Source organism: Paenibacillus xinjiangensis (assembly GCF_059686975.1).
In genome coordinates this window covers 57672-115342 of the sequence record NZ_JCAALS010000008.1, presented here as the reverse complement: position 1 = coordinate 115342, position 57671 = coordinate 57672, and the positions used below count along the sequence as shown (strand labels likewise).

The window sequence follows — 57671 nt, the reverse complement described above, 5'->3', positions numbered from 1 at the left end:
CAGAGGGGTGTCGTCATCGAACATAAGCTCTGTACCCTCATGGATGTTCAGCGATATGCCTTTGTCTCCTGGTAGTGTAACTTCGGCGCTCTTGTCTGCCGGAATGGTCACCTTACCGTTGGAGTCTATAGTTGTGCCTTCAGGAACCTCAAGCTTCGTCCCGCCCTTGGTCGTAATTAAGCCACCGCCAGGCAGGGTCGTATTGCCGTTTGTGTCTGTGACCGCGGGCTTATCCTGCGGTGTGGTCACTGTGTAGGTCGGCTTCGACGATCCAGTGTCTGTCTCGCTGCCCGTATTGCCGGTGTTGCCGCCAGAAGAAGTCTTCTTCGGCGTCGCCGTCGCAATTATTTCCACACTGTCGCCCTTCGCGTTCACCGCGACGACCTTGAAGGTGTAATTTTGGCCGTTCGTAAGGCCTGTGAAGGTATATTCGGTCTTCTCCGTACTCAGTGTGACCGGCGTTTCGTTGCCATACCAAACCTTGTAGCCTAATATAGCACTGCCACCGTCGTCAGCCGGAGCAGTCCAGCTCAATGTGACCTGTCCATCGCCCGCCGTCGCTTTTAAGCCACCCGGAGCACTTGGCACATCTAGTTTTCTCTGAGCAAACATCCAATCAAAGACGTCTGTGTAGTCATTGTCCCAAGTCGGCAAGTTAGGGGACTGTGCTATCGGAGCTATGCTCCAAGTCTTCTCAGTAAACGGATTCTCCATAGTAATCTCGTTGTAAAGAACCGCCGCTTCTACTTCATGTGCTATATAGTCAAGCAGGGGAGGTGTATTGTCCGGATTTGGTCTCTGACTTGGCTGATCATATTGATTGTATGGCCACGTAAGAGCCTCATTGCTCTCAAATCGAGAAGCCCTTGCGTTGGTCAAATCCGAAATGTCGTTGGTAATGAAGCTATCGAGCTGCGATGCATTTACTCGAGTGTCATAAGTGTTCACAAATATCCAATAGGCCTGGTCTTTGTGAGCTTCGTTCGCACTCGCTGACGGCCCGCCACTTGCAATTCCCAAAGGTGCAGCTGCCGCGAAGAAACCAGGGTATGTGTTAACTAAGGTGTTCGTGAACATTGCACCCATTGAAAAGCCCGACGCATAAATAAGGTTAGGATCTACTAGCCCGCTAGCAACCATGTCGTCGATAATCTTCTTAACATCGCCTATTTGTGGAGTAGAACCGTCACTATAGGAAATATTCAGAATATGGCTGGCATATTTGTCAGGATCTTTTTCCATTTTCTTCATTAGAGCAACCGAACCGTTAGCGGATTTCATAGACGCCTTCTGGTCGATATGTGCCTGTGTGCCGCCGCGTGAAAAGCCGTGAGTATAGACATATAGCGGCATTCCTTGCAACACTTCACCTTCTTCATTCTTGTGAAGGTAGAGCGCGTAGTTGACTGAATCGCTTGTAAGTGGTGTAAACTTATCAAGGATCGGATTCACAACGTTGTCCTGTTCAAAGACCACGTAGCTGAGCGGAGCGCCTTCAGTCAGCACGATATTGCCGTTTTGAACAATGTTGTAATTTTGCTTTGTCGAGTTACTGTTGTACAGTGTTAGATTACCGCCGACTTCTGTATAAAACTCAAGCTCAACTACGATGTAACGGCCACTTGCCAGTCCGTCCTGATAATCCGGTGAATGGCTTACCTTCCCAAGATAGCCGCGCACTTTCGGTTCGTCATTGACGTATACTCTTGAGATCTTGAGCGTTCCTTCAAAGACCACTGAGTCACCGACCAGGGTCGTGTTTCTAGCTGACACGGTAAACAAGCCCGGATGAAGTTCGGAACCTAACGCTTCTTTCCCTTCGCCTAAGTCAATGATGACAGCCGTTGTGTACTCGCCACTAGCAAAGTTGTCATTCCATACGATAAAAGGAAGCTGATCAGCGGTTGGATCATCTTTAAATGTCACGTGAATTTTATGATCAGCGCTAATATTTGTTAAAGAGAAAGTATTATCGTTGGATATAGTCGCAGCCTTGCCATCCACTGTTACGGTATCTACAATTTTGCCGTGATCAGGGATAATCGTAAAGGTTTTGTCTGAGCCAGGAACGACTCTCAGAACATTGCCGGGTGCGTTCGGCGTTATTTGGCCGCCTGTATCCGTCGAGGTGGTGATTAAGAATCTAGTGTCCACTTCTTCGGCTTCAATGAGCTCCAAGCTGTCTGCAAATGCAGCATGGCCACCAAAGCCCGTGTCCGGATCTCCGAAGGCGGAAACGACTTCATAGCGATCCCCACCATTTTCTGTCGAGTTATTTATATAAACCTCGAAGGTAAACTTGCCTGGCTCCAAGGTCAAGTTTCCTTTTGGAATTCTCATTTCCACGATGTATCCAGTGTCCGTGCTTTGGTTCCACGCAGCTCTGTCCGTATGGGACTGTCCTGAGAATATGCCGGTCGCACTGACACGCCATTGGTTTGAACCGCTGGATCCTGGGCCGACATAAAACTCTAAGCTGTCGTAAGTATGATCCGCACCAAGTCCCTGATATAGATTGCTATCTTCTACAACTACGCGAGCATACAAGTAGTCATGGTCCCAAAGAACCTTTACTGTGCCCGTAGCATGCGGTCTTGGACCGTCTGGTACAGTGCTTTTGTTGATTGGATACTCCAATGTCTTGGACCACAGTGGGTCGTTGGATCCGAGCTCAGGAGTTCCGAACATTGCGGTCGGAGCATCAGGCAGCACGACCGGTTTACTCTGTGAGAACATCCAATCAAAGACGTCTGTGTAGTCATTATCCCAAGCCGGCAAGCTAGGGGACTGTGCTATCGGAGCTATGCTCCAAGTCTCCTCAAGAAACGGATTCTCCATAGTAATCTCGTTATAAAGAACCGCCGCTTCCACTTCGTGTGCTATATAGTCAAGCAGGGGAGGTGTATTGGCCGGATTTGGTCTAAAACTTGGCTGATCAAATTGATTGTAAGGCCACGTAAGAGCCTCATTGCTCTTAAAGTTCGAAGCCCTCGCGTTGATCATTTTCGGCATATTAGTGTTTATGAAGTTATTAATGTTAGTTTGGTAGGTTCCAACGTTATGAACATTTAGAAACATCCAATAGGCCAGGTCGCTGTGAGCTTCGTTGTTGTTCGCATTCGGTGAGCCGCTTACCGGGGCCATAGGTGCTGCTGCTGCAAAGAAGCCAGGGTAGGCGTTAAGTAAGCTGTTCGTATACTGGCCGCCCCATGAGAAGCCCGCAGCGTAAATACGGTTAGGGTCTACTGCCCCGCTGGCAATCAGGTCGTCTATAACCTTCTTGACATTGGCTGTGGATGGAGTAGAAATGCCATTATAGGAAATATTCAGTATATGGCTGGCGTATTTACTAGGATTTTCTTCCATCTTCTTCATCAGAGCGACCGAGCCGTTAGCGGATTTCATGGACGCTTTTTGGTCTGTCCCAGAGCTTGTGCCACCGCGACTCATGCCGTGGGTATAGACATATAGCGGCAATCCCTGCAACACTTCACCGTTGTCATCCCGGTGAAGGTAGAGTGCACGATTGACCGAATCGCCTGTGGGTGTTGTAAACTTGTCAAGAATCGGATTCACAACGTTGTCTTGTTCAAAAACCACGTAGTTAAGCGGATTCCCTTCTGTCAGTACGAGCTCGCTGTTTTGGACAATGCTGTAAACCTGCTTTGTCGAGTTCGAGCTGCCATCCAGCGTTGTTTTGCCGCCGGCCGCTGAATAAAATTCAAACTCAACTACGATGTAACGGCCGCTTTCCAGTCCAGGCTGATAATCCGGTGAATGACTTACCGGCCCCAGATAGCCGCGCACCTTCGGTTCGTCATTGGCGTATACTCTTGTAATCTTGCGCGTCCCTTCAAAGGTCACCGAGGTACCGTTCAGAGTCGTGTTCTTGCCCGATACGGTAAACAGGCCTGGATGAAGTTCGGAGCCTAACGCTTCTTTCCCTTCGCCTAAGTCAATGATGACAGCCGTTGTGTACTCGCCACTAGCAAAGTTGTCATTCCATACGATAAAAGGAAGCTGATCAGCCCCTGAATCATTTTTGAATGTCACGTGAATGGTATGGTTAGCCTCAACATTTAAAAAGGTATAAGTGCCATCGGATAGAGTCACAGGCTCGCCGTCTACCGTTACGGTATCCACAATTTTGCCGTGATCGGGAGTAATCGTAAATTCTTTGTCTGAGCCTCTAGCTATTCTCAGAAGATTGCCGGGTGCGTTCGGCGTTATTTGGCCGCCTGATCCCGTCGTGGCAGTGATGGAGAATCTGTCGTCCTCTTCATCAGCCAAAATGAGCTCCAGGCTGTCTGTGAATGAAGCGGCGCTGCTATAAGCCGCGTCCGGGTCTCCGAAAGCGGATACGACTTCATAGCGGTCACTGCCATTTTCAGTCGAATTGTTGATATAAACTTCAAAGGTAATTTTCCCTGGTTGTAAAGTCAAGTCTCTTTTTGGTATTCTCATCTCCACGATATATCCAGTTTCCGTGTTCTGAGTCCATGCTGCTCTGCCCGGAGCGGACTGCCCTGAATACAGGCCCGTCGCACTGACTCGCCATTGGTTTGAACCGCTGGATCCGGTGCCGACATAAAACTCTAAGCTGTCGTACTGGTGATCTCCGCCGGCTCCCTGATATAGATTGCTGTCCTCTACAACTACGCGGGTATACAGGTAGTCGTTATCCCATAGGATCCTGGCTGTGCCCGTTGCATGAGGTCTGGGGTCGTCAGGCACAGTGCTTTTGTTGATGAGATGCTCCATTGTCAGGGCCCACACTGGGTCATCTGACCCGAGCTCCGGAGTCCCGAACATGGCGGTCGGTGTTTCATTCGCTACTGCGATCTCGATGTTGTCTGTGTCGGCGGCAAAGCTGACAGGCACTAGCGACGTCAACATTACCATGCAACAGAGGAACGAGAGCATTTGGCTAAATCGTTTTGACATAAATGAAATCCTCCTTATGTTTCGATCCGGTGCCGCCCTCGGCTTACCCGCATCGTATTTGGGCGCATTGACAATATTTTACAACCACCCAAATATACGATATAATATGGACACATATTTTTCAATACACCAATTATAGGTTTACCCCTAAAAATATGAAATCGCTTACTTTGGAAGAAATTCAAAAATAATCATGACACAATTCAAATGAATGCTGATGATAAAGTAGCTTATTTATCTCAGATTCAAGGCAACAATTGGATACCATGTGAAAGAAGTAGATAAAACCACTAGCGTTGCACTAAAACTTCGAGTTTTAACGCAACGCTAGTGAGGAAACTTACATTCACCCTCCTGGGTATCTGCACATATATTGGCATATACGATCCGGGAAGGTGTGACCTATGGAAAACAATAAAGAAATACGCGATATTAGAATTGCAAAGTTAGCATTTATTGGAGCATCCATTGCGACTTTAGGTGACGGGATTGCTGCACTAGCATCGGGGATGGCTTTAGAAGCTTTAGAACAGGATTACCAAATTCAAAGCGATAGCCGTCATGCTCCTAGTCTAGAATCAACTCAGAGGCAACTTGATTATTTTATAAATGAATTACTTCAAATTAGAGAGTTACGATAGACGAATAGATTACTCGGGTAACTAAGGGTAACGTCGGCGGGAAACTAGAGGCTTCTCATGAGTTCACTGAACTTATGGGAGGCCTCTTTTTTCTTTGTTTTGAACAGGTAAACAAATTGCACATATAAGTAGAATAATGAGGTTAGCTGTGTAGGAATTAATCCGTATAATGAATACATCAAAAGTTTAGAGAATCAAATTATACGAAATGAGGGATGAATTTGCGTTTAGTAGAGTCAGCAATTGAAGATGCATTAAAAAAAATAAAGCAAAATATAACTAAGTTTAAGGAACAATTTCCGCATGTTAGTGTAGATGGTAATGGTGGACATACCTATACATTAAATCCAAACACGGAATGGACCTCTGGATTTTGGTCTGGATTATTATGGTTGTGTTATGCCTATAGCAAGGATGAGATTTATTCGCAAGCTGCGGAGCAAACCGTGGAAAGCTTTCGTAACCGACTTACACATCAGATTGAAATTGATCATCATGACATTGGCTTCCTATATTCTTTATCCTCAAAGGCACAATGGATCCTCAAAGGCTATGATTCTGCCAAGGAACTAACTGTTAAAGCAGCTGATCATTTATTAACAAGATGGAGAGAAGAAGGCCAGTATATTCAAGCCTGGGGACCTATAGGTGAAAGTGGAGATAACGGAGGACGAATTATCATTGATTGTATGCTGAATTTACCTCTATTGTACTGGGCGTCAGAACAAACGGGTGATGAAAAGTACAAACGGATTGCGATTAGTCAGGCGGACAAAAGTAGAAGGTATTTGGTGCGAGGCGATGATTCATCTTATCATACTTTTATCTTTAATCAAGCAGATGGTGAGCCTATTGGAGGGACCACACATCAAGGCTTTACCAATGGGTCTACTTGGACACGCGGACAGGCTTGGGGTATTTATGGCTTCGCTTTGTCTTACCGTTATACGAAAGACAAGCATTACTTAGAAACATCGCAACGAATGGCCCAATATTTCTTCAATCGACTGCCTGAAGATAATGTTGTGTACTGGGACTTTAATGCAGCTGTTAATGATAACACCTATCGGGATAGCTCGGCATCAGCGATAGCGGCTGCCGGATTGCTAGAACTGATTGAACATATGGATGAAAGTGATCCAGACAGAGGTTATTTTATTGATTGTATTAATCGGACAATGATTTCTTTAATAGAGGGCTACTCAACGATGGATGATAGTGAGGCTGAAGGACTAATCCGACATGGATCCTATCATGTTAGAGGGAATTCATCTCCTGATGATTATATGATCTGGGGGGATTATTTCTATTTGGAAGCTTTAATGAAGCTTGAAAAAGGTATTAAAGGCTTTTGGTATGAATAATGAGTGTGATAATCGATAATTCTAGTTATCTGAAAGAGGTGTATGCAATATGAATATTTCTGAAATAATGCTTCCTGCACCTCGAAATGGCGGATTCAAAATGGAAGGCTATTGGGTATGGTGTGGAACAGTCATTAAGGGGGAAGACAATCGATACCATATGTTTGCATCGAGATGGAGTAAAGAGCTTCCTATGCATCCAGGCTGGCTTGTTTCCTCAGAAATAGTGAGAGCTGTTGCGGATACTCCAGAAGGACCTTATACATTCGAAGAAGTCGTTCTACCTAGCAGAGGAGCGGAGTACTGGGATGGAAGAAGCACCCATAATCCGCAGATTTGTAAGCATCAGGATACTTATATTTTATATTATATGGGATCAACTCACCCCTTCAAGGATGTAACATCAGATGAACGATTTGACTTAAATGACCCAAGGTGTATCGTTGCTCGTTCCAATAAGCGGATCGGAATTGCGACATCTAAGAGTATAAGCGGACCATGGGAGCGATTAAGTAGTCCTATATTACAGCCAAGACCCGATAAGTTTGATAATTTTTTTACATCTAATCCGGCACCGTGTATCCATGAAGATGGATCTGTACTGCTTGTCTACAAAACTAGGACATACAAGACAAAGCCTTATTCGACATTTTTGCATAGTTATCATATGTCTTTTGGGGTTGCTAGAGCAAGTCATTATATGGGTCCATATACCGCATTATCGGATGAAAGTATTGTCCCAAAAGAATATAACTTGGAGGACCCATTTATTTATAAGGTACCTGGTGGTTATGAAATGATTGCAAAAGATATGGAAGGTACTATTTGCGGTGAGTATCATGGTGGGATAATTGCACAGTCAAGGGATGGAGTTAAATGGAGCTTTCTTGAGGGTCAGAAATCGTATTCACGTAAAATCAATTGGGATGATGGAACGGAACAAGTGATGGGAAGCTTAGAGAGACCATTTATATTATTTCAGAATGGAAAGCCAACCCATATGTTTTGTGCGACAGCAGATGGACCTGGGGAGTTCACTCAAGCTGCCAACACCTGGAACATGGTTGTACCTTTGAAGCACGAATAAATAGTGATGCTTAGCAGCTCGTGCCATTATGCATGAGCTGCTTTGTTGTCTGTAGGCTGCTAATTGTAATAGTCGAGAAAATGCACACTCTAGTAAAATCCGCACCTCGTTGGTCGTTTTTATTTTCGATATTATGAAATTAAATCCAATACTAGTGAAAAGGAGAAATTGCCAATTAACTACAGAATGATAAAACCGATTAGCATTGGTATATACGAACAAGTAAAAGAAAGAGTAGAGGTGAGTAGCAATGACAACTAAGAATGAAAAATCCCCCTATTGGACTATTCAACGAAAAGAATCAGCCGTAGGTCTATTATTTATAGCACCTGAGGTATTAGGTATTGTTTTGTTAGGATTATTTCCTTTGTTATTTTCTTTGTATTTGAGTTTTACGGAGTGGAATCTGGTAGGAGGCTTAGAAGCTATTCGCTTTGTTGGTCTCGATAACTTTGTTGCATTGCTAGGCGATAAAACGTTTTATAGTTCATTTACCAATAATCTAATCTATACGGTTATAACTGTTCCAGTAAGTATGGGACTTGGTTTTGTATTCGCCGTTCTTATCAATTCTTCCGTATTTTTCAAAGAATATTTCAAAGTAGCCTTCTTTATTCCTTATATTGCCACGACAGTTGCGATTGCAACCGTATTTTCTGCGTTGTTCCATCCTTCAAAAGGCCCGATTAATCAGATGCTAATGAACTTAGGTATCGCTGATCCGCCAAAGTGGCTCGGAAGCACTGATTACGCGCTGTGGGCGATCATGATTATAGCTGTATGGCAGGTAATAGGCTATAACATCATTATCTATTTAGCTGGATTGACCAATATTCCAGAAGATTTGTACGAATCGGCAAATATCGATGGAGCTTCTTGGCTGCAACAACTCATTAAAATTACAATTCCATTGCTAGGTCCAACGACATTTTTCTTGAGTATTACAGCAATTGTTGCTTCGTTTAAGGTGTTTGACCTGATTGCATTCCTGACGGAAGGCGGTCCTAACAATGCCACTAATGTATTAGTATATAACATTTATGAAGAAGGTTTTCGGAATTTCAGGATGGGTTATGCATCCGCATTATCATGGATCTTATTTATAATCATTGCGGTTGTTACGTTGATTACTGGACGAATACAGAAAAAGCAATTTTAGAAGGAGGAGATACTATGAAATTACAATTATTGTCGAAAAGCATGGTTACAGCAGTCATGGGACTCCTATCTTTATTGTTTTTATCGCCTTTGATTTGGATGCTTTCCTCTGCCTCGAAATTTGAAAAAGATGTTATGTCATTTCCAATTCAATGGATACCAACTAATTGGAATTTCATTGAGAATTTTAAAACGGTTTGGATGGGGAGTGTACCTTTCAGTCTAAACTATTATAATTCATTGAAGCTTGCAGTCATATCTACGCTTCTTACCCTATTATTCTCTTCATTGGCTGGATTTTCGTTTGCCAAATTAAATTTTCCTTTTAAAACTCAATTATTTCTCTTGCTGATGGCCTTCTATTTGATTCCCAATGAATCGACATTAGTACCAAGGTTTATTATGATCAAATGGTTTGGCATGTATGATACCCATCTAGCTTTAATTTTGATGGGATCCTTTACCATTACATTGACCTTTCTAATGAGACAATTCATGCTTAATATACACAACGAGTATTTGGAAGCGGCTAAAGTGGACGGAGCAGGATATATCAGAATATTTTGGCAAATTGTGCTCCCAATGGCTAAGCCTATTGTTGCTACAGTCGGTATTTTGAAGTTTTTGTGGACGTGGAATGATTACCAGAACCCGCTTATCTTTTTGATGGATGCTAAGTTGTTTACCATTCCGCTAGGTATGCAAGCCTTTCAAGCTGAATTTGCCTCCAGTTATTCAATTATGATGATGGCTGCAGTATCAGCAGTTATTCCACTGCTCATTCTATTTCTATTACTCCAGAAGCAAGTAATCAATGGGATTACGGTCGGTGGGGTAAAAGGATAATAAACCAATAAAGTGCACATTCGTATCGAAATACTGCACACATTAGAGCTGAATAAGCATTTACAATAAAAATGTAATTGATAGTATTTAATAGGGGGGATTAATATGAAAGCTGCAAAATTAATTACAGCATCCGTAATGATGGTCTCATTGTTAGCTGCTTGTGGAGGGGAGCAAGTGACTCCAGAAGCTGCACCAGCGGGTAGTACAAATGGAATAGAAAAAGAAAAAGAAAAAGTATCGATTAACTACTATACTTGGTCCAATGGAGGCTCACTGGATCAGATCAACGAGATTATTGCTAATTTCGAGAAAATCAATCCACATATTGATGTAGAGGCTGTTCCACTAGTAACTAATGCAAATACTATTGAATACTACAAAAAACTTGATCTGATTGCTGCATCAGGTGATCCGATCGATGTTGCTGCTTTCTCTAGTGTGGACTTTGTTAATGAACGCGCTTCTAGAAATGTTTTGGAACCGCTTGATGACTACTTGAGCGCGGATGGGATCAATGTAGATGAAAGCTACTACATAACACCTAGAAGTGGAGGTAAAGTATACGGTCTACAAGATGTTAACAATCCATGGCTAGTTGCTATTAATAAAGATGCCCTTGATGAGGCTAACCTACCTATTCCAACTTGGGAATGGACGTGGGACGATTTCCGTGAATATGCCCAAAAGATGACAAAGGGTAGTGGAGAAGATAAACAATACGGTGCATTTTTCCACACATGGGGTGAATATGCAAATCCGATAGCTTTTGCAGAGTTACCTCACCCTTATTTGACTAAGGAGCAGACTCCAGTTTTTGGAGAAGAATCGTTCAAGGATTTCTTTGAGTTCCGCCGAGCAATGGAGAAGGAAGACCAATCCGTTAAACCATACTCAGATGTTCTCGGAGCGAAACTGCGTTATGACACTGAATTCCTAAATGGTAAAGCTGCAATGATTCCAACAGCCACATTTGTAGTGAATTTGGTTCAAGATACAGAGAAATTCCCGCATACATTTAAGACTGTGTTTGCACCACTTCCTCGCTCTTCTGAGGATGCTGAGATTGGTTTGTCTATTATTGGCGGTGCATATGCAAGTGTAGGAAAAACGTCTAAACATAAACAAGAATCCTATGAATTTATTAAATATCTTACCCAACAATCGGAAGTTGTTCGAGACTTCCCAGGCTCGAAGACAGCAGATAAAGACAAGGTTATGGAGGGCTTAGTTCGTAATCATGATTTGGTAGATACGGACTCCTTAGCTGCAGCTGTGTTCGACGAGAGAATTAAAACAATCTATGATCCAGCTTATTCAACGGACTACGCCAGCCAATTGAAGTCAGTATTAGAGAATGGACTAACTACGTTCTTACTAGATAATCTAAGCGCAGAGGATGCCCAGAAACAAATGATTGACGAAGCGAATAAAATTATTGAGCAGAACAAATAATGGGCCAAAAGGCGACCGCAAGGTCGCCTTATTATTTTACATAATTTATTAGATTATTAAAAATATTATTAGATTAATGTATAATTGATTCTATCTAGGACGAAGGGAATGATAGGCCATGAAGCTGATGAGTTTTTCTTTTTATGGGAAGACACAGATTTCTTTCATTGTTCTCATTCTGCTTCCACTAGTTTTAGCATCTCTCGTTTCTTATTATCTAATCAAAGATGTTGTTATCAATAAAGTGAACGCTTCCAATCAGAATGTAATAGATGTTATAACATTAGAATTAGGTAAAAATGCAGAAGACATTATCTATGCAATGAATTTGTTCAGTAATAAGGACTCGAATTCATACAGTGATTTATTAGCTTTTAAAGATGTTAACAAGCTGACCTCGTCAAAGGAGTTTGCTACCAATAAACGAATTTCAGAGTCATTAGATTTAGCATTTTCTAAAACCTCTGGGCTTAATGCTCAGGTCTTCTTTGTAAACAAAGGCGGATTTCTTATCTATGCGGCCAATAGTATGCTGGAATATGAAACATTGCAACAATGGATATCACAAGAACAGAATGAGCAGATGAACAGAAGGGTACATTCAAGCAGCTTGCGATGGGAAAAAGTAGATGGTTTAAAGCAGTTTATTGGCAATCAAAAGGATTCGTATTATTTTGCTGTAAAAGAAATTAGTGCTGCTAACGGCAGGACATCCATTGGTACTTTATATGTTGGTATACCCTATGAATATTTTAGACGTTCATTCAAAAATAGTGGAATAGGACATATTAAGCTATACAGCGAATACGGAGATTTAATTATTAAATATCCAGATAATCATGTAATAGAAGATTCAAAACATCTAGTGACAGTGAAGTCTATTGTACCCAAAACGAGGTGGGAGCTTGAGTATCAGTTCTCCGCTCAGGAAATTACGGGTGAAATATCTCAAGCGTATAGTTATTATGCTATTGTATTGTCTTTATGTATTCTGCTTTTTTTAAGCTTTTCAGTTCTTATTGCTAGGAAACTCCATAAACCTCTGAAAAAGCTTCAATGGACGGCGGAGAAGTTCGGCGATGGAAATATGCTAGTTCGATTTCCTGTAAAGGGCAAAGATGAGATCGCTATCCTTGGCACGGCTTTTAATCGTATGCTTGATCAGATCAATTTGCTTATTCTAAAAGTCGAGCAGGAGAATGAAGAGAAGAGGATTATTGAACTTCAAGCGCTCTTTTCCCAAATTCAACCGCATTTTTTGTTGAATACATTAAATTCGATTAAATGTAATCTAGTGACCGAAGGGGATTCCATAAACAGTAGGCAAATCGAAGCGTTAATAAGTTTGCTAAGAGCCTATCTGAGAGTGAACGAGCAATGTTCGCTTAAGCAGGAATGCAAACTGTTGAGAGACTATGTAGAAATTATGAAGATGCGAAGTGATAGGAGCTTGCAGCTCCACATTAATCTTGACCCTAAGTTAGAGGATATGGAAGTTCCTCGTCTATTCCTGCAGCCTTTAGTAGAAAATGCAATCATTCACGCTTTTAGTGAGGACTCAGACAATGCTTCTATTTGGTTAACTGCCGAACTCAACGATGGTTATTGCACTATTGAAGTGAAAGATAATGGAGTGGGCTTGAGACAAGAGGAGACAGAAGAGCAGCTAAGGAGTATATTACGATCCAGAACAGAACCACAGGTTTCCAATAAACGAATTGGGTTGGTCAATGTGTATAATCGGCTGCTGCTAACCTATGGTACCGATATTACTATGAATATTCAATCGAATGAGTTCGAAGGGGTCTCTATTATTATTCAACTTCCTTATGAGAATAGTGTAACAGAGGGGAGAATGGAGAATGGTTAAAGTAATGCTCGTAGACGATGATGCTCCGATGATCAAGTATTTGCTTAATCTGATTCCATGGGATGAACTCCATCTGCAAATTGTGGCAACAGCTCAATCTGCAGCCAAAGCTTTGCAATTGTTTCAAACCACGGCACCAGACTTAATTGTTACGGATATTGGTATGCCTAAGATGGATGGTATCGAAATGGTAGATCAAATGAAGCGATTTCGTCCAGAGTTAAGGGTCATTTTTCTTACTTGTCATGAGGAATTTGGCTATGCCAAAGAAGCAATAAAATTAAATGCAGATGGATATTTAATTAAAGATGAGCTGACGGCAGATGAGCTAAAGCATACTGTCAAAAAAGCCGCTATGCTGATTGATATTATAGAAGAAAGCACTGAAAACTTAGCGTATCGAGAAGAAGTAGAGCGAAATCGAAATTTACTGCAACGTTCGTTTTGGAAACAAATTGTTTCCGGCAATAATTCTACTGGAGTTATAAATTCCGGAAAAAGACTAGGTATTAATTGGAAGGGATCGTATTTTATACTTGGAAGGATTCATATTGATTACTTCTCATTGCTTGTTAACTATAGTCTCAAGGATAGGCATACCATAAAATATGCGTTATACAACATTGCTCAAGAGTTTGCTGAAAGTACAAATGAAATTACGATTTTTTGTGATGATAAAGATAATGATGAATATCAAGATTTAATTTGTGTGATGAATTATGATAAAAATTTAGTAAACAACAGCTATGAGTCCTATCGAAGATTTGCAAATGAATTGAACAGCAAGGTACAAGAATATGTGAAGGTAGAAACCTTTTTCGTATATGGCAATGAGTTTCAGGGACTAGATAAAATCGGTAAAGAGATGGAGAAGTTACAGCAGTTTAATCACTCGCTTTATTATGATAGGGCGATGATTAGAGGAATGTCATCGGATTATGAGACTCATGTATATACGGACAAGACTTTTCTTATTAACAGGAAAGTGAAAGAGACACTGATTAAAGCATATTACGACAAAGAACAAAAAATGGTTGTTAATATTATAGATAACCTTGCTCAGCAAGCAGTGGAAGACAAAATGCACCCTTCTGTAGTAATACCACAATTTCTGCAACTAGTTCAGATCATAGAGAACGAATCGGGGCATGTAAAGGCTCAAACGTTGTTTCATTCAGGCCTAGCACATACTGAGCGTATACAGGAGACCTCGAATAGTGTTAAAGAGTGGATAAGAATGATAATGACCAGTAATGAATATTCAAATGCTGCCAGTACTAAAACTCAAGTAATTGATCGATATATTTCGGATAATTTATCTGAAAATATAACATTGATTTCAATAGCAAATTATTTGTATTTGAACCCTAGTTATTTTTCAAGGTACTTTAAGAAGCTGACGGGTGTTAATTTCACTGACTATGTGCATCGTTATAAAATGAATGTTGCCATTGAAATGATGAAGAACAAAGAGCTGACCACTGAATTGATATCGATTAAATTAGGCTATTCTGACCGTACCTATTTCTCGAAGGTGTTCAAAAAATATTGTGGTATTAATCCCGGAGACTATAAATCGAATCTCGGATAGAATAGCTGTTCTCCTTGATGACAAAATTTCACCTCAAAAGTAAGAGTGATTAGTCACTCACTTTTGAGGTGTTTTTTTATTGTGGAGGTTAAATGATTGCACATTTAGGTAAAGAGAGTGCAAACACCTAGCATATACGAGTTGATATACTAGTACTAAAACGGGGGTGAGGCTTTTTGGTTAAATGATATCTTACTTGTAGAAGAACGGATATTATTTAGTTGATTCAGATTGATATGTCAATTCCTGGAGGGGTTTATATGAAGCTCAAGAAGTGTTTTATTATGTCCTTTATATCCATTTTCCTAATGACATCAATTGTTCCAACATTCACATATGCTGAGGATCCAACAAGTGAGGTGGCTCTTTCTATGTCTTCACCTGTATTTATCAATCCCAATATCGTAAACATTGATTTTAACAGTTATGAACTACAACAAAGTGGTAGTACAGTAACTGTAGATACTCAATTTATTGGTTATATGAATGCGACCGTAGGTGCTAATAACTTAAGTCTTATGGATGATGGTGATGATCAAGTCTTATCGATCGAAGCTATTACAGCCAGCGCTGGAACTTTTAAGGGCGGCATGAATAGGAAGGATCGGTTTGGCATTCAAACTCGACTCAAATTTAATAATACGGATTCCCGCAGAGTGTTCGGTGAGATGAAGAGTATGACACCAACATCAGGAAGCGCAGCATGGCCTAACTTACTTGTTTTTGACCCAAATGGAAAAGTTATAGACAATGCAAAGAAAGAAATAGGCTCCTATGTTGCAGATCAATGGTATGACATCTTGATTGATGTAGACGTTCCTAATCGACGATATACCGTTTGGATTGACGGAGAACTGAAGACTCAAGATGTAAGTTTAGGAGATAATTATGCAGGTGTACTCCAAAATAAAATCATTCAAGATAAAAGTGGTAATGGAGAACCTAGTCGGATTATGATTGCCAATATGAAAGTAGGTGAGATTGCAACCCCTTTAGATGAGATTATCGTATCTGATATCGAGGTTGACAAAGGGAAAGCTGCCATATTAACGTATCAATCATTGCCTGAGAAGGCCTATATAGAAAAGATGAATTGGACATCTTCAGATCCTAGCATTGCAAAGATAACCGGCAACGGATTGTTGGCGTTAGAAACGGGAGAGGCTACCATTACGGTAACCGAACAATTATCTGGCCTTAGTAGCTCTTTCCTAGTTACTGTTCATGAACCAACTAATAGGTGGAGCTCTCAAACGATTAGTAACGACGATTTGATATTGGTTCTTCAGTATGCTCATCGTGCGGAGTTAAAGTACAGCTTTGAACAAATCATGTCTACTTATCCCGATATCCTGACGTATATGGCTATGGATGAAAATGATTTTGTTCAAGAGGTAAAAGCTGCGTCAGCGCAAATCGCATTTCCAAATAAACAAACAAAGTTTGAACGATATGCAAAAATTTTTACCAAGCTTTATAAGCTGACAGAAGATGAACAATATGCTAAAAAAGCTGCTATCATCCTTTATAATCAGGCACTAGATTATCCTCGTATTGTTATGAATCATAGTTATAGCGATTTTTTTGCAGGCAACACTGTGTTTCCTACACATTCTTTATATGCTTATGGCATACTTCTTGATTCAGATATATGGGGGGAACTTGACCCTACCGTATCTGAAGAAGAGGTTAAGCAAACGATTGAAGAGCTCTGGTTCAGACCAGCCTCCTACGAGAGCATAAGAGCTATGAATAGCATGATGTTGAACAATATTGCACCATACGGAATGAGATCCTCTGCTGTAACGGCTATGCTCTTAAATGATCCTGATATGATTCGTGAAGTGATAGATATCGGTGATCGACTTCTTAGTAGTGATTATTATCTTTCGGATAGCATGTGGTATGAACAAACCTCATCTTATGCAGATCAGGTGACAGGGAATGTTTGGAGTACCGTTGAGGTTCTAAAAAGCTGGACTGATCCTAAAGATTATGATGATAAAAAATTAGGGTTGAAGCTGGAAGAAACGGATTTGGCCCCAAGGTGGCCATTGCTAGAACTAGCCTCTAACTTTGGTTCTGAGAAGCTGATATATCCAAATGGAACATCAATCCCCCTGAATGATGGTTATGGAGTAACAGATGCACAGCCAATACCTATCGTTCAAAAAGGGTTGAAGAACATTGAATTATCAGGATTAGGCTATTACAGCTTACACCAAGGTGATCTCAATGATGCAACTCATGCTGGATTGTTGTTTCAGCCTACCGCATTAGGTTTTGCCGGCGGACATACGCATTCGAACTTTTTATCTCTTGATCTCTGGGGCGCAGGAGCTGAAGCGCTGCCTTATACGGGCTATCTTAATCGAACCAATTATAATGATGGCAGCGGGGCTACCTTGCGATATCCTTCAATGAAACCATACTGGAGAAATACTCCATGGGTATGGAGAGCAGATGGAGCAAATACACAATCAGACGGATCGTGGCAAAGGTCTGCGCTATTGGCTTATGATGCAGGAACATCGAACGGAAAACAGGTGCAACTTATTGAAGCCTCTGCTCCTGGACCAGAAGGAAAAGGTGCAGAAATGAATAGGAGATTAATTATGCTCATTAATCTCGGTGGAAATCGTAACTATACATTTGACTTGAGCCGTATGCAGGGTGGACAGGCACATGAAATTTACCAACGCGGAACAGAATTGGAAAACATGGACGTTAAGGTAGAAGGAATCCAACTTGAGGAAACGGAAAAAGAAAACTTACAGGATTATTTGAAAGATATTAATAGCACGCAAGGGTTGTCTATTGATAGGGAAAAGCTGAAAAATCCGAAAGTTGGGCCTGGAAATAGCGATTTCTCCTTTACGTGGACGGGGCAAGATACAGGATCAAGCATTCGAACATTCATGAATGGAGTCAGGGATTCTGATGTGTTTTTAACAAATATACCAGCCGCAAGAAGACTTACTTCGAAAGCTGACGAAACCAAATATGTGACGCCCCACCTTACAAGAAGAAATATTGTGTCTGACAGCAGCGAAATTACACAGTATGGTGCTGTATATGAAACGATTAAAGAAGATCAAGTAGGCGAGATTAACCAAGTTGAGTGGTTTAAACCAGATGATGCAGATCTGATGACAAATATTTCTGTTGTGACTAGTAATAGCTTTGAGGATATTATCTATATTAGTGATGATATGGAAGAACGCAGCTTCAAGGGAATCACTTTTGTCGGAAATGTAGCCGTTGCTAGAATAGATAAAGCGACTGGGGAGTTAGTATTTAGCTACGTCTATGGAGCGGGTAAAGTGATAGAATTGGACAAAGTGATAGAGCAGAATCAAGGTTTAATCGGTTACGTGTCACAAGAACTGGAGATAACAGATACATTGATGGCTTCTGTTAATCTAGGATTAGACCCAGAAGTAAGGGAAAATACGATTACTGTTCAAGGCAAAGTTATGAATCAGAACCTATTTAAAGGGCAGATAGTGCAAACTAAATTAGGAGATGGCTCAGGATTTGGGGTGAAAGTAAAAGATTTTAAAGAAGTTGGAGATTTCACAGTAATTACGTTGGAAGAGTATACTCCTTTCCGCATAACGGATCAGGGCACAGAATTAATTTTTTGGCCTAAATTAACAATTCCGGGGAAGGCATATGTCGTGTTTAATCTTCCGAAATTTGAAGGTGAAATTCCAGGTCAGGATATAACAGCACCAACATGGCCTGTGAATGCAGAATTATCCGCTTCAAAAGTTAGCAAAACGGGTTTTACACTTTCCTGGAAAGAGGCCACAGATGATACTGCTGTAACCAACTACAAGGTTTATAAGAATGGTAGTGAATTAGTTTTATTAGCTGGCGATGTTGTTAGCTATAACGTCAGCGGACTATCAACTGGCACGAAATATGCCATTAAAGTTGAGGCAGTTGACGCCGCAGGAAATTGGAGTTCAGATGGACCAAGCATCAATGTGACAACAATATCTTCGAATGAGGATTGGACACCGACACCTGACCCAACACCCATCCCGAGACCAACACAAGAAGATGATAAGAAGCCAATTGAACCGACAGATCCAGTTAAACCTACTGATCCTGAAACATCAAAAGTAGATTTAACGGATATTGAGGATCATTGGGCGAAATTAGTAATTGAAGAATCAACTGAACTTGGAATTGTAACAGGATATAAAGATGGCACGTTCAGACCTAATGGTACTGTGACGCGTGCTGAGTTTGCAACAATGTTAGCTAGAGCATTGAAATTGGAGAATAGTGATTCTGAATTGAGTTTTTCCGATACAGAGGTAATACCTGCATGGGCACAGCCATCCATTCAGGCAATTGCGCAAGTTGGATTTATTACTGGTTATGAGGATGGCACATTTAGGGCGAATAAGGAAATGACCCGCACCGAATTAGTTGTCATCATTGTCCGAGCACTAGGACTTGAAGTGAATCCAGATGCCCAGCTTGATTTTTTGGATGCGGATGGGGTTCCAGCATGGGCAAGACCTTATGTAGCAACAGCCGCAGAAGTAGGTTTGATTAAGGGGAATGGGGATGGCAAATTTAATCCGGATGGTTCTACTACTAGGGCTGAAGCAGTCACATTAATTCTAGCTATGCTAAATAAAAAATAAGGTAATTATGCTACAAGTTGGGTCATTAAAGCGAAGCAGCGCCCATCGTTAGAACTGTTCACAGGTAGTCTTTTTAGTGTGCCACGCATGGCGACTAACTAGGTGGTGAAAGTTTCTAGTGTTGTTCTTATGATTGGAGTTTGTAGTAGCTTCGGGGTTATTGACAAGTCGTTCGTCCAAGAATTGGGTCCATTTGTGGCGTTAAACGAACTGCAAGATAGTACCGGAAATATAACCGTGGGAACGAACCGAACTGATTTCATAATTGGCGGTCAAAACGTGCAACCCAAATACAATGTGTATAGCACCAAAGACCAAAATGTTGAAACGTACACCTATGCTTTCGACCATAAGGAACTTTTTTTCTATTTGAATTATGGTATTCCTGATGAAGCGGAGTATGATGGAAGCATGACTGTTTATGTTGATGGTCAGGAATATCTGTCCGTTTCTGCAGAAGATCAAGGTCATGAGCCTCAGAATTTCACGATTTATCAAGATCGGGCAGGTAGTATTACAATTGCCATTGAAGGAAATGTGAAAATATGGGATATTGGTTATAATGTGATGAAATATTCCTGGAAATGATTCAGGCACTATGAAATGCGTGCATAAAACACATCAGATAAGTTACCCCTTACTGCGGTAGAACTCGTCGCCGATGGAGCAGAAAAATCCTCCATGCGGTAATCAGGCTGAGAAGTCTGTAGCATCAAGAGCACAAAAAAGAGAGACCTTCCATGAGTTTATTGAACTTTTGGGAGGTCTCTCATTATTTTTGATGTAAAATCAAAATGCGTAGATTCTCGAAGGGATGCTTTAATCTAAATCCTGCTCTAAAACAGCATTTACTAAACGACGTACTTCATCAGTCGACTTGGTATCCATTAATTGGATTCTTAGTTCGTTCGCGCCTCTAAATCCACGAACATAGATTTTGAAAAAGCGAAGAAGCGGTTTAAATGAACGTGGCAGGAGCTCTGTTGAATATTTATCGTGAAGATCCAGCTGTAAAAGTAGCAAATGGAGAAAATCCTTCGCGCTATGCTCTTTAGGTTCTTTTTCAAAAGCAAATGGATTGGTGAAGATGCCGCGGCCAATCATGACTCCATCAACGCCGTATTGTTCAACTAATTTCAATCCTGTTGCACGGTCAGGAATATCTCCATTAATCGTTAACAACGTATGGGGAGCAATTTCATCGCGTAATTTTTTGATTTCAGGGATTAGCTCCCAGTGTGCATCCACTTTGCTCATTTCTTTTTTTGTACGAAGGTGAATGGAAAGATTCGCAATATCTTGTTTCAATATATGTGCTAACCAATCGCGCCACTCATCAATCTCAGAGTACCCCAATCTTGTTTTAACACTAACGGGCAATCCACCTGCTTTGGCTGCTTGAATAATTTCTGCCGCAACTTCAGGATGTCGTATTAATCCAGCACCTTTTCCATTGGATGCGACGTTTTGTACGGGGCATCCCATGTTTAAATCGATACCACGAAAACCAAGCTTTTTCATATCCATACTCATCTGTTCAAACAATGCTGGCTTATTGCCCCAAATATGAGCGACGATGGGTTGCTCATCTTCTGTGAACATTAACCGACCACGAGTACTTTCTATTCCTACAGGGTTACAATAACTGTCTGTACTTGTGAATTCGGTGAAAAATACGTCGGGCTTTGCAGCTGAACTAACGACGTGGCGAAATACAACATCTGTGACATCTTCCATTGGTGCTAATATAAAAAATGGCTTCGGTAAATCAAGCCAAAAATTTTCGTTACTCATATGATCTCCTTCTTTTGCAACATTTAAAAATGCTTTTGGTTTATTGTAAAGTCCTTTACCCATCCTACATAGTATCATTTTTTTTCGTTTGATGCACAGAATCGATTGTATGAGCCTGCACCTGTCGACCTGTTGGAAGGGGGATACGGGTAGATTAAGTTTGTTGCCCCAATTATGATAAGAAAAAAAGCACCTTAGTGAGGTGCTTCAGCGTTAAACTCACTCAGCTTTCGAAGCTTGAGCGCATGAATCCCGACAATCAAGAGCCAGCCAAGGTAGGACACAATCAAGAACCGTCCGAACAAGCCTGCAAGGACATCAGGAGTGAATTGGCCATCTTGCGGAATTTGTATTATGAATAGCAACATAACGACAATCATAATGCCACTGGTGACAAACAGCCGTCCCCGAATGGGCCTCCAAGCTTCATTACGGGCCAGTGCAAAGCTCATCAAGAGGGCTGCTACAGGCGTATAGTCGAGCGTAGCGCCTATTGCATGCATCTTACCGCTGAACGTTGCAGCATTCGGACTCACCGATATGGGGTCGGTTACAAAGATGGCAGCAATCAATAAGCCTGAGGAACTTATTCCGAGGATAGCGAGCCCGATGTATCCCACGGCGGTACGAACCTGCGAGAAGACCACTACTCCAGCGCTTATCAGACTCGCAGCTAGCAATACGAATGCAAGATGCATCAACCAGCCGAAGTTGCCTAGAGCGTATTCACTAATAAAGCGCCACGTCGGATCGAATTCTGGTTCCAGCAGGTGGAGGATACCAAGGATGAAAACGAAGAATACTCCCGACAAGATGGACAATTGTGCGGCATTTGAAGCAATCGCAGAAATCGGCTTTGCAATCAATAGCGGTTTAGCCAAGTTCGTTCTCCTCTCTGACAAATTCAAAATCAATTATCGTCTCTGCTATGATGTCCGGAGCCATGACGACTGCAGAATGGTCCTGTCCTGTTAGTGTACGGGTATCAACTTGAGGCAGCAGACCAGCAAGCGCTTTGGCTGTGTCGTGGAATAACGGCTCGCTGTTCTCACCTGTCATGATCAGAGTGGGAACGTTCACTCTCCAACGGTCGGTTGGAAGTGGATTGCCTGATTGCGTGTCACTCATAATCATGCCATCATAGGCGAGAGTGTGAGACATGCTTTCCATTGCCTGCCAAGATGGATCGGCTTTCATGTAGCCGATATATTCCGCCGGAATGCCGAGAGCTTCGGACATAAAGTATTCTACCGCCTCGCTTCTTCTCTCGGCCTCGTTAAGCGTGTTCAAATGTTGAACATAATCTGTCGGCACGGGCTTACGACTGTCATTAATGATAAATGGCGGTTCGTACAGATACAGCTTCTTCACCTTGTCACCTAGTCGGCTAGCCGCTTCAAGAGCTAAAACAGCACCAGATGAGCTTCCGAACAGGCATGCGCTTCCGCCGGCAGTAAGAATTAAGGCCTCAATATCCTCGACTTCGCGTTGGACGGCATACGGCGCATGATCAGAGCTTTGGCCGCGTCCGCGGCGATCATAGTTGTAGACGGTGAAATGAATGGCGAGCTGCTCGGCGAGCTGGGCTGCATCGTGATGGTCAGCAACAGCCGATGCTATGAGAATAACAGCGGGGCCGGTGCCTTGCTGTTCATAAGCGATCTTTGTTCCATCTTTTGAAATAACGGTGTTTATATGTCCTCCCATTAATGTTTCCAAGTATATTTCATGTCGGTCAAATGCATCGGTGAAGCCTTCAACCATACCCATAGCTTCAGCGTTATCCAATTCTTCGGCACTTGAAAATCGCGTAACGATGCTAAGCTTTGTGCCACTTGTTACTTCCTCGAATAGAACGGTTGTTAACATATCGCTGTTCTCTACAATATTCCAGTCTTTGTCGGCAAACGAGTCGATATATACCAGTGAAGAGGGTTCATTAACTTCTTGATAAACAGCTTTACAGAAAGCCTCTTCCCCGTTATTGTCATCTGATTTTAGACTATAACGCCAGACCCCGCCGGGTCTTACATCCATCTCATACACGGTGGAGGTCCATAGTTTGGGGCCCCACCAACGCGCAATGTGTTCCGGCTTAGTCCAACCTTCCCAAGCAAGTTTTGAAGGTAAGGCTACCACTCGCTCCACTGTAAGCTCACGAGAATAGCGATTTTTATGGATTCTTGTTTTTGATTTCATCATCATCCATCCTTTTTAGATAATTTTCTAAAGTATCAAACGGCTCATTCCAGAGGACTTGGTAATTCCGAATGTTGCAGCGTTAAAGCCTTGAGATAAAAGGCGGTCATAAGTCTTCCTTTCTTTTGTAGTCGAGCATATAATCCTCGAAATTATCGAGACGCTCTTCCCAAAGGACACTAAATGAATCAAACCATTCATCCAGATCCTGAAAGGGTTGGGCTTCGAGGCTATATATTCGCTGTTGTGCTTTGTTGCGGGCACGTACCAACCCAGCCTCGCTCAAAATCCGCAGATGACGAGACACTTGCGGCTGACCGATATTGAGGGCATTGACGATTTCGCTAACCGATCGCGGTGCTTTTTTTAACAGTTCAACAATGTTGAAGCGATTCGGCTCAGCGAGTGTAAGTAACGTTAACTGCATTGTTGTTGTGTTCATGAATGTAATATACACTTAAGCGTATATACATGTCAACGTATATATAAATCAAAGAATTCACACTGTTGTTACTAGTTCTTCAGCGTTAGCTAGTCATTGAACCCAAGGTACTATTCCCTAATCATCTAGTCCTGAAGCAAACCATATACTACACCAAGTCATGTGATCAGGTATGCTATCCGCACTAATTGTTATTGCTTAGTGTTGACACATTGTCACAGATCGGTTCGGTTAATCGTCATATATGCATCAGACCAGAAGGGATTGATATATATGACACAGAATCACAATGAACCGTTATGGGACGTTATTATTATCGGGGCCGGCATCGCCGGATTAACCGCCTCGATTTATTTGGCACAGGCAGGCCGGACTGTACTATTGCTCGAAAAGGGATCGCATCCCGGAGGCCGTGCCGCTTCAACTGGGATCGCGTCCGCGAGCGTAAACCTAGGAGCACATGCTCTCTATAAGAGTGCTCTCCCGATATTGCATGAAGTAGGTGTCATTCCAACCGGAGCAGCACCAAAGCCGCAAGGCATGTTTGTGTTCAATGGAGCCAACGGCGAGAACAAGGCGTTCCCCCTCGCACAGCTTTTGCTCGGATCCTTCCTTAAGTGGAACGAAAAGGTTCAGCTTTTTCGATTCTACAGTCGTCTCCGCACAATAGACACTTCTGCTCTGCACAAGGTTAGTCTGCAGGCTTATTTGGAATCCCAAATCTCCAGTCCACGAGTGCGCAATGTGGTACTTGCGCTCGTACGCGTATCCACATACTGCGATGCTCCCGAGTTGATAAGCGCCAGCGCCGTAATTGAGCAGCTCAAACATGGTCAGGTGCTGTACGTGGATGGAGGCTGGCAGTCCCTCGTGAACCAGTTGACGGAACAAGCGGCAAAGAGAGGCGTGTCAATCCGAGCGAGCTCGCCCGTAAGGGGAATTGCAGGCAGCCACCCCCGAATGACGGTCACATTAAAGGATGGAACGCAGCTGACAACCGGTTACGTGTTATCCACTGCTGGACCGGCGGATACGCTAGCCTTGCTAAATCCCACACTTACCCCGTCAGAAGCTGCAGTCTATGAACAGATTATTCCTGTTAGAGCTGCATGCTTGGATCTCGTCGTAGAAGGGATGCCTCAACCGAGAACGAAATTTGTATTAGGCGCCGACTACCCCTGGTATTATTCCAACCATTCCGCCGTTGCCTCATTGTCCGATAATCCGACACATGAGGTTGTGCATGTTATGAAATATTTGCCAGCTAGAATAGATTCGAACCCTTTGCAGGATAAACGTGAGCTGGAGGGATTTCTTGATTTCATTCAACCGGGCTGGCGCAAGTATGTCATTGAGCATCGCTTCCTGCCGCGAATGCTTGTCTCGCATGCCGTCGTAACAGCTGCGAACGGCGGTTTCTCTGGCAGACCCGGACCTGCGGTTGAAGGACGGCCCGGAATGTATGTCGCTGGTGATTGGGTCGGATCCGAGGGTATGCTTGTTAATGCATCATTGGCTAGCGCGAAAGAGGCCGCACAAAGTATAATAATGGATAAAAAACAAGTTAAAGAAGGGTCGCATCGTGGAGCTTGATCCCGTATATCGGACGTACAAACCGCTACTTCTTTCCATCGCGTATCGTATGTTAGGGTCTGTAACGCAGGCCGAGGACTTGGTGCAAGACGCCTTCGTAACGTTGCAGCAGCTGGACATCGATAAGGAAAGCGGACACGTCCGCAATCTCAAAACGTACTTATGCAAAATCGTTACGAACCGTTGTCTCGATTATTTGAAATCCTCGCATAAAAAAAGAGAGGTGTATGTCGGGCCATGGCTACCTGAGCCCCTAGTACAAGACTATCCTGTCTCGTCAATTAGGGGACAGGATCCGCTTCAAACAATTGTGCTGGAGGACGCGATATCGTACGCTTTCCTCGTTATGCTAGATCGGTTAACTCCTGTTGAACGCGCAGTATTTATTCTTCGTGAAGCCTTTGAATACGATTATCACGATATTGCGGACTTCGTAAGCAAGACGGAGCTGGGATGCCGTAAGATCTACAGTCGTCTCAAACGAAAAATTCAAGACGAGCCGCCTTCTGAGCTGAACACAAGCGCTCATTCCGAGCAGCTTGTCCTGCGTTTCCTCCATGCGACGGCTACTGGTGATATGGAGGGGCTATTCGCGATGCTCTCTGAGGATATTGTACTTTACAGCGATGGAGGCGGCAAAGTCAGAGCGGCGATCAAACCTATTGCATCGAGCAAGCGCGTACTGGCATTCATCCAAGGGCTGATAGCCAAGGGAGATGGTGTAGAAGCAACTCGCCTCGTTAAGGTCAACGGACAGCTTGGGTTTGTGATAAATAGTCCCTCCGAGCCTTTCCCAACTGTCGTTAGCTTGGCGTTTAGAGATGATCGCGTTCAGCAGATTTATATCATTCGCAATCCGGATAAGCTGCGGCATTTGAGCTTGGGGTGATGTTTTATGTGCATGAATTTTTTATGATGGGGGTTTCCCTATAATCTGAGAAGCCATGCCTGTTGGCAGGGCTTCTTTGCCTTGTTCGCAAGAGCAGGGCAATCAGTATGATATGAAAATACTAATTCAGACATTTTATGATATAGTGTGGTTGTTCAAAAAAAATCACGAGCAGGTGAAAGTTGTGGAAGAGAAAGAGGGCTCTTATGTGAAGCGGTTATTCGGCTGGGATACGCTGCGTGGTCAGCTGTACTGGACGCTGCTGATCAGCTCCGTCATACCTCTTGTCCTAGTCGGTATTCTGACGGTGTATTCGATCTACAATATTTTGTATAACAAAATAGAAAAAGGTATCGAGCAAAATTTGCAGCGGGTAAGCGGCTCCTTGGAAGAAACGTTAGGAAGCCTCTATGACGTGTCTCAGCAAATGTCATACCGCGGCTTCGTGGGGCAGGATGTGGAAGCGCTGCAAACGAGTGAGGATAATTACGAGAAATCGCAGCTGGTTTCCGCTATCCAACGCAATATGGGAATTCTGAACGCATCGAATCCGACGATCGGATTAGTATTCTATTACGATACGACCACGGGAGAAATACAGTACAACAATTACATAACCAGGGAGCTACACCCTGATTTTGACCAATTGCCGAAGCTCTCCATTAAATCAGACCATATTTTCAATGGTCCGCACTTAACTCTATATAAATATAATGACATTTCGGTATTCTCTATTGTGCGAAGCGTTGGCGGCATTACGGATCCGAATAACCCTCTGCTCGTGTATGCGGAGACGAATGTGAAGGTCATTCAGAATATACTCAACAAGGAGCAATATGGGATGAATGTATCTCATTTGCTTATGAATAACGATGGCACCATTCTCTTCAGCGATAAGCCTGAGCTGACGCCAATCGGCAGCACTTATGACGCAGAGACGATGGAGCGATATTATTTTCACGAGGTGACGGGCAGTCAAGGGTGGAGGCTTGGCGTGTTCATTGAGAAAGGTGAGTACCAGAAGGAGATTCGTGATTGGTTCGTCAACTATTCCTTCATCGTCGTGCTGGGGCTGCTGATCAGTATCTGGTCCGCCTTCCGGACATGGAAGGTCGTCATCGCACCGCTGCACCGTATCCGCAAGGGCATATCCGCCTTCATCAGTCAGGAGCCCAACGATTATTTCCAAATGACGGGACTTCGGGAGTTTGATTTTCTTATTCAGAACTTTAATGATATGCAATTCAAAATTCAGCAATTGATCAAAGAAGTAGCCAAGGAAGCGAGCGAGAAGCAGGAGATTGAGATGGAGAAGCTGATGGCCCAGATCAACCCGCATTTTTTATACAATACCCTCAATACAGCACAGTGGCTCGCGCGACTGAAGGGGCAGCATGAGATTGACCGGTTCCTGTCGTTGTTCACTAAGGTGCTGAAATATAATCTGGCGAAGGACGGCACTATCGTTACGCTGAAGGATGAGATGAACTCCTTGAACGATTATATCGAGCTGCAAAAAATCAGATATGATTTTGAATTTGACGTACGCTACTTCATCCCGGAGCCGTTCATGGATACGCCGCTTCCGCGCTTTATTTTACAGCCAATAGTAGAGAATGCTCTGTATCACGGAATGATGGACGAGATGGGGATCATTGAGGTAACCGCGCAGGAGCAGGGGGGAATGCTGGTTATAATGGTCAAGGACAACGGGAACGGGATTAGCCCAGACAAAGTTAAGGAGCTGCTGGAGTCAGACACGCGGAAAAATAACATTTCGGGTCTGGGCATCGGCCTGAATTATGTTGTGCGGACACTGAGCAGCTTCACGGGCGGCGCCAGCGAGCTGCTAATAGACAGCCATATCGGAGAAGGCACAACGGTATCCATTCGTATGCCCATTCATAAGGAGGAAGCCAAGCAATGAAGGTCATTATTGTAGACGATGAGAAGCTGGTCAGACGCGGATTGATATCGATCATGCCCTGGGCGAAATATAATATGGAGGTCGTGGGTGAAGCGGGGAACGGAAGAAAGGCGCTGGAGCTGCTGGAGACGCTCGAGGTGGATCTCGTTTTTACCGATTTGATGATGCCGGAGATGTCGGGCTTTGAGCTGATGGAGGAAATGAACGAGAAATATCCGGATAAATCGATCGTGGTGTTGTCCTGCCATGAGGAATTTGCGTTCGCCCAGAAAGCCCTTCGGCTGGGAGCTCTTGATTATATCGTCAAGAACGATTTGGAAACCGACTTGATGGATGATGTGCTCGAACGTATTGCCTACAGCTATGAGGACAAGGTGAAAATACGAATCTCACCCGAAGCAAAGGTATTCGACCGGGTTATAGTTGTGCTGAGGCTTGGTGACGACGAGAAAGCGAGCCAATTGGTTCAAAAGCATTCTGCCAGCCATGTGATTCACTACTTGGACAGGCATTGCTGGTTCCTCTCGCTGGACGGCCTTGGAGAAGCAGTAGAACAAGCATTGATTAACGATATTAAGCAGGCCAGCTGCCTGCCGGTGCTCGTGCACGGCTTGGGCAAGATGTCACTTGGCGATACAGTGGACAAGCTGCATGGCTATCTCGCTACAGGCCTATTATATGATTATACGAAGATGGTCACCTTCTGGGAGTGGAGAGCGGACGAGCAGAAGGAGCCGCTGGAGCCGGAGAAGGCTCAGCTCGGTTCTCGCTGGAACACGCAAGAATGGATCTATAGCAATGAAGTATACGAGGGATTATTGCAGGATACGGCGGCGATGAGATTGCCGATGAGCGAGCTGAAGAGCCTGCTGTTCCCTGCCTTTCTCGAGAATGGACGCTTGCTGCTCATGCTAGAGTGGTCGATGCAGCTGATATTCCGCCTAGAGCCGCTTCGCATGTGGGAGGAATGGAGAGCTGTGCTCGAGGAGGAGCGGGATAAGCTCCGCAGCATCGTAAGCAAGACCAAATATAGCGACGAAATTCTACGGGTCGTGTACAAAGCGATCCGCTACATGCATGAACAGGAAGAGATGGATTTCAGCCAAAATGAGATCGCGGGCATTGCCAATATGAGCCGGACGTATTTCAGCCAATGCTTCAAGAACGTAACCGGGAAATCCTTCAATGATTATGCTACTGAGATTCGGATGTCCAAAGCGCAGAAGCTGCTCGTGCATACCAATACGCCAATCTATCAGATTGCCCAGCTCGTTGGCTTCAAGGATGAGAAGTATTTCAGCAAGCTATTTCTTCAGGAAATCGGAGTGCTGCCCTCAGACTTTCGGAACCGAGGCACCGTATAGGCAAGCAGGGTAGAAGTTTGTCAGCCAGAACGTAGAGTATTGTTGCTGGCTGACAATATGTGTAATGAAAGCGGATACGAAATCACACCTACTTGTGAACATCGTTCTGACCCTTACTTCTGCAGAACGGGCTTATACTGAGGATGTAAACATTAAACGATATGCAGGGGGATAAGCAGAAATGAAAAAGACATTAGGCATACTGATCGTTTGCGCACTGATGGTACTGACTGCATGCTCAGGAAATAACGGAAATGCGAATAGCAGCAACAATGGCGGGAATGGAGCTGCTGGAGGGACGACGGAACCGGCAGATCCCTACGCGCCGATGTCCGAAACGGTAACGATAAGCATCGGCAAGGAAGCGGCGATTGATCCGAAGCTGCCTAGCGGTTCGACGATTGAAGATAACGAGCTGACCCGCTATTTTGCAGAGAAGCTGAACGTGAAGTATACGAACGAATGGCAGGCAACAACCTCCGGTGATGCCTATATGCAGAAGGTCGGACTAACACTGTCGACTGGCGATATTCCGGATGTCATGACCGTAGACAAGCAGCAGCTTGTTCAACTGGTGAACGCAGATCTGGTTGAGGACCTGACATCGACGTATGAGAGCTTCGTGTCACCTTCGCTCAAAGCGGCTTATGATTCCACGGATGGCTACAGCCTTGCATCCGCAACCTTCGATGGCAAGCTTATGGCTTTCCCTAATGTCAGCCCGGGTGCGGATGCGCAGAACATGCTGTGGGTTCGTCAGGATTGGCTGGACGAGCTTCAGCTGGAAGTTCCGCAGACGATGGATGACATCATTAATGTAACGAAAGCTTTTATGGACAAAAAAGGCTCCGTTGGTCTCTTGGGCAACCAAGTAATCGTCAACATCGGGACGAGTGTGTTTGGCTTCGATTCGATCTTCAGCGCTAATAATGCGTACCCGCAGCTATGGATAGAGGATGCAAGCGGCAATGCTGCATATGGCTCGATCCAGCCTGAGGTGAAGGATGCATTGGCCAAAATCAGAGGCTGGGTGCAAGAAGGCGTAATTGATAAGGAGTTCGCTGTGAAGAAGGGCGAGCAGGTCAATGAGCTTGTCGTTAGCGGCAAAGCAGGCATTTTCTTCGGACCATGGTGGCTGCCGTTCGGCATGCTGGCGGATTCTGTTGCACAGGACTCCAAAGCAGAATGGGTATCGTACCTGTCACCGCTGAGTCAAGAGGGTAAAATGAACACGCATATGGCCTCGCCGACGACCAGATATCTGGTAGTGAAGAAAGGCTTCAAGCATCCAGAGGCGGTACTCAAAACATTGAACATGCAATTTGATGCCGATCAGCTGCAAGGCGAAGGCATCGTCGAGAAGGATGATTTCAACTGGATGAACATGCCATTCTCCTTGCTAGTAAGCAACTACGACGATAAAGAGAAAAAGGCTAAGCTCGTTCAAGATGTCATAGACGGCAAAGCGAGTGCAGACACGCTGCAAGGCGAGACGAAGCAAATCTACAACTCTTACTTGAAGGATAAAGAGAATCCGAAAAAAGATCTGGCTGCTTGGTCGCAAAGGCACGCGTTCCTGACAGGAGCTCTGCCGCTGGGCCAGGATGACCAAATCAATCGCAAGGTTGGCATTTATTATGATCAGACCGATACGATGCGCACCAAATGGGCGAACCTTCGCAAGCTGGAGGATGAGACATTCCTTAAGATCATTATGGGCAATGAGCCGTTAGAATCGTTCGACACCTTCGTAGACAAATGGAAGTCGCAGGGCGGCGATCAAATTACGGAAGAAATCGCTGAAGCAGCGGCTAAGTAATAGAGCAGTGCACCGGAGCTTAGGCAATGGCTGGCAGTCACGCTTAAGTTCCGGTGAAATTAGAGTTTGCTTAAGGACGGAGTGGGAGCTTTGCGAGATTCCAAAAATACGTTACATTATCATCTGATGCTGGCGCCGGGCATGATCCTCCTTATAATATTCGGAATAGTTCCACTATTCGGAATGGCGATTGCGTTTCAAGACTATATTCCTGTGAAAGGAATATTCGGCTCCAAATGGGTTGGCTTAGATAATTTCAAGTACATGTTCGAGCTCGATGACAGCAAAATCATTTTCTACAACACCATCTTCATCTCTCTTATGAAAATGCTCATGAATGTGCTCATCCCGGTAACTACCGCGCTGCTGCTTCATGAAATCATCTTCAACCGATTGAAGAAGTGGATGCAGACGATTATATATTTGCCGCATTTTCTCTCATGGGTGATTCTGGCAGGAATTCTGAACGATATGCTCTCCCAGAACGGTATTGTCAATCAAGTGGTGACGGCCATTACCGGCGAACCGATCTTTTTCCTTGGAAGCAATAACTGGTTCCCCGCAGTCGTTATTCTTAGCGATGTATGGAAAGAGTTCGGCTTCAATACGATTATCTTCCTAGCGGCATTAACGGCGATTAATCCTTCGCTCTATGAAGCCGCTTCCATAGATGGGGCTGGACGGATTCGTAAAATATGGAGCGTCACGCTTCCAGGCATTCTGCCGACGATCATTCTCGTGTCCACGCTTAACATCGGCAATATTCTGAACGCTGGCTTTGACCAGATCTATAACCTGTACAATCCTCTGGTCTATGAGTCAGGAGACATTATCGATACCTACGTATACCGAATCGGACTTGTACAATATCAATATGGTTTAGCGACAGCGGTAGGAGCTCTCAAGTCGGTTGTTGGGTTCATTCTGATCTTCGTATCCTACAGGCTAGCTGCTAAGTTCGCAGGCTATCGCATTTTCTAGCACGACGGCACCGAGAGAAAAGCATTATTGTAACCAGAAGGGAAGTGTCCCATGCCGCTCACAGGTAAACGCGGAATCAGGACTACTGATATTATATTGACGCTTGTTATGCTGCTCATCACACTACTGTGCCTGCTTCCGCTGATCTATGTCGTATCGTTGTCCTTCAGCGGAAAGTCGGCGGCAGCCTCCGGCGCAGTCACCTTGTTCCCTGTCGACTTCACCTTTTATTCTTATGAATACATGTTCAAGGACAGTCGGTTCTTCGATGCGTTCGGCGTATCGGTTAAGCGGGTGCTGCTAGGCGGGGCAATCAATTTCGTATTAACGATTCTGATGGCCTATCCACTTGCGAAGGAACGGCTCGAGTTCCGCAGCAGAGACATTTATATGTGGGTCATTGTATTCACAATGATGTTCACGGGCGGGTTAATTCCATGGTATATGGTTGTGAAGAGCCTTCATCTGACTGATACAATCTGGGCGCTCGTGCTCCCGACGGCAGTTCCGGTCTTTAATGTGATCCTGCTGATGAACTTCTTCCGCGGCTTGCCGAAGGAAATTAACGAGTCGGCCAAAATGGACGGAGCGGGACCATGGCGCACACTCATTACGATTGCTGTTCCACTGGCGATGCCGGCTATAGCAACAGTCACGCTATTCAGTATCGTAAGCCACTGGAATGCGTTTTTCGATGGCTTGATTCTGATGAATAAGCAGCATAATATTCCATTGCAGACTTATATCCAGCAGCTAGTGGTTGCTCCATCGATTTCGTCTTCCACGAGGCCGGAGGATCTGATAAACTTTTCTCAACGGACATTTAACGCGGCCAAAATTGTTGTGACAATGCTGCCGATCTTGATTATTTATCCGTTCCTGCAACGCTATTTTGTACACGGCATTACGCTTGGCTCCGTTAAAGAATAAACATTCATACAAAAAGGAGAATCAGCATGCAAATCAACAATCCGATATTGCCCGGCTTCTGGGCAGATCCCTTCATTCTGCGTGACGGCGACGATTATTACTTATACCCAACCAAGGACAGCGCCGGCTGGATGTATGAGAAGTTCCATGTGTTCCACAGCAAGGATCTCGTTAACTGGGACGGGCCTTATCTGGCGCTTGACTTGAACGATGTCAGCTGGGCAGACAAGCAGGCGTGGGCTCCCGGCATAGCGAAGTACAAGGGGAAATATTATATGTATTTCTCTGCAGAGGCACAGATCGGTGTAGCCGTGTCTGATTCTCCGCTCGGACCATTCAAAGATATGCTGGATCGTCCGCTCCTTACGCGTGACCAGTATGCCTGCCAATCGATTGATGCGGACTTGTTCGTCGACGACGATGGTCAGCCTTATCTGCTGTGGGGGCAAGGGAAGTGCTGGATCGTTCCGATGGAGGACGATATGGTAACGTTCAAATCCGAGCCTGTAGAATTGTCATTGCAAATCCATCAGGCCAAAGGCAGTGATGCCTCAGCAAGTGATAATTCGGTATACAATGAAGGGCCGCATATGCAAAAGCGTGAGGGCCGCTATTGGCTTACATGGAGCAATTATGATACGCGTGATCCAAGATACCAGATCGCTTATGCATTCAGCGATCATATTATGGGCCCTTACGAGATTCCAGAGAATAACCGGATGACGCTGGAATCAGCCAGTGCAGTAGGTACAGGACATGCCTCGCTGACGGAATATGAGAATGAATGGTACCTGATCTACCATCGGCTCGCCGAGCCGGAAACCAGCGTGCTCCGTGAAACCTGCATCGGATTGGTACGCTTCAAGGATGGTCAGCCTTACGTAGACGTGGATGAATAACGCTTGTTAAGCCGAAAGAAGGAGGGATAACCCCTTATCTTCTTTCGGCTTTTTTTTCGAAGAAATCCCATCGCAAGGTGTCGCTGCAAATGTAGGTAGAGGTTTTTCAAGAAAGATTGTCGAATAATGATTCTACAATAAGAATACGGCTGGGATTTCCGCTTTGACCCAATAAAGATAGATTTCTCTATATAGTTAAAGGAGATACATTTGAATATGAGCGCTATAAAACTGCTTATCGCAGAGGATGAAAAGGAAATACGAGATTTATTAAAAAAATATTTGGAGCGCGAATTTTACGTTGTGGATACTGCGACTAATGGGGAAGAGGCTCTTCGCATGTTCCGACAAGGGAGCTATAATCTGGTCATTTTGGATTTAATGATGCCTCAATTGGATGGTATTGAAGTATGCAAAGCGATTAGGAGCATCTCCAATGTTCCAATTGTCATACTGACGGCAAAGGATCATGAAACAGAAAAGATATTAGGCTTAAGTATCGGAGCAGACGATTATATTACAAAACCGTTCAGCATCCATGAGGTTGTTGCGAGAATTAAAGCTCTGCTGCGGAGATATATGATTCTTGGCAGTGAGGGAGAAGAACCATCGCAGCATTTACTTAGCTTTAAAGGAATTACAATTGATCCGAAAGCGTATACGGTATATATCGAAGGCAAACAGACGGCATTAACTGCCAAGGAATTCGACTTGCTTAAGCTCTTAGCCTCTAATCCGGGACAAGTGTTTACGAAGACACAAATTTTCCGCCAAGTGTGGGGCACGGACTATATTGAAGATGATAATACTGTAATGGTTCATATAAGAAAACTTCGTAAAAAAATTGAATTTGATCCATCTCAACCCCAATATATTCAAACCGTTTGGGGCATTGGTTATAAATTTTCAGGTAAAACAGAATGAATACGACAAAAACTCTCGTGATGCTTGTGCTTCAACTTTGTTTGACGGCTATTCTAGCTTTACTAACGAGGAATACCTTAGGCGAATGGGAATGGACCTTATTGGTAATCATACTCGGTTTAAATTTACTGATGCTAACAAGAACAATCCGCAATCAACAAGAATTAAATCACACTTCAATACTCCTTCGCCAAGTTGTAAAAGGTAATTTTAAAACAAGATTACTGACCAAAAACGACGATAGCTGGAACGAGATTGTCTTCACCATCAATGAGCTCATTGGTATATTGGAAAAAACACAAATTGAGGCCGTTCAATCGCAAGCCGCACGTCAACGGCTCTTGTCTAGCATTTCACATGATATTCGAACACCGCTTACCTCGATTATCGGTTATGTAGACGCATTAAGAGATGGACAGTGGGAATCGGAACAAGAGAAACAATCCTATTTGGACATTCTATGGACCAAATCAATCCGCTTAAAAGAAATGATTGACGATCTGTTCACAATGGCTAAGCTTGATGCGGATGAATTGCCAATGAAAGAGGAAATATTCGATATCGCTGAAATCACAAGAGAAATAGTAATAGAGTTTCTACCGACAATCGAAAAAGAAGAGATCACAATGCAGATTCAGCTTCCTGAGGTAGCCTATTTCGTTAAGGCTGATCGAATTGCTGTAACGCGCATGATCCAGAATATTATAAAAAACGCCTTACAGTACGGAGCAGAAGGAAAAATTATTGGAGTCGAACTCTACGGACAAGAAGAGTTATATAACCTAACGGTCTGGGATAGGGGTCCCGGGATTCAGGCTGACAAGGTTTCTCGGATCTTCGAGAGGACCTATCGGGAAGATCAATCCAGAGGATCGAATAGTGGTGGCAGTGGACTTGGGTTATCTATCGTGAAGGCTTTGGCAGAAAAAAATCACGGTTCGGTTCATGTGAAGAGCAAGTCCTGGGAAAAAACAGAATTTACTCTATCGTTTGCGAAATCGACTGGATTAAGAAACGATTAAGAAATAGGTAAACTCCAGTTAAAGCCGTTTTCCTATAATAAGGACAAGGAGGCGGAACAATTGAACGCAATTATTAAGACCGTTAATCTAACGAAACGATATGATAGCCAAAACTCTGTGGATCATGTCAACCTCACGGTCAATCAAGGTGAAATATATGGATTTCTTGGTCGTAATGGTGCAGGGAAAACGACTACAATACGAATGCTCCTTGGCTTGATAAAGCCGACATACGGACAGATCGAACTCTTCGGCATGGATATGATGTCGAATAAGAAGGACGTATTGCGAAGGATCGGCTCAATTGTTGAGGTTCCAGGCTTTTATGAGAACCTGACGGCCAAAGAGAATTTGCAAATTAATGCGAAGATCATGGGTATCCATAAAAAAAATGCAATAGAAGAAGCGCTTGAGATTGTTGGTTTGCAGCATGAGACACGAAAGCTAACCGGAAAGTTTTCTCTAGGTATGAAACAACGGCTGGGCATTGCCAGAGCACTTCTGCATTATCCAGAGCTATTAATCCTAGACGAGCCTACCAATGGACTAGATCCAATCGGCATTAAGGAAATGCGGCGGTTGATCAAATTATTAGCTCAGGAACGTCAAATAACCGTTTTTATTTCAAGCCACATTTTATCAGAAGTAGAGCTGTTGGCGGATCGGCTAGGAATCATTCACGAAGGCAGACTGCTGGAGGAAATCAGTATAGACAAACTACATGTGGCAAACCGCCGGTACATGGAGTTTCAAGTTAATAACGATAACCAAGCTGCCCTTTTGCTGGAGAAACATATGGGCATTACTGATTATAAAGTGCAGGTCGAAGGGAATATTCGCATTTATTCTCATTTTGGCCAACAAGGAAAAATAAACAAACTATTCGTTGAACATGATGTCGAGGTATTAAAAATTGCTGCTAGTGAGAATAGTCTAGAGGATTATTTCACAAGCCTTGTAGGAGGTGGCACTATTGGTTGATTTGTTCTCTGCCGAACTCCTTAAACTGAAACGCTCCAAAATGCTGCTGCTCAGCTTATCGGGTGGTGCGTTAGTACCGTTCTTTCTTGTACTTGCCTTCTATATGGATTCCTTAAATAAGCCAACAGCCGAGAATGCTGTGTTTGAAGCGCTGTTCTATAATACGAGCATGTATACGATGTTACTGACGGGGGTTCCGTTATATAGCGTAATAATCGCCTATTTGTTTAGCCGCGAATACACGGAGGATACCTTGAAGCATTTGTTGACCATTCCTGTGACTAGGACGAGCTTAATCCTTATTAAGCTGCTAGTTCTGCTACTGTGGATTTATGTATTGACGGTGGAAGCATGGGGGCTGACGCTTGGATTTGGATTGTTGGTACAATTTGAAGGATTGAGTATTAATCTGATGATTCAATCCTTAGCCGAATATATGATCGGAGCCACGCTGCTTGCCACGCTGTTAACTCCAATCGTACTGATCACGGTTATGATGAAAACTTATGTGCCAGCCATCATTGCAGCCATTTCAATTACATTGGTAAACCTATTAGTTAGTAGTTCGGATTATCGTATTTTCAATCCCTGGTCAGCTGCTTTCGATATTGCTCATGGCACCTTACCAACTGTTTATCCGAGTGTTATTGCTTATTCCTTAATCGTGTTTACAGCGATAACGGGGCTTGCGGTCACCTTAATATACTTTAGAAAGGCGGATATTCATTAATGGTTGATATTATTAGCGCAATCATATTAGGTATTGTAGAAGGTTTAACTGAATTTCTGCCCGTATCATCAACAGGCCATCTCATTCTTGCAGGGCACTTGTTAGGCTTCGAGGGTGACGCAGCGACGACCTTTAAAATTGTTATACAGCTGGGAGCTGTAATGGCAGTATTTATTCTTTATTGGAAAAAGTATGTGGAGATCGGAGTGAATCTAAGTAAGCTCGACTTTTCCAAGAATAAAGGACTGAATGCCATTCATATGATTCTGGCCATGATACCTGCACTGATTGTTTATTTGCTTCTTAAAGATTTCATTAAGAGCCGTTTATTTGGGCCAATGCCCGTATTGATTGGCCTCATTTTAGGCGGTATTCTAATGATTATTGCAGCTAAATCAAGACGAAAAGTAACGGCTGAAAATACCGATGATCTTAGTTATAAGCAAGCAATGGGGATAGGTTTTTTTCAATGCCTCGCTTTATGGCCGGGATTTTCGAGGTCGGGTTCAACCATATCTGGCGGACTATTACTAGGCACAAGTCAAAAGGCGGCTGCCGATTTTACATTTATTATCTCGGTTCCGGTAATGTTTGGCGCTACTCTTCTGGATCTATATGATAGTCGCGACATATTGTCGAAGGATGATATTCTATTATTTCTGATCGGCTTTGCTACTTCCTTTGTAGTTGCTATGTTGGCTGTCGTCACCTTCCTGAAGGTCATTAAAAGGCTAGGTTTAGAATGGTTTGCGTTATATAGATTTATCCTTGCGGGAGCCTTTTATCTTATCGTTATGTTATAGCGTGAAAGAAATAAAGATGCCATCAAAGCCCCTCGGTATATTCATATATAACATTTTTTTATTCACGGAATGTGATTTGGATAGATACGAGGTTTTTTGGATAGAGCATTGGGCTTAAGCCGGATGCTCAGTCAAGTCCTTTCACGGATGTAAATACGACAGATTGGTATAGCCGTTATATTCAAACTGCTTATGCCAACAGCTTGATCAACGGATTTGGAGAAGATACGTTCAAACCGAATGATAAAATTACACGTGAGCAAGCGATGACGATCATCGCCAAAATGATGATGCTAACCGGTATTCAAACAGAGCTTCAAGCGACAGAGGCAGAACAGCTGCTTAGTCCGTTCGAGGATAGAGCTGCCATATCTGATTGGGCATTGTCGGGCATTATCGATTGCTTGCAGACCGGAATTGTTTCCGGGGAAACGAGCACACAGCTTGCTCCGAAAGCTTATATTTCTCGAGCTGAGGTCGCAACGCTGGCACAGAGAATTCTACAAGCAACGGATCTGATCCTATAGATTCTGATTAGAAGAGCACTAGAGGTCACGCAGCGGCGTGGCCTCTTTCTTTTTGCAGAAGTGGAGAAAGCTTGACTCGTTGTGAAAAGGAAATTAGGCTTCCATAACATTATGAATGTTGCAATTATATCCTATGTGCAGAGGTTGGAAGCCCATATAATGAAAGCGTATACATTAAAGGATTATTGCTTCAACATTCAGGTGAAGGAGGAGATGGAATGAAACGAAGGATTGTAAGCCTTATGCTTGTTGCAGCGCTGTTAATGACTATTATTGGAGTGAATGGGGGATCTGTTCCGCAGGTCAGCGCCGCTCCGGCATTCGCGAAAGGTGCGGACATCAGCTGGGTACCCGGTATGGAGGCGCAAGGCTATACCTGGAAGGACAAAAACGGTGTAACTAGGGACATTATTCAAATCCTGAAGCAGGACTACCAGATCAACTCTGTACGTATTCGAGTCTTTGTTAATCCTTCTTCGAGCTATGGCAACGGATATATGAATAAAGATCGCGCTGCAACCTTGGCGAAGCGGGCGAAGGATGCCGGAATGAGCGTCATGCTTACACTTCACTACAGCGATTCGTGGGCTGATCCGGGCCAGCAGACCAAGCCAGCTGCTTGGGCAAGCTATACCTTCCAGCAGCTGATGGACGCTGTATGGAATCATACGCGCGAGGTTATGACAGCTATGCAGAGCAAGGGTGTCACACCTGATTGGGTACAGATCGGCAACGAAACGAATGACGGTATGCTCTGGAATGATGGCAAAGCATCCTTGAACATGCAAAACTACGCTTGGCTGATCAACACTGGCAACAATGCGGTGAAGTCTATTAGCTCGGCTACCAAAACCATTGTTCATCTGGCGAATGGCTATGACAACAGTGTGTTCGTCTGGAATATTGGCGGACTAATCGCTAACGGGGCAACCTTCGATATTATTGGGATGTCGCTGTATCCATCCAGTTCAGATTGGTCGTCTAAGGTCACACAAACGGTCAGCAACTCGAACAATATGATTACGCGGTATGGCAAGCCAATCATGATTACTGAGATCGGAATGGATTATAACCAGCCTGCCGCTGCCAAAAGCTTCGTTGCCGATATTAAGACGAAGATACGCAACATCTCAGGCGGGAAAGGTCTAGGCGTATTTTATTGGGAGCCGCAAGCCACTCCTAGCTATAACGGGGGCTATAGTAAGGGAGCATGGCAGGCAGATGGCAAGCCGACAATCGCGCTGGAGGGCTTCTTGAATTAATGAATAACGACCTATCCGCCGGACGAGAAAGGCTGGCGGTAGGTTGTTAGTTCTGCGAAAATCTGTGATCTGGATTGACAAGAAATCTATAATTAAATATACTGTCTGTAATCTAATATGTGATATACGTTGAAGAAGCCCAGTAGCAGCTTGTCACTGTTTGCAGAAAGTCAGGGGTTGATGGAACCTGGCACACACAAGCGCGCGAATTACACCTTTGGAGTATCTTAGTTATCTAAGCGGAGTAGCAATCGATATTATTGCTGAAAGTGGTATGAATGACGGCTCGTCCGCCCTTCATGCAATCTGGGTGGTAACACGGTTATTCAATCGTCCCTATGTCTACAATAGACACGGGGGCGATTTTTTATTTTTTACGAGCAGTAGGATGATCATTAAGAGGGAGTGAATAAACCATGAACATTATGGACGAATTACAATGGCGTGACGCCATCAACCAACAGACGGATGAAGAGGGACTGCGCAAATTAATAGATGAAAAACAAATTTCCTTGTATTGTGGTGTTGATCCAACGGGCGACAGCATGCACATCGGACATTTGATTCCTTTCATGATGCTGAAGCGGTTCCAGCTTGCCGGGCATAAGCCTGTTATTCTAATCGGCGGTGCAACTGGTACAATCGGTGATCCAAGCGGTCGTCAGACGGAGCGCAGCCTGCAAACGATGGAGCAAATACAGGCTAACGTGGATGCACTGACTGCCCAGATGAAAAAGCTGTTCGACACCGATGGCAGCAATCGGGTAACGATGGTGAACAACTACGACTGGACCCATAAAATCAATGTTATCGACTTCTTGCGTGACTACGGGAAGAACTTCAGCATCAATACGATGCTCTCCAAGGATGTCGTATCCAGCAGGCTCGACAGCGGGATTTCATTCACGGAGTTCTCGTACCAGATTCTGCAATCCATGGATTACCTTCATCTGTTCAAGGAGAATGACGTTCAGCTGCAGATTGGCGGCTCTGATCAATGGGGCAACATTACGAGCGGCCTGGACCTGATTCGCAAAAAAGAAGGCTCAGAGGCTCAAGCGTTCGGATTGACGATCCCTCTTATGCTGAAAGCGGATGGTACGAAGTTCGGCAAAACAGCTGGCGGCGCAGTATGGCTCGATCCTAACAAAACAACGCCATTCGAATTCTACCAATTCTGGGCGAACACAGATGACCGTGATGTTATTAAATACTTGAAGTTCTTCACCTTCCTCAGCAAATCGGAAATCGATGCTTTGGCAGAAAAGGTGCAGACCGAGCCTCATAAACGCGAAGCGCAAAAAACGCTGGCGGAGGAAATGACGAAGTTCGTACACAGTGAGGAATTGCTGGAGCAGGCCAAAAAAATTACAGCTGCACTATTCAGTGGTGATATTAAGTCGCTGACGGCAGATGAAATCGAGCAAGGCTTCAAAGAAATGCCTACCTTCCAAGCCTCAAAAGAGCCGAAGAATATTGTGGATTGGCTGGTAGACACCGGTATTGAGCCTTCTAAGCGCCAAGCTCGAGAGGATATTACGAAAGGCGCGATCTCGATGAATGGCGAGCGTGTCAATGATCTTGAGACGGAGATCACTGCTGCTGATGCATTCGATGGCCGCTTCATTATTATTCGCAAAGGCAAAAAGAACTACAGCTTAGTGAGATTAACCTAGGATAATCCAACTGAAAGCATTATGTAGAGGCTTCGCATGAGTTCATTGGGCTTATGCGAAGCCTCTTTTGGATTAAGGAAGAATAGGAGTATGTATATGAAATATAACGAGGCAGAATTGCCGATTACTATAGCAACACTAGCGAGAGATTTATCGAATCTAGGCGTATCCAGTGGGATGACTCTACTCGTTCACTCTTCGCTTAGTGCAATGAACCGCTTTATTGCAGGCGGCGCGCAGACTGTCGTTCTAGCATTGGAAGAGCTTATTGGTGAGCAAGGGACACTTGTTATGCCTACCCATACTAGCGATTTATCCGATCCTGCCAAATGGCAGAATCCGCCGGTGCCTGAAGCATGGTGGAGCATCCTTCGCGAGGAAATGCCGCCTTTTCAGCCGGATCTGACTCCGACTAGTGCAATGGGTGCTCTCGTCGAATGCTTCCGGAAGCAAGAGGGAACCATTCGCAGCAGTCATCCTCAAGTATCCTTCGCTGCCAGAGGGCCAGGGGCACATGAGATTGTCGACAATCATTCGCTTAGCTATGGGTTTGGAGAGGGATCGCCGCTGGCACGTCTCTATGATTGTGATGGCTGGGTGCTCTTGCTCGGAGTGGAGCATGGCAACAATACATCCTTGCATCTTGCAGAATATAGAGCGAGCTATAGCGGTAAAATGCTGGCAAGGCAAGGTGCTCCTGTGCTTAAGAATGGCCGTAGAGAGTGGCTGGAGTATGATGAGATTAACTATGATTCGGAGGATTTTGCAGCCATTGGAGAAGCGTTCGAACGGGATACGGCATTCGTTCGAATAGGCACAATAGGAGATGCTGTTGTCCGCTTAATGCCTCAGAGGCAGCTTGTTGATTATGGTGTCCAGTGGATGGAGAAGCATCGGGAATAGTGCGATTCTATTAATTACAGGGAGAGATATCCTATGTTTGTGAATGAACTTTATACGGGAACCAGAGAGGAAAACTACGGTTTGTTATTGAAGCAGCTGGTCAGCTTAGTAGAGGATGAGAAGAGCAGAATCGCGAATTTAGCGAATGCATCTGCGCTGTTGAATCAATTTCTCAGCGATATTAACTGGGTAGGCTTCTACCTGCTGGATGGAGATCGAGAGCTGGTGCTCGGTCCTTTCCAGGGTAAGCAGGCTTGTACGCGAATAGCGGTGGGCAAAGGTGTATGCGGCACCGCCATAAGCCGCAATGAAGCCATATTGGTTGACGATGTTCATCAATTTCCTGGACATATTGCATGCGACAGTGCTTCGAATTCAGAGCTCGTTATTCCGCTGCGCAGCAAGGGGCAGCTGATCGGGGTGCTCGACATCGATAGTCCCCTATTCAGCCGTTTCGATGAGATGGATCTTCGTTATTTATCAGAGTTCACTGAGCTGCTGGGAACATACATGTCATAGCTGCATAACGGAAGGTCAGGTTCCTCCTTGCACAAAAATGAGCAGGAGCACAATTTGTGAAACAGCCTATACACTTTGGCTTTTACGACATAGGATACTGTACCTTAGGTAAAAGGAGATGAACAAATGAGCTATGGAGTAGGTAGTGTTGCTGGTGCAGGTTACGGACCAGGGTGCGGCGGCGGTTGCGGTGGCGGTTATGGTGGTAACTCGAGCATTGGTTTTATTCTTGTCCTTTTCATCCTGCTTGTCATCATCAGCCGTTCACTCTGGTTCTAGTCTTGCTCTGATTGCAGCTAATAGTAACGTGTCCAGACACAAAATCATCATTATAGATAATCAGAAACCCCCAAGTGCCTGAGCCTTGGGGGTTTCTGATGCCTATTTAGTTTTATAAATAAAACTTGTCCATTTCCTTGGGGATGTTGTTGCGCTGCAGCAATTCACCGATGGATTCGCAGCGTCCTAATGCATCGCCAGCTGTGAGCAGTCTGACCGCAAATTTATTCGCCTGCCGCTCTAGCTTGCCAACATTGAAGAAGGACTGCTCTTCCAGCCAGAACTGATTGAAGCCTGGATGGAGCCGATCATGCCCAAGCTCATGGGCACAGACGAAGCGGCGCCAATCATCTGGCAGCTGGTCATGGATGACGATAAATCTGCGCCGCAGCTTTTTATAATATAATCCCTTGGTTTGTTCACCCAAATCGGCATATCGAATATGAATACCTAATCCACTTGCGATGGTGAATGGATCGTTCGTATGGTACTTTCGGATAAGCCGCATGATTAGTTTGTCCATAGCACCACCTACTTGTCGGTATTGTTGGGCGATTGGTCCTCAGCAGCTGCTTTTTTGCCGCGCTTGTTCATCTGCTTCGCTTCCCAGAACAATCCAGTAAGCACATCCATGACACGCTGACGGTCGGCCTTGCTGATCGGAACGCCATCGAACATGAGGTCGCCGTCTTCCTCGAGCATTTTCTTGAAATCGCGTTTGTCCTTGGACGTTGCCCATTCGGGAACGGAACTGCTCGCGTGCTCTCTGCCGAGCAGGTAATCGGTAGTCGTATTTAGAATGTCAGCGATCTTCTGCAGATCCTCGCTTGAAGGAATGACTCTATCATTCTCGATATGTCCGAAGTTGGAACGTCCCATATCCAGCTTAGCAGCGATATCCTGCTGTGTTAATCCTTTTTTCATACGTAACTCTTTGATGATGGCTCCCATTGACATGTTAATCCTCCGCTCTATTCGAAAGGGTATTTAAAATACTTGACGGTATTTATAATACCAAATATAATGAGATTTACAAGTGCAGGCACAAAAGAATCTCTATGAGACAGGGTAGCAAGAATAGGATCAAACGGTAGAAAAGGAAGGAAAAGAGTACGATTTCTGTTGGATCGTATTTCTACTACTCAAATTTTAGTTTATTCCGCTCAAAAGGTAATGTCAATACCGCAAAAGAATCATTGTTTTTTTAATAAATAGGGTATTTAAAATACCTAATAAGACATGGGAGGGTAATAATGATGAACATTGAACAAATCGCGGTTGATCAATTGAAATCCTGTATCACCTTTCCAATAACTGATGGATTTCAATGTTTCTGGAGGGACGGAGTAACTCGCACTATGAAAGAACCCGCCATTAACACCAATATGAGGCGTTGAAGTAATTTGTTTGTTAATGATTTCGGGCTTGGTACTTTCAATTTCGGTTGTAAGAATAGCATAATTGTACTTAATGTTTGGATTTCCAATGTCAGAAACTTTTTTCATAGAGAATGTATAAGACATATTATCACTCCTTTTTATGGAGTAGGTATTCTGGCCAGAATAGCCTTTCATAATATAAGGGAAATCAGCGAGATATTTTAACAACTTATGGTTCAGAATTAATTAAGTTTCAGATATGAGCCTGGTAAAGTTAGATCTGTTCTAAGTGTTTAATTTAAGTAGACCAGTTAGTGCTCGAATCACTCCAACTGTATGTCGTATTGGAATTACTTAAATGTAGAAAGAATCTTTAAATAGAAATTTTGTGCTGGAATCGATTCTCGGAGCCTACACATTATGAACTTGTGTCCTTAATAACTAAAGGAAGGAATATAGGATAGAAAAGAGTTAAACGTCGTTTTTTTTACTTTCTTCTATAGAATGAATGGCTTTAGTTAATTGAGATAAAGAGTGATCCAACTTATCGAGCTTTTCACCTACAGTTTGTAATACATATCTAACCAAAATAAAGCACAACGTTACTGGAAAACCAACATTGGTAACCAATGAAATAATATCTGTTATCTGCATAGAGCAATCTCACCTCCCTTTATCTTTAAAAGAAATAAGGGAGTAAAAAATACAACCATTTTAAAGCGAGAAATGATGTTATAAAAAAAAGAACAAATGTTCCTATTTCGGTTGTGATTCTAATCGATAAATAGCCCTATAGTTACATTATAAGTAAGGGGGGTTCTTCATTAATGGAACCTGTAACCATCTTTGAAAAGTACCGAAAAGAAGTTTATCGAATAGGTTGGAGAATTCAATATCGGGCCAAAGTCTTAAAGCGGAGGGAAAATTCATTCGAGGAAAAACATAATAGGGGGGAGGCGTGCTTTACATTAGATTCCGATAATAAACTTGTTCTAAATCAAATGTTGAGTGGACTATCCTCGGATATTGGTAAAAATATTATATATAGACTCTATATATTAGAGCAAAAAGAAGCTGAAGCTGCTAAGGAAATGAACATGAGTCAACAGGCGGTGAATAAGTGGAAGAAGAAAATGTTAAAAGAGTTATCTCAGATGAAGATTTCATGACTCTATTAGAAAGTGCAAAAAATAATGATCATGATGCTATCTTGAAAATAATAAATCTCTTTTATTCAGATATGAAACATATCAGCAAATATATTCATATGCCTAGAGAGGATGCAATGTCACACATGGTTCTGGAATTACTTGAGTTAATAACCTCTTCAGATACTCTTTTGTAAAACACATATGATATAAATCAAACCAAAAAAGACAGCACGTAGTTTTCTATCTACGCTGTCTTTTTTGGTTTTCATATGACCTATTAAAAATATTATCTATTGAAACAAAACCAGTTGGTAATTAGATCTCTGTTTTCAGATATCGATACCTTGAATGTACTCACCAGCGGACTTATTTTGTTCTAATTGAAGATCATGAAGGTAAAGTTGTGTCGGTATATCTTCGTAGTCTAGGGATTCCATTACTTCATGCAACGCAGCTCCATCAAGAAGAGCAAGTATTACAAAAGAATGCCAAAGCCAGTGGGGCTAACCGCTTCTGTTAAACCGGATCTTTTAGATGCTCTTTCTATCATGAAACGGACCGCATGAGGACTATTAGGCTGCCCCTATTTTATTTAACGTTTCTAATTGAAACATAAGACCACCAATTACTCGCAAGCTACACCGTCTTTATCGCGGTCAAGCGAACGTAACTGGGGATATCGCCTACGGGATATACATTTTTGCTACCAGCTTTAACGATGCAACCCATCGAGATTTTGGGTCAGTACTGTAACTTCTTTGTGCTGCTCCTCTAATTCCCGGAGATACTCACTAACTCATTATTAAAGATGACGAAATTACACTCCCTTGATATGACTATGTTTATACAAGTGCTAGTGATGAATATTGGGAACCAAGTCCAGATCCAAAACGTGATGTTTATTCAATGGTAAGAGTCAATTCAACATAATGGCTGCAGAGTACAGGCTTTTAGAAGATTGTTATTATGACATGTTAAGTAAGTCTAACTAATTCAATTTTCAGATGTAGAGATAATCTCAAAGACAGGCAAAAAAGAAGAGATCTTTAACTAATGGTCAGATTGACCAGAATGTTGAAGATCTCTTCTTTTTTCATGATTAAATTACCACCAGTCAGATATCCCAACTAATTTCCATCCCGCTTCCGTATCTCTAAAAATATATAATTGTTTGCTCTTTTTTGTTTCAGAGGAATACCTAGGACTCCTCTCCAGCGACTCAATAATGACCGCTCTATCACTGCCTATATCATATGAGATCTCTTCGTCAAATTTAATGTCAGTGATTTCTTGAACGACTTTCTCTAGATTGACAACACCTTTATTTGAAGTAACATAAAGTTCATTATAACTCTTACCATCGTTCTCGTGAAAAATTTTGATATATTGATTTAATACTTCTATAATCTTACGTTCATCACCTTCATATTGATTTTCATCGATGTAAACTGGTTCATCATTTACAGAAGCCGACTTAGGAGTGCTCTGGGTTATTTGGTTTGTGCTGCCCACATTATAACTCTGTTCTGAATTTGTTTTTTCTGAATCGCTGCATCCCATGATCAGAGTTATCACGAAAAGTAAAAAAAATGTTTTTTTATAATAGAACACATCCCTTTATGTTTTTGAGCATAGCGGTAGTACATATTCAATGTTCTTTTGCTCTAAGTTAGACGCAATTGAGTAGTATAAAGTTTCAATCGGAAATTACATGAAACTAACGAAGTTAAGTCATGAGGTCTGATCGCTTTTTTCACGTTCGGTTCTGTTAGAGAAATTTTAGAACGAAAGGAAGAATCTCTCAATATAGGAATTAATGTTCCTATTTCGATTTTCGTTCACAACAACTTCCAAATTACTTCCTCTAGAACTAAACTAGCCGTTTGCTTAACTTGAAAACAGCAATATTGATCGGCAGAAGTAATATTGCTGTGGACATATATTAATCCAACACGAAAATATGCCCCTCGGCCATCCAAGGCCGGGGGCATCGGTCCCTTAATAGTCAACAAGCTGTAATAGTACTAGCTGCCGTTTTATCCAGCATTATTAACTGTAACATCCATTGGAGGGAAAAGATTATTGAGAGTTTTTCCTTGTGCTGGTCCATCCCATTTGTATACTGTGGCCCAGGGCTTACCATCAACCTTTTTATAGACTTCATAACATGGAAAACCATCATGAGAACCCTCTACCTGGACCAGACCAGTGCTATAGGCAGTCACTTTAAAATCATAATTAATATCTGGCGCATACTACTGAAATGGTTCTGCTACTGCTCCTGTTAGTTTAAATACAAATTTCCCTGGATTTCCTGTCCCGTCTTTCCCTGTATTACTAATTTCCTGATAAATCATACCATCCCTTGACGCGTATAAGGAGTCGATTTTAGTGCGTGGAGGAGTTAAATTTTTCTCCAATACTTTCCTTTGTGACTCCCCTGTGTTCTTATAATCGAACGCACTCGTAACTTTACCGGTAGTATCATTAATGGTAAGGTTAACTTGTTGAGCAAGACGAAACTTTGGCGAATCGGGATTAAAACCATTCACGCCTCCCCTTTGAGCGGGTGTTCCATCCCCAGCGTACCAAGTAGTAAGAGTTGGTGTATCCGAGAATTGGATCCAATCAAAAGGTAACCATACAGCAATTCTAACAGCAACATTCATGTAAAAACCCCCAAAATTATTGTAGATGGCTAAAGGAGTTAAGAGGATTAATCCTTTACTTTAAGCTCTGATTAGCCACTCATATATAAGGGTAATTACCAATGTATTTTTACAACTATAATTTTATCTGTAAGAATATTTGCTTATTTTTTATTTATAAGGTGAAAGGACCTATAAAAGATAGAACTACCCGAAAACTAAAATTGTCATTAGTATAAAATTATTAAATACTTCTTGAAAGGTGGTTTATTATGAAGAAAGTAGTTGGCGTGATTTTAGTCGTATTAGGGGTAATGATTGTAATAGCTACAGTTAACCCCTTGTATTTAATGTATAAAGAAAAGAAGATCCAACGTACTTTGAATCATCAATACAAAATTACCCAAATGGATCTTGCAAGCAATCGATTAGATTTTAATAATAACATTATTGAGATTATTGAAGAACCGTCAGGAGATTTAGTGAATTTACAAGTTATCTTAAATGGAACTCCCCTTACAGAACCAATTTCTGCACGAATCGCTAATAACAGTACTACATACACGAAAGGAATTTGGGTGAACATTTTTGTTGTTCATAAAAATGAAAATATGAGTAGTGAAGATGATGTAATTGCGATTGTAACAATGCCTGAACCAGATTCATGGAACATTTATTATGTTAATAGTTCAAAACAGGTAGAGACAAAGAGTATGAGCATGGAAAGTAAATCAGAAGATTATTTAGATAGTAGACTAATTAAAAATAGTGGTGCTTCCTTAATGGGTTATAAATCAGATATCCTTTATGTTTCCGGAAATCCCTATGCATTAGTTATACCAGTTGTCATTTTTATTTTTGGCGGCATATTAACTTTAGTAGGCCTTGTAATATTGTTTAGAGTTCGGATACTTAATCAGAGGTTAAATAATTCAAATGAGAGGTAACTGAAGATGAATTATTACCAAAACTGGGCAATATGAGGGCTGATCAAACCTCATTAGACTAGTCGGAACAACAATGATCAAGAGTTGTTAACTCTTGATCATTGTTGTTCTTTATTTTTTTATACTCAACTTCGGTATATATGTAAGCGTCAAAACCAGCCCACCTTCAACATCCAATCTATTCATGAGAAAATGAAGACAACCTAATCGAGGAGGTTGTCTCATGACCACGAGAGAACAACGTCGCCAAGCATGGATGGATCGTATTGCAAATTACAGATCCAGCGGCCTCACAATGGCTGCTTGGTGTAATGCCAATTCTGTACAAAAGAACAACTAAAATACTGGTTTCGCAAAATGAAAGGTGTTTCCTCCCCGGCTTCCCTATCTCCTCTTCCTTCTCCTCGCTTTGTGCCACTTAAGTTGGTCGAAAATAAAGATATTAGTACCCTTTCGTCTTCTCTGGTTGTACGTATCGGACAAGCCAGTATCGAGCTTCATGCCGGCTTCGATCCCCACTTACTCCGCAAAATCGTGATCGCACTTGAGGCGCCATGCTAACTTTACCAAGCGTCCAGCGCGTTTATCTCGCTTGTGGATCAACGGATCTTCGCAAGTCGATCGATGGGTTAGCCGCACTTGTTCAAGCAGGTTTTGGACTCGATCCGTTCTCTCCGTGCGTGAGCTTCGTTGGTTGCTCGATGGACTTGCACTCTGCCAGCGCCAAGCGCACCCGCAAGTCCTCTTTATCGTGCAATACAGCAAAAATCTCGTTGATCGCTTCGCAGTGTGGCTACCAACTGATCTAGACAGCCTATGACTCTATCTATGACTTCCATAAAGATCAGGATCTGCTGTTCACGAAATCTCGATATGTGAGAGTATGCTCCGCTCCGCTTAATCCATTACAACTTGAAGCGATTCATTGATGTTTGCAGGTCATCAGCTAACGCAGCAAGCGTCTGTGCAGAATGGGACACGTCCTCCATAGCTGCTGCTTGCTCCTCACTGGCTGCGGACATATGCTGGACGCGGGCTTCTCCTTCATGGGTAATGACATTCACTCTTTGCATGGAGGATGCCATGAGGCGAGACTGGCCAACGATGTCTGCAATGGCTTGTTCGGTTTCATTTACTTTATTAACAGTATGCGTTATAGCGGTCTCGATGGCTGCGAAGGATTCGGATGCATCATGGCTTTTCGCAGTCCCAAGTGCCACTCGCTCTGCGCCTTTCTTCATCAACAATACAGCATCCTCTGTTCGAGCCTGAATGTTCGAGATCAATCCCGCAATCTGGTGGGAGGATACAGCAGCATCATCAGAGAGCTTGCGGATTTCACCAGCTACGACAGTGAAGCCACGTCCTGCATCACCTGCACGTGCAGCTTCAATAGAAGCGTTAAGAGACAAGAGATTCGTCTGTCCGGCTATTTCGTTAATAGTTGTTACGATTGATCCGATTTGAGTGGACAGGCTGTTCAAGGCTGAGATACCAGCCTCGGTCTCCTCTACCGTCTGTTTAATTTCGATCATTTGCTCATGAATGCTTCTTGCGGCGGCGGCGCCATGTTTATTCGCAAGCTCAGCTTGACCCGCCAGCTGCTGCATTTCCTTCCCAATACTCTCCACATTCTCCATTCGCTCAACCATCTGCTCGGCAGCAAGAGATAGGGCATCAATCGATTGTGTTTGCTTGTCGAAGCCAACAGCTAGACCAGAAGCTTCCCCAGCTATTTGCTCGGCAGCTCCCGAAGTCTGATGAACACTTGCAGTAAGCTCCTCAGATGAAGAGGTTAACGTCTGTGTGCTTTCATTTACTTTATATAACAATCCTCTAATGCCATCAATCATACCATTGAATGAATCCGTTAATTGCCCGATTTCGTCCTTCGACGAATAGGTTCCCCGGACGGACATATTGCCATTCTCTGCCTCAGCCATCAACTGCTTCAAGGCATGTACCGGCTTCGTAATCATTCTAGTAATGATATAAGCGATGGGGATAAGGAGCAGCAGCGCTGCCAGAGTGATCAGCAAGGTGACAATATTGTTGATCTCTGCTCGAAGAAGGTTCTCGTCGTTCATCTCTAAGGCTGCAGCCTCGGCAGAATCAGCTAGTTGGATGAGAAGGGCTGACATTTCATCACGAATAGGATCGGTTTGTTCGGTATAATAGCTGTAAGCCTCAGGTACTTGATCAGTAGTCATATAATTAAGAATCTGCTGTTTCTGTTCCTCATATTGTGTCAGCAGCTCATCATATTTGGAGAGAGCAGCAGACTCCTCAGTCGTTAGGCTGGATTCACGATATTTCGTGAGCAGCTGATTCGTTTGGTCTTGTGTCTCCTGTATCTTCTGAATGATTCCATCTATCAAAGTATCATCATTATTGAACATCAGCTCTAGAAGCAGAGCATTATGTTTATTGTCATTGGACTCGATCTGATTAATCCATGATAGTGGCAGCAGGCTTTTCTCATACATATCTGTTGAGCGCTCAGCCATTTGGCGAGTCGTAATATTACCGCTCGTGCCTACGATAATGATGAAGAAGAGAGCGGATACCACGATTAGAGTGATTTTGCGAGCTATAGTCATTTGTTTCATATTAGGTGTCCTCCTCTGGTCTGTTATCGTCTATGGTAGCAAATATTTCCTAGGGAAAAATGAACAGAAGCTTAAGAGATTATAAACTATTCCTAAAAAAATTAGTTTTATAGTCCTAGGATTCTCCTAGTGTGCATCCGTTTCGAGCATATAAATGGACTTAAAGGCCTGTGAGAGCCTTAATTAGTCAACACACCTGACTTTCCAATAAGTTAAAGGACCGCCAAGCCCTTAAGTGTGAAAAGGCATTTGATTGCTTAATCGGTACCACTTAAGTGGGCAGCTGAGCAGCTATAAACGTGGATATTCCTTTGTATTCTAACTAACACCCTTATTGTTAAGTTCGTAAGCGTTACGATATAATCGATGATAATGAGTAAGAATCTACAAGTGAAGAGGGTACAAGCAGATGAACATGAACATCGATACACATACAAAGGTCATTCCTATACATTTGTTGTCCGGCTTTCTGGGCAGCGGCAAGACAACTTTATTAACGAGGCTATTGGATGATTATCAGGCGAAAGGCTTGAAAGCAGCCGTTATTATGAATGAGCTTGGCGATATTAATCTCGACGGTCAGCTTGTAGGCGATGAAGTGCCGATGTCGGAGATGCTAAGCGGCTGTATCTGCTGTACGATTCGCGGGGATCTGAGCATGGAGATTAAGATGCTCATCGATGAGCATCAGCCCGATGTCATTATTATTGAATCTACGGGAGCAGCGAATCCGATTGAGATTATAGATGGCGTTACGGAAGCAGCGATGTATAGCCGGATTGAGCTGCGTTCAGTCATTACAATAGTAGATGGACCTGAGCTGGTGCAGCGCAGCCGCAAGGGCAAGGGAAGAACCTTCAAGCTGATGCAGGAGCAGATTCGCTGTGCGACAAGATTGCTGCTGAACAAGGTAGATAAGCTGGAGCCAGATGAGCTGGTTGAAGCGCAGCAGCTGCTGCGGGAGCTTAATAGGCATGCGCCAGTTATGGCTACAATTCGCTGCGTGGTGGATGATTGGACTTGGCTGGAGGATGGACCGCTGGTACAGGCAGCAGCAGCAACAGAACGTTCAGACGAGGATCAGCATAGCGAGCACTCCCATGAGGATGAAGGCGGCGGGCATCATCATTCGCATGACCATGTTATGGTAGTGACCCATTATTTGAATAAATCTGTCGATAGTGTAGCTTTTGAAGCACTGCTCAAAGGGCTGCCGGACCACATTTATAGAGCCAAAGGGATTGTGACCTTCTCAGACACAGGCAGTAGATTTTTGTTCCAATATGCTTATAAGGAAACGGATTTCATGCGTATTACGCCTCAGGGCCAGGTGAACGATGTAGCTGTCTTTATCGGTGAGCATTTCTCCAAGGAAGAATTGCTTGAACAGCTGTCGCAGCTGTAATGAACTGGTATTTGTGTCAAATAAACAAGAACAGAGGACTATTCTGTCAGATGCTTGGGAAAAATAACTCAGAAGGAGCTCGCCAAGCTTCAGCATCATGAATTGAATAGAAGGGTTGTGGCAAGATTGATAGCACGATGGTTTGTCGCGGTATTGGCAGCGGGCATGCTGCTGTCTGCCGTACCGGCGTATGCCGCTCATCCGGAAGCCAGCGATAATGGGAAGGAGCGTTCCCATGACAGCTGGAAATATGGAATTCAGGGCAGGGATCATGCATCTGGCAAAGCTTACGAGGAGCACCGTCTAGCTAAGCTTCGCTATATGGCAGAGTATTTCGGCATCACAACGGAAGGCAAGAGCGCGGATCAGTTGAAGACGGAGCTGCAAGCAATGAAAACGAAGGAGCCTGCCAAATGGGAAGCCTTCAAGGCAGAGCATCAAGCAAAGCTTCTGGAGCATCTTCGCAAAAAAGCTGCTGAGAACGGGATAGCTACGGAAGGCAAGACAGCTGATCAGCTTCGTCAAGAGCTTCATAAGCTGTATCGTTCGCAGCATAAGGATGGAGCGAAGCGTCAAGATAAGCTCCAAGACCAGCAAGAAGATAATAAGAATAGTCAGAAACAAGATAAAGCTTAATCATGTGGCAAGTCAAGAACCTACACCCATTACGGTGTGGGTTCTTCTTTTTAGGTCAAAAGAGCTTCATTCGCCACAAGTGGAGTCCGACTTTTTTCGACAAATTCACGCAAAAAGCACCATTATTTTCATTGAATTTATCTTTATTTGTCAAGTATACTAGAACCATATCATAATTTGGTAAATTTGACCGATAGACATGATAGGTCACTGCAGCGATGAGAGGATGGTTGAGAGGTGAGTAAGATGAGGCTCAGTATTGCACAGAAATTAATGACTACGCTAGGAGCACTCATCATCCTGTCTTTTGCATTATTGGTTACTTTTCATCTAGCCAAGCTCTATCATTTAAGCTTATCCGAGGGTGAGCTGCTTGCACAGAAGCAGTCCATTATTTATATTGATGATTTCGAGAGATCAATCGGTAATTCCATATCCACGCTTGAGACTGTAAGGAGCTCCATGCTTACAATGAGAAATGACTCCTTGCATAATCGCGACAGCGTTGTGCATCTGTTAGAAACGATTGTTCGTGACAACCCCTATCTACTTGCTGCGTATACCCTATGGGAGCCTAATGCTTTTGATAATAGCGATCACGAGCATCGCAATGCTAGCAGCTATGAGGATGCTACTGGGCAATTCATTCCCTATATCGTACGTAATCACCACAATGGAACGATCCAAGCTACCTCACTTGTCAATTATGACCGTGCAGGGGAAGGGGACTATTATCAGATCCCGAAGCGGACGAAGCAATTTGCTTTGCTAGAGCCTTATTTTTACGAAATAGATGGTGAAAATATTCTTATGACGTCGTTTGTTCTACCCATCCTGAATGAGGAAGGACAGTTTCTCGGTATTATAGGCGCTGATGTTTCTTTGCAGACCGTTCAGAGCAAGCTAGCAGGGGTGCGCCCGCTTGGCGGCCACGCGAATATTATATCAACGAGTAACAATTATCTGGTGAATAGCGTCAACCCAGAACTAGCTACAGAGCCATATGTGACTTGGCCAGGCGGACAATCACTAGACCACTACCGCAAGGATACGGTGAATATCCTCTATACACCGGATCAGGAGCGATCGGGCGAGGTGCTTCGAATGTTCTATCCTATTGCGATTGAGCAATACCTGTGGCATTTTGAAATGGTTATCCCGAAGGCTAATATATTGAGTGGCTATTACAAAAGCATGCTTAGCTCTATCCTTATCTCAAGCGCAGCGCTTATTGCAATCACTATATTAATGATGCTTCTTGTTGAGAAAATCATCCGTCACAATATGAGACAGGTTGTCGAGGCTTCAAGCAGGCTTGCGAGTGGAGCGCTTACTCAGAAGCTGGATATTCGGACCAATGATGAGTTCGAGCATATGGCTGGACATTTCAATCGTATGATTGATTATCGCAATGAGGCGGAGCAGATGTTCCAGCATCAGGCGGTGCATGATCTTCTCACGGGACTTCCTAATCGTTATGGCTTCAGCCTGTATCTGGAAGAGAAGGATGCTAGGCCGGAGGGAACTCACGGAAATACGGCAATGTTATATATCGATATAGACGGTTTCAAGTTCATTAATGATACTCTTGATTATGCAATGGGAGATTTGCTACTGAAGCAAGTTGCCGAGCGAATCACAGATACCATTGGTACACAGGGAAGAGTATTCCGCTTCGGTGGTGATGAATTCGTCGTCTTACTAGAGGCTGTTCATCATTTGCATCATGCAATCTTAGTCGCTGACGATATTCTTACCCAGATTGCAGAGCCTATCCAGATGAATAACAGACATTTCTATATGACAGCAAGCATTGGGATGAGTCTGCAGCATGAATGGGATGCCTCCGTCGGCGAGCGATTAATGAAGGAATCCGATATTGCGTTATATGTTGCGAAGAAGCAGCATAATACCTGCACGTTATATTCACCTTCCATGAATGATGTGCCGACGAAGGAGCGTGTGCTGGAGAAGAGCTTGTTCCAAGCGCTTGAGAACAATCAATTCCTACTGTACTATCAACCCAAGGTGGAATTATCAACGGGGCAGATTTATGGAGCGGAGGCGCTGCTGCGCTGGAAGCATCCAGAGCTCGGGATGATATCACCGCTGGAATTCATTCCGTTAGCCGAGAAAACAGGCTATATTATTGAGCTGGGGGAATGGGTGCTGAGGACGGCTTGTATGCAGATTAAGCAGTGGGAGAAGGCTGGAATTTCCTCATTGTCAGTCAGTGTGAACATGTCTATGATTCAATTCCAGCAGAAGCATATTGTGCACACGATAGAGAAGATTATTAGAGAGACAGGCATTAGGCCAGAGCAGCTGGAGCTGGAGCTTACAGAATCGATATTTATGGATAAACCGGAGCATACGCTCAAAATCCTGCATGATATTCAGCAGATTGGTATTCGGCTGTCGCTTGATGACTTCGGTACAGGCTATTCTTCCCTGAGTTATCTACAGAGCATTCCGCTTCATTACTTGAAGCTGGATAAAACATTCATTCATGATATTGTATATGATATTAAGAAGCAGATGATATTCAAGTCATTGATCGTCATCGCGCATAATTTGAATATGAAGGTAGTGACAGAGGGGGTAGAGTCGCAAGACGAGCTGCAAATTATTCGTGAGCATAATTGTGATCTCGTTCAAGGCTATATTTATAGTCCGCCTGTTCCTCCTGAGAGGTTCACAGAACTGTATTATGCGGCTAATGAATAGGAATACTCAAGATCAAGACCGGATTGGTGAGCAGCGCTCAGCTAATTCGGTCTTTTGTGCATGTCTGGAGCAGAATAGAAATAGTA

51 protein-coding genes (1 of these 51 only partly in view) are annotated in these 57671 nt (G+C 43.4%); 37 read left to right on the top strand and 14 right to left on the bottom strand.

The annotated features are described in order from the left end of the window. Positions 1-4944, bottom strand: the 5' portion of a protein-coding gene (locus tag AC6ESP_RS10335) for a sugar-binding protein (protein ID WP_497096630.1). It extends 573 nt beyond the left edge of the window; 4944 of the gene's 5517 nt are visible here — the first part of the coding sequence; the start codon lies at positions 4942-4944; its stop codon lies beyond the left edge, outside the window. Positions 4945-5348: 404 nt separating this feature from the next. On the opposite strand from AC6ESP_RS10335, the gene AC6ESP_RS10330 reads away from it, so the two are divergent. From AC6ESP_RS10330 to AC6ESP_RS10285, 10 genes are all read left to right on the top strand, one after another. After that, positions 5349-5585, top strand: coding sequence for a translation initiation factor 2 (locus tag AC6ESP_RS10330; protein WP_497096629.1), 237 nt, complete (start codon positions 5349-5351; stop codon positions 5583-5585). Between the two features lie 215 nt (positions 5586-5800). Next, positions 5801-6949, top strand: a complete 1149-nt coding sequence (locus AC6ESP_RS10325; protein WP_497096628.1) for a glycoside hydrolase family 88 protein — start codon at positions 5801-5803, stop codon at positions 6947-6949. A gap of 49 nt (positions 6950-6998) precedes the next feature. Continuing rightward, positions 6999-8036 (top strand): glycoside hydrolase family protein, encoded by a 1038-nt coding sequence (locus tag AC6ESP_RS10320; RefSeq protein ID WP_497096627.1) that lies wholly within the window; start codon positions 6999-7001, stop codon positions 8034-8036. Positions 8037-8286: 250 nt separating this feature from the next. Next, positions 8287-9195, top strand: a complete 909-nt coding sequence (locus AC6ESP_RS10315) for a carbohydrate ABC transporter permease (protein WP_497096626.1) — start codon at positions 8287-8289, stop codon at positions 9193-9195. A 14-nt stretch (positions 9196-9209) separates the two neighbouring features. After that, positions 9210-10040: a carbohydrate ABC transporter permease gene (locus AC6ESP_RS10310; protein ID WP_497096625.1), complete on the top strand. Its 831-nt coding sequence runs from the start codon at positions 9210-9212 to the stop codon at positions 10038-10040. Between the two features lie 105 nt (positions 10041-10145). Next, positions 10146-11495: an ABC transporter substrate-binding protein gene (locus tag AC6ESP_RS10305; RefSeq protein WP_497096624.1), complete on the top strand. Its 1350-nt coding sequence runs from the start codon at positions 10146-10148 to the stop codon at positions 11493-11495. A 118-nt stretch (positions 11496-11613) separates the two neighbouring features. Then, positions 11614-13365, top strand: a complete 1752-nt coding sequence (locus tag AC6ESP_RS10300) for a sensor histidine kinase (RefSeq protein WP_497096623.1) — start codon at positions 11614-11616, stop codon at positions 13363-13365. Beyond that, positions 13358-14956, top strand: a complete 1599-nt coding sequence (locus AC6ESP_RS10295; RefSeq protein WP_497096622.1) for a response regulator transcription factor — start codon at positions 13358-13360, stop codon at positions 14954-14956. Before AC6ESP_RS10300 ends, AC6ESP_RS10295 begins: the two co-directional genes overlap by 8 nt. A 260-nt stretch (positions 14957-15216) precedes the next feature. After that, a complete protein-coding gene (locus AC6ESP_RS10290) occupies positions 15217-19620 on the top strand; it encodes an S-layer homology domain-containing protein (RefSeq protein ID WP_497096621.1) in 4404 nt (1467 codons plus the stop codon). Between the two features lie 102 nt (positions 19621-19722). Continuing rightward, positions 19723-20208, top strand: a complete 486-nt coding sequence (locus AC6ESP_RS10285) for a hypothetical protein (protein ID WP_497096620.1) — start codon at positions 19723-19725, stop codon at positions 20206-20208. A 231-nt stretch (positions 20209-20439) separates the two neighbouring features. Here AC6ESP_RS10285 and AC6ESP_RS10280 read toward each other — a convergent pair whose 3' ends face one another. The 4 genes from AC6ESP_RS10280 to AC6ESP_RS10265 all read right to left on the bottom strand — a co-directional run bounded on the left by AC6ESP_RS10280 (position 20440) and on the right by AC6ESP_RS10265 (position 24055). Continuing rightward, positions 20440-21414, bottom strand: coding sequence for a tRNA dihydrouridine synthase (locus AC6ESP_RS10280; RefSeq protein ID WP_497096727.1), 975 nt, complete (start codon positions 21412-21414; stop codon positions 20440-20442). A 194-nt stretch (positions 21415-21608) separates the two neighbouring features. Beyond that, positions 21609-22295 (bottom strand): DUF998 domain-containing protein, encoded by a 687-nt coding sequence (locus AC6ESP_RS10275; RefSeq protein ID WP_497096619.1) that lies wholly within the window; start codon positions 22293-22295, stop codon positions 21609-21611. Next, on the bottom strand, positions 22288-23613 hold the full coding sequence (locus AC6ESP_RS10270) for an alpha/beta fold hydrolase (RefSeq protein WP_497096618.1): 1326 nt from the start codon (positions 23611-23613) through the stop codon (positions 22288-22290). The genes AC6ESP_RS10275 and AC6ESP_RS10270 overlap by 8 nt, the downstream gene beginning before the upstream one ends. 106 nt (positions 23614-23719) lie before the next feature. Further along, positions 23720-24055: an ArsR/SmtB family transcription factor gene (locus tag AC6ESP_RS10265; protein WP_497096617.1), complete on the bottom strand. Its 336-nt coding sequence runs from the start codon at positions 24053-24055 to the stop codon at positions 23720-23722. A gap of 273 nt (positions 24056-24328) precedes the next feature. Here AC6ESP_RS10265 and AC6ESP_RS10260 point away from each other — a divergent pair, with 273 nt between their 5' ends. From AC6ESP_RS10260 to AC6ESP_RS10170, 19 genes are all read left to right on the top strand, one after another. Continuing rightward, on the top strand, positions 24329-25648 hold the full coding sequence (locus AC6ESP_RS10260; RefSeq protein WP_497096616.1) for a phytoene desaturase family protein: 1320 nt from the start codon (positions 24329-24331) through the stop codon (positions 25646-25648). Continuing rightward, positions 25638-26537: an RNA polymerase sigma-70 factor gene (locus AC6ESP_RS10255; protein ID WP_497096615.1), complete on the top strand. Its 900-nt coding sequence runs from the start codon at positions 25638-25640 to the stop codon at positions 26535-26537. Before AC6ESP_RS10260 ends, AC6ESP_RS10255 begins: the two co-directional genes overlap by 11 nt. A gap of 184 nt (positions 26538-26721) precedes the next feature. After that, positions 26722-28464, top strand: a complete 1743-nt coding sequence (locus tag AC6ESP_RS10250) for a sensor histidine kinase (RefSeq protein WP_497096614.1) — start codon at positions 26722-26724, stop codon at positions 28462-28464. Further along, positions 28461-29828: a response regulator transcription factor gene (locus AC6ESP_RS10245; protein WP_497096613.1), complete on the top strand. Its 1368-nt coding sequence runs from the start codon at positions 28461-28463 to the stop codon at positions 29826-29828. The genes AC6ESP_RS10250 and AC6ESP_RS10245 overlap by 4 nt, the downstream gene beginning before the upstream one ends. Positions 29829-30009: 181 nt before the next feature. Further along, positions 30010-31647, top strand: a complete 1638-nt coding sequence (locus AC6ESP_RS10240; protein WP_497096612.1) for an extracellular solute-binding protein — start codon at positions 30010-30012, stop codon at positions 31645-31647. 90 nt (positions 31648-31737) lie between these two features. Next, entirely contained in the window at positions 31738-32628 is an 891-nt protein-coding gene (locus AC6ESP_RS10235; RefSeq protein ID WP_497096611.1) for an ABC transporter permease, read from the top strand. Between the two features lie 51 nt (positions 32629-32679). Then, positions 32680-33558 (top strand): carbohydrate ABC transporter permease, encoded by an 879-nt coding sequence (locus AC6ESP_RS10230; protein ID WP_497096610.1) that lies wholly within the window; start codon positions 32680-32682, stop codon positions 33556-33558. Positions 33559-33584: 26 nt separating this feature from the next. Further along, positions 33585-34457, top strand: a complete 873-nt coding sequence (locus tag AC6ESP_RS10225; RefSeq protein ID WP_497096609.1) for a family 43 glycosylhydrolase — start codon at positions 33585-33587, stop codon at positions 34455-34457. A 216-nt stretch (positions 34458-34673) separates the two neighbouring features. Further along, a complete protein-coding gene (locus AC6ESP_RS10220) occupies positions 34674-35381 on the top strand; it encodes a response regulator transcription factor (RefSeq protein WP_497096726.1) in 708 nt (235 codons plus the stop codon). After that, complete coding sequence (locus tag AC6ESP_RS10215; RefSeq protein ID WP_497096608.1) at positions 35378-36403, top strand: sensor histidine kinase; 1026 nt, start codon at positions 35378-35380, stop codon at positions 36401-36403. The genes AC6ESP_RS10220 and AC6ESP_RS10215 overlap by 4 nt, the downstream gene beginning before the upstream one ends. Before the next feature lie 60 nt (positions 36404-36463). Beyond that, the gene (locus AC6ESP_RS10210; protein WP_497096607.1) at positions 36464-37384 is read left to right on the top strand and encodes an ABC transporter ATP-binding protein; all 921 of its coding nucleotides are present in this window, start codon (positions 36464-36466) and stop codon (positions 37382-37384) included. Then, positions 37377-38114 carry an ABC transporter permease gene (locus AC6ESP_RS10205; protein ID WP_497096606.1) on the top strand — a complete coding sequence of 246 codons (738 nt, stop codon included), beginning with the start codon at positions 37377-37379 and terminating at the stop codon, positions 38112-38114. The genes AC6ESP_RS10210 and AC6ESP_RS10205 overlap by 8 nt, the downstream gene beginning before the upstream one ends. Continuing rightward, positions 38114-38917 (top strand): undecaprenyl-diphosphate phosphatase, encoded by an 804-nt coding sequence (locus AC6ESP_RS10200; RefSeq protein ID WP_497096605.1) that lies wholly within the window; start codon positions 38114-38116, stop codon positions 38915-38917. Before AC6ESP_RS10205 ends, AC6ESP_RS10200 begins: the two co-directional genes overlap by 1 nt. Positions 38918-39024: 107 nt before the next feature. Next, entirely contained in the window at positions 39025-39444 is a 420-nt protein-coding gene (locus AC6ESP_RS10195) for an S-layer homology domain-containing protein (protein ID WP_497096725.1), read from the top strand. 263 nt (positions 39445-39707) lie between these two features. Beyond that, positions 39708-40706, top strand: coding sequence for a glycoside hydrolase family 53 protein (locus AC6ESP_RS10190; RefSeq protein WP_497096724.1), 999 nt, complete (start codon positions 39708-39710; stop codon positions 40704-40706). 416 nt (positions 40707-41122) lie between these two features. Continuing rightward, complete coding sequence (tyrS, locus tag AC6ESP_RS10185) at positions 41123-42382, top strand: tyrosine--tRNA ligase (protein WP_497096604.1); 1260 nt, start codon at positions 41123-41125, stop codon at positions 42380-42382. Positions 42383-42478: 96 nt separating this feature from the next. Beyond that, a complete protein-coding gene (locus AC6ESP_RS10180; protein WP_497096603.1) occupies positions 42479-43285 on the top strand; it encodes an AAC(3) family N-acetyltransferase in 807 nt (268 codons plus the stop codon). Positions 43286-43318: 33 nt separating this feature from the next. Continuing rightward, positions 43319-43804, top strand: a complete 486-nt coding sequence (locus AC6ESP_RS10175; RefSeq protein WP_497096602.1) for a GAF domain-containing protein — start codon at positions 43319-43321, stop codon at positions 43802-43804. Positions 43805-43930: 126 nt separating this feature from the next. Beyond that, positions 43931-44083: a sporulation protein YjcZ gene (locus AC6ESP_RS10170; RefSeq protein ID WP_497096601.1), complete on the top strand. Its 153-nt coding sequence runs from the start codon at positions 43931-43933 to the stop codon at positions 44081-44083. A gap of 112 nt (positions 44084-44195) precedes the next feature. Here AC6ESP_RS10170 and AC6ESP_RS10165 read toward each other — a convergent pair whose 3' ends face one another. The 4 genes from AC6ESP_RS10165 to AC6ESP_RS10150 all read right to left on the bottom strand — a co-directional run bounded on the left by AC6ESP_RS10165 (position 44196) and on the right by AC6ESP_RS10150 (position 46116). Then, a complete protein-coding gene (locus AC6ESP_RS10165) occupies positions 44196-44606 on the bottom strand; it encodes an ImmA/IrrE family metallo-endopeptidase (protein ID WP_497096600.1) in 411 nt (136 codons plus the stop codon). Between the two features lie 8 nt (positions 44607-44614). Continuing rightward, positions 44615-45034: a helix-turn-helix domain-containing protein gene (locus tag AC6ESP_RS10160; RefSeq protein ID WP_497096723.1), complete on the bottom strand. Its 420-nt coding sequence runs from the start codon at positions 45032-45034 to the stop codon at positions 44615-44617. 278 nt (positions 45035-45312) lie between these two features. Continuing rightward, complete coding sequence (locus AC6ESP_RS10155) at positions 45313-45606, bottom strand: hypothetical protein (RefSeq protein WP_497096599.1); 294 nt, start codon at positions 45604-45606, stop codon at positions 45313-45315. Between the two features lie 327 nt (positions 45607-45933). Beyond that, positions 45934-46116 carry a hypothetical protein gene (locus AC6ESP_RS10150; RefSeq protein ID WP_497096598.1) on the bottom strand — a complete coding sequence of 61 codons (183 nt, stop codon included), beginning with the start codon at positions 46114-46116 and terminating at the stop codon, positions 45934-45936. 173 nt (positions 46117-46289) lie between these two features. On the opposite strand from AC6ESP_RS10150, the gene AC6ESP_RS10145 reads away from it, so the two are divergent. Next, positions 46290-46631, top strand: a complete 342-nt coding sequence (locus AC6ESP_RS10145; RefSeq protein ID WP_497096597.1) for a sigma-70 family RNA polymerase sigma factor — start codon at positions 46290-46292, stop codon at positions 46629-46631. Next, the gene (locus AC6ESP_RS10140) at positions 46583-46807 is read left to right on the top strand and encodes a hypothetical protein (RefSeq protein ID WP_497096596.1); all 225 of its coding nucleotides are present in this window, start codon (positions 46583-46585) and stop codon (positions 46805-46807) included. The genes AC6ESP_RS10145 and AC6ESP_RS10140 overlap by 49 nt, the downstream gene beginning before the upstream one ends. Before the next feature lie 431 nt (positions 46808-47238). On the opposite strand, the gene AC6ESP_RS10135 is transcribed toward AC6ESP_RS10140, so the two are convergent. The 4 genes from AC6ESP_RS10135 to AC6ESP_RS10120 form a co-directional block, all read right to left on the bottom strand. Continuing rightward, positions 47239-47307 carry an excalibur calcium-binding domain-containing protein gene (locus AC6ESP_RS10135; protein WP_497096722.1) on the bottom strand — a complete coding sequence of 23 codons (69 nt, stop codon included), beginning with the start codon at positions 47305-47307 and terminating at the stop codon, positions 47239-47241. A 410-nt stretch (positions 47308-47717) separates the two neighbouring features. After that, the gene (locus tag AC6ESP_RS10130) at positions 47718-48173 is read right to left on the bottom strand and encodes a hypothetical protein (RefSeq protein ID WP_497096595.1); all 456 of its coding nucleotides are present in this window, start codon (positions 48171-48173) and stop codon (positions 47718-47720) included. Between the two features lie 476 nt (positions 48174-48649). Continuing rightward, positions 48650-48856, bottom strand: a complete 207-nt coding sequence (locus AC6ESP_RS10125) for a DUF3238 domain-containing protein (protein WP_497096721.1) — start codon at positions 48854-48856, stop codon at positions 48650-48652. A gap of 12 nt (positions 48857-48868) precedes the next feature. Beyond that, positions 48869-49282: a hypothetical protein gene (locus tag AC6ESP_RS10120; protein ID WP_497096594.1), complete on the bottom strand. Its 414-nt coding sequence runs from the start codon at positions 49280-49282 to the stop codon at positions 48869-48871. A gap of 251 nt (positions 49283-49533) precedes the next feature. Here AC6ESP_RS10120 and AC6ESP_RS10115 point away from each other — a divergent pair, with 251 nt between their 5' ends. The 3 genes from AC6ESP_RS10115 (at position 49534) to tnpB (ending at position 51017) form a co-directional block, all read left to right on the top strand. Continuing rightward, complete coding sequence (locus AC6ESP_RS10115) at positions 49534-50208, top strand: hypothetical protein (RefSeq protein WP_497096593.1); 675 nt, start codon at positions 49534-49536, stop codon at positions 50206-50208. Positions 50209-50431: 223 nt separating this feature from the next. After that, positions 50432-50548, top strand: a complete 117-nt coding sequence (tnpA, locus tag AC6ESP_RS10110; RefSeq protein ID WP_497096592.1) for an IS66 family insertion sequence element accessory protein TnpA — start codon at positions 50432-50434, stop codon at positions 50546-50548. 214 nt (positions 50549-50762) lie between these two features. Beyond that, on the top strand, positions 50763-51017 hold the full coding sequence (tnpB, locus tag AC6ESP_RS10105) for an IS66 family insertion sequence element accessory protein TnpB (protein ID WP_497096591.1): 255 nt from the start codon (positions 50763-50765) through the stop codon (positions 51015-51017). Positions 51018-51113: 96 nt separating this feature from the next. Here the strand turns inward: tnpB and AC6ESP_RS10100 are convergent, their stop codons facing one another. After that, positions 51114-52817 (bottom strand): methyl-accepting chemotaxis protein, encoded by a 1704-nt coding sequence (locus tag AC6ESP_RS10100; RefSeq protein WP_497096590.1) that lies wholly within the window; start codon positions 52815-52817, stop codon positions 51114-51116. A gap of 415 nt (positions 52818-53232) precedes the next feature. Between AC6ESP_RS10100 and AC6ESP_RS10095 the strand changes: the two genes are divergently transcribed. The 3 genes from AC6ESP_RS10095 (at position 53233) to AC6ESP_RS10085 (ending at position 57585) form a co-directional block, all read left to right on the top strand. Continuing rightward, complete coding sequence (locus AC6ESP_RS10095; RefSeq protein WP_497096720.1) at positions 53233-54222, top strand: CobW family GTP-binding protein; 990 nt, start codon at positions 53233-53235, stop codon at positions 54220-54222. Between the two features lie 54 nt (positions 54223-54276). Next, positions 54277-54858: a hypothetical protein gene (locus AC6ESP_RS10090; RefSeq protein ID WP_497096589.1), complete on the top strand. Its 582-nt coding sequence runs from the start codon at positions 54277-54279 to the stop codon at positions 54856-54858. Positions 54859-55104: 246 nt separating this feature from the next. Next, on the top strand, positions 55105-57585 hold the full coding sequence (locus AC6ESP_RS10085) for a bifunctional diguanylate cyclase/phosphodiesterase (RefSeq protein ID WP_497096719.1): 2481 nt from the start codon (positions 55105-55107) through the stop codon (positions 57583-57585). The last annotated feature ends 86 nt before the right edge of the window (positions 57586-57671 follow it).

Excerpts from the sequence above, each read along its gene's own strand:
- AC6ESP_RS10330 (WP_497096629.1), top strand. The coding sequence starts at position 5,349 with ATGGAAAACAATAAAGAAATACGCGATATTAGAATTGCAAAGTTAGCA.
- AC6ESP_RS10325 (WP_497096628.1), top strand. The coding sequence starts at position 5,801 with ATGAATTTGCGTTTAGTAGAGTCAGCAATTGAAGATGCATTAAAAAAA.
- AC6ESP_RS10320 (WP_497096627.1), top strand. The coding sequence starts at position 6,999 with ATGAATATTTCTGAAATAATGCTTCCTGCACCTCGAAATGGCGGATTC.
- AC6ESP_RS10315 (WP_497096626.1), top strand. The coding sequence starts at position 8,287 with ATGACAACTAAGAATGAAAAATCCCCCTATTGGACTATTCAACGAAAA.
- AC6ESP_RS10310 (WP_497096625.1), top strand. The coding sequence starts at position 9,210 with ATGAAATTACAATTATTGTCGAAAAGCATGGTTACAGCAGTCATGGGA.
- AC6ESP_RS10305 (WP_497096624.1), top strand. The coding sequence starts at position 10,146 with ATGAAAGCTGCAAAATTAATTACAGCATCCGTAATGATGGTCTCATTG.
- AC6ESP_RS10300 (WP_497096623.1), top strand. The coding sequence starts at position 11,614 with ATGAAGCTGATGAGTTTTTCTTTTTATGGGAAGACACAGATTTCTTTC.
- AC6ESP_RS10295 (WP_497096622.1), top strand. The coding sequence starts at position 13,358 with ATGGTTAAAGTAATGCTCGTAGACGATGATGCTCCGATGATCAAGTAT.
- AC6ESP_RS10290 (WP_497096621.1), top strand. The coding sequence starts at position 15,217 with ATGAAGCTCAAGAAGTGTTTTATTATGTCCTTTATATCCATTTTCCTA.
- AC6ESP_RS10280 (WP_497096727.1), bottom strand. The coding sequence starts at position 21,414 with ATGAGTAACGAAAATTTTTGGCTTGATTTACCGAAGCCATTTTTTATA.
- AC6ESP_RS10270 (WP_497096618.1), bottom strand. The coding sequence starts at position 23,613 with ATGAAATCAAAAACAAGAATCCATAAAAATCGCTATTCTCGTGAGCTT.
- AC6ESP_RS10265 (WP_497096617.1), bottom strand. The coding sequence starts at position 24,055 with ATGAACACAACAACAATGCAGTTAACGTTACTTACACTCGCTGAGCCG.
- AC6ESP_RS10260 (WP_497096616.1), top strand. The coding sequence starts at position 24,329 with ATGACACAGAATCACAATGAACCGTTATGGGACGTTATTATTATCGGG.
- AC6ESP_RS10245 (WP_497096613.1), top strand. The coding sequence starts at position 28,461 with ATGAAGGTCATTATTGTAGACGATGAGAAGCTGGTCAGACGCGGATTG.
- AC6ESP_RS10240 (WP_497096612.1), top strand. The coding sequence starts at position 30,010 with ATGAAAAAGACATTAGGCATACTGATCGTTTGCGCACTGATGGTACTG.
- AC6ESP_RS10230 (WP_497096610.1), top strand. The coding sequence starts at position 32,680 with ATGCCGCTCACAGGTAAACGCGGAATCAGGACTACTGATATTATATTG.
- AC6ESP_RS10225 (WP_497096609.1), top strand. The coding sequence starts at position 33,585 with ATGCAAATCAACAATCCGATATTGCCCGGCTTCTGGGCAGATCCCTTC.
- AC6ESP_RS10220 (WP_497096726.1), top strand. The coding sequence starts at position 34,674 with ATGAGCGCTATAAAACTGCTTATCGCAGAGGATGAAAAGGAAATACGA.
- AC6ESP_RS10215 (WP_497096608.1), top strand. The coding sequence starts at position 35,378 with ATGAATACGACAAAAACTCTCGTGATGCTTGTGCTTCAACTTTGTTTG.
- AC6ESP_RS10200 (WP_497096605.1), top strand. The coding sequence starts at position 38,114 with ATGGTTGATATTATTAGCGCAATCATATTAGGTATTGTAGAAGGTTTA.
- AC6ESP_RS10190 (WP_497096724.1), top strand. The coding sequence starts at position 39,708 with ATGACTATTATTGGAGTGAATGGGGGATCTGTTCCGCAGGTCAGCGCC.
- tyrS (WP_497096604.1), top strand. The coding sequence starts at position 41,123 with ATGAACATTATGGACGAATTACAATGGCGTGACGCCATCAACCAACAG.
- AC6ESP_RS10180 (WP_497096603.1), top strand. The coding sequence starts at position 42,479 with ATGAAATATAACGAGGCAGAATTGCCGATTACTATAGCAACACTAGCG.
- AC6ESP_RS10175 (WP_497096602.1), top strand. The coding sequence starts at position 43,319 with ATGTTTGTGAATGAACTTTATACGGGAACCAGAGAGGAAAACTACGGT.
- AC6ESP_RS10170 (WP_497096601.1), top strand. The coding sequence starts at position 43,931 with ATGAGCTATGGAGTAGGTAGTGTTGCTGGTGCAGGTTACGGACCAGGG.
- AC6ESP_RS10165 (WP_497096600.1), bottom strand. The coding sequence starts at position 44,606 with ATGGACAAACTAATCATGCGGCTTATCCGAAAGTACCATACGAACGAT.
- AC6ESP_RS10160 (WP_497096723.1), bottom strand. The coding sequence starts at position 45,034 with ATGGGAGCCATCATCAAAGAGTTACGTATGAAAAAAGGATTAACACAG.
- AC6ESP_RS10155 (WP_497096599.1), bottom strand. The coding sequence starts at position 45,606 with ATGTCTTATACATTCTCTATGAAAAAAGTTTCTGACATTGGAAATCCA.
- AC6ESP_RS10150 (WP_497096598.1), bottom strand. The coding sequence starts at position 46,116 with ATGCAGATAACAGATATTATTTCATTGGTTACCAATGTTGGTTTTCCA.
- AC6ESP_RS10145 (WP_497096597.1), top strand. The coding sequence starts at position 46,290 with ATGGAACCTGTAACCATCTTTGAAAAGTACCGAAAAGAAGTTTATCGA.
- AC6ESP_RS10130 (WP_497096595.1), bottom strand. The coding sequence starts at position 48,173 with ATGGGATGCAGCGATTCAGAAAAAACAAATTCAGAACAGAGTTATAAT.
- AC6ESP_RS10120 (WP_497096594.1), bottom strand. The coding sequence starts at position 49,282 with ATGAATGTTGCTGTTAGAATTGCTGTATGGTTACCTTTTGATTGGATC.
- AC6ESP_RS10115 (WP_497096593.1), top strand. The coding sequence starts at position 49,534 with ATGAAGAAAGTAGTTGGCGTGATTTTAGTCGTATTAGGGGTAATGATT.
- tnpA (WP_497096592.1), top strand. The coding sequence starts at position 50,432 with ATGACCACGAGAGAACAACGTCGCCAAGCATGGATGGATCGTATTGCA.
- tnpB (WP_497096591.1), top strand. The coding sequence starts at position 50,763 with ATGCTAACTTTACCAAGCGTCCAGCGCGTTTATCTCGCTTGTGGATCA.
- AC6ESP_RS10100 (WP_497096590.1), bottom strand. The coding sequence starts at position 52,817 with ATGAAACAAATGACTATAGCTCGCAAAATCACTCTAATCGTGGTATCC.
- AC6ESP_RS10095 (WP_497096720.1), top strand. The coding sequence starts at position 53,233 with ATGAACATCGATACACATACAAAGGTCATTCCTATACATTTGTTGTCC.
- AC6ESP_RS10085 (WP_497096719.1), top strand. The coding sequence starts at position 55,105 with ATGAGGCTCAGTATTGCACAGAAATTAATGACTACGCTAGGAGCACTC.